Annotated in this window: 50 protein-coding genes, 4 tRNA genes and 1 riboswitch (1 of these 55 running past the window's edge); of the genes, 32 read left to right on the forward strand and 22 right to left on the reverse strand. The window is 42.5% G+C overall.

Annotated features, from left to right (window positions below; all coding sequences use genetic code 11):
- Positions 1–190, forward strand: the 3' portion of a protein-coding gene (locus QS795_RS06500) for an AAA family ATPase (protein ID WP_286269362.1). 944 nt of this gene lie to the left of the window's left edge; only the last 190 of its 1,134 coding nucleotides appear in the window; its start codon lies off the left edge, out of view; the stop codon is at positions 188–190.
- 48 nt (positions 191–238) lie between these two features.
- Here the strand turns inward: QS795_RS06500 and QS795_RS06505 are convergent, their stop codons facing one another.
- From QS795_RS06505 to citC, 8 genes are all read right to left on the reverse strand, one after another.
- Positions 239–1,294 (reverse strand): 4-oxalomesaconate tautomerase, encoded by a 1,056-nt coding sequence (locus tag QS795_RS06505; RefSeq protein ID WP_318627092.1) that lies wholly within the window; start codon positions 1,292–1,294, stop codon positions 239–241.
- Positions 1,295–1,376: 82 nt separating this feature from the next.
- A complete protein-coding gene (locus QS795_RS06510) occupies positions 1,377–2,810 on the reverse strand; it encodes an anion permease (RefSeq protein WP_036951311.1) in 1,434 nt (477 codons plus the stop codon).
- A gap of 268 nt (positions 2,811–3,078) precedes the next feature.
- The gene (citG, locus tag QS795_RS06515) at positions 3,079–3,972 is read right to left on the reverse strand and encodes a triphosphoribosyl-dephospho-CoA synthase CitG (RefSeq protein ID WP_154639172.1); all 894 of its coding nucleotides are present in this window, start codon (positions 3,970–3,972) and stop codon (positions 3,079–3,081) included.
- Positions 3,953–4,498 (reverse strand): citrate lyase holo-[acyl-carrier protein] synthase, encoded by a 546-nt coding sequence (citX, locus tag QS795_RS06520; RefSeq protein WP_181478433.1) that lies wholly within the window; start codon positions 4,496–4,498, stop codon positions 3,953–3,955. The genes citG and citX overlap by 20 nt, the downstream gene beginning before the upstream one ends.
- A gap of 3 nt (positions 4,499–4,501) precedes the next feature.
- Entirely contained in the window at positions 4,502–6,028 is a 1,527-nt protein-coding gene (citF, locus tag QS795_RS06525) for a citrate lyase subunit alpha (RefSeq protein ID WP_154604125.1), read from the reverse strand.
- Positions 6,029–6,039: 11 nt separating this feature from the next.
- Positions 6,040–6,936, reverse strand: a complete 897-nt coding sequence (citE, locus tag QS795_RS06530; protein WP_154604124.1) for a citrate (pro-3S)-lyase subunit beta — start codon at positions 6,934–6,936, stop codon at positions 6,040–6,042.
- The gene (gene citD, locus QS795_RS06535) at positions 6,936–7,232 is read right to left on the reverse strand and encodes a citrate lyase acyl carrier protein (RefSeq protein WP_036951301.1); all 297 of its coding nucleotides are present in this window, start codon (positions 7,230–7,232) and stop codon (positions 6,936–6,938) included. The genes citE and citD overlap by 1 nt, the downstream gene beginning before the upstream one ends.
- An 18-nt stretch (positions 7,233–7,250) precedes the next feature.
- Complete coding sequence (citC, locus tag QS795_RS06540) at positions 7,251–8,303, reverse strand: [citrate (pro-3S)-lyase] ligase (protein WP_181478437.1); 1,053 nt, start codon at positions 8,301–8,303, stop codon at positions 7,251–7,253.
- A 371-nt stretch (positions 8,304–8,674) separates the two neighbouring features.
- Between citC and dpiB the strand changes: the two genes are divergently transcribed.
- Both dpiB and dpiA read left to right on the forward strand, forming a co-directional pair.
- Positions 8,675–10,312 (forward strand): sensor histidine kinase DpiB, encoded by a 1,638-nt coding sequence (gene dpiB / locus QS795_RS06545; protein ID WP_286269368.1) that lies wholly within the window; start codon positions 8,675–8,677, stop codon positions 10,310–10,312.
- Positions 10,305–10,985, forward strand: a complete 681-nt coding sequence (dpiA, locus tag QS795_RS06550) for a two-component response regulator DpiA (protein WP_154604121.1) — start codon at positions 10,305–10,307, stop codon at positions 10,983–10,985. Before dpiB ends, dpiA begins: the two co-directional genes overlap by 8 nt.
- Positions 10,986–11,197: 212 nt before the next feature.
- Here dpiA and QS795_RS06555 read toward each other — a convergent pair whose 3' ends face one another.
- Both QS795_RS06555 and QS795_RS06560 read right to left on the reverse strand, forming a co-directional pair.
- Positions 11,198–12,928, reverse strand: a complete 1,731-nt coding sequence (locus QS795_RS06555; RefSeq protein ID WP_286269371.1) for a UvrD-helicase domain-containing protein — start codon at positions 12,926–12,928, stop codon at positions 11,198–11,200.
- Positions 12,925–15,009, reverse strand: coding sequence for an ATP-dependent nuclease (locus QS795_RS06560; RefSeq protein ID WP_318627095.1), 2,085 nt, complete (start codon positions 15,007–15,009; stop codon positions 12,925–12,927). The genes QS795_RS06555 and QS795_RS06560 overlap by 4 nt, the downstream gene beginning before the upstream one ends.
- A gap of 290 nt (positions 15,010–15,299) precedes the next feature.
- On the opposite strand from QS795_RS06560, the gene QS795_RS06565 reads away from it, so the two are divergent.
- The 5 genes from QS795_RS06565 to QS795_RS06590 all read left to right on the forward strand — a co-directional run bounded on the left by QS795_RS06565 (position 15,300) and on the right by QS795_RS06590 (position 20,261).
- Entirely contained in the window at positions 15,300–16,454 is a 1,155-nt protein-coding gene (locus QS795_RS06565; RefSeq protein WP_318627096.1) for an ATP-grasp domain-containing protein, read from the forward strand.
- Positions 16,451–17,590 carry a hypothetical protein gene (locus QS795_RS06570; RefSeq protein ID WP_318627097.1) on the forward strand — a complete coding sequence of 380 codons (1,140 nt, stop codon included), beginning with the start codon at positions 16,451–16,453 and terminating at the stop codon, positions 17,588–17,590. Before QS795_RS06565 ends, QS795_RS06570 begins: the two co-directional genes overlap by 4 nt.
- A complete protein-coding gene (locus QS795_RS06575) occupies positions 17,587–18,591 on the forward strand; it encodes a Rieske 2Fe-2S domain-containing protein (protein WP_318627098.1) in 1,005 nt (334 codons plus the stop codon). The genes QS795_RS06570 and QS795_RS06575 overlap by 4 nt, the downstream gene beginning before the upstream one ends.
- A gap of 611 nt (positions 18,592–19,202) precedes the next feature.
- Positions 19,203–19,754, forward strand: coding sequence for a helix-turn-helix transcriptional regulator (locus tag QS795_RS06585; protein ID WP_286269382.1), 552 nt, complete (start codon positions 19,203–19,205; stop codon positions 19,752–19,754).
- Between the two features lie 24 nt (positions 19,755–19,778).
- Positions 19,779–20,261, forward strand: a complete 483-nt coding sequence (locus QS795_RS06590) for a glutathione peroxidase (RefSeq protein ID WP_286269384.1) — start codon at positions 19,779–19,781, stop codon at positions 20,259–20,261.
- Positions 20,262–20,303: 42 nt separating this feature from the next.
- Here QS795_RS06590 and QS795_RS06595 read toward each other — a convergent pair whose 3' ends face one another.
- The gene (locus tag QS795_RS06595) at positions 20,304–21,365 is read right to left on the reverse strand and encodes a tetratricopeptide repeat protein (protein WP_286269386.1); all 1,062 of its coding nucleotides are present in this window, start codon (positions 21,363–21,365) and stop codon (positions 20,304–20,306) included.
- Between the two features lie 1,020 nt (positions 21,366–22,385).
- On the opposite strand from QS795_RS06595, the gene dtpA reads away from it, so the two are divergent.
- Positions 22,386–23,855: a dipeptide/tripeptide permease DtpA gene (gene dtpA, locus QS795_RS06600; RefSeq protein WP_108479045.1), complete on the forward strand. Its 1,470-nt coding sequence runs from the start codon at positions 22,386–22,388 to the stop codon at positions 23,853–23,855.
- A gap of 78 nt (positions 23,856–23,933) precedes the next feature.
- Here the strand turns inward: dtpA and glpX are convergent, their stop codons facing one another.
- Positions 23,934–24,911, reverse strand: a complete 978-nt coding sequence (gene glpX, locus QS795_RS06605; protein WP_286269548.1) for a class II fructose-bisphosphatase — start codon at positions 24,909–24,911, stop codon at positions 23,934–23,936.
- A 174-nt stretch (positions 24,912–25,085) separates the two neighbouring features.
- Positions 25,086–26,009, reverse strand: a complete 924-nt coding sequence (locus QS795_RS06610; protein WP_036951272.1) for an AEC family transporter — start codon at positions 26,007–26,009, stop codon at positions 25,086–25,088.
- 509 nt (positions 26,010–26,518) lie between these two features.
- Here QS795_RS06610 and QS795_RS06615 point away from each other — a divergent pair.
- The 16 genes from QS795_RS06615 (at position 26,519) to QS795_RS06690 (ending at position 41,987) form a co-directional block, all read left to right on the forward strand.
- On the forward strand, positions 26,519–29,281 hold the full coding sequence (locus QS795_RS06615) for a DUF2339 domain-containing protein (RefSeq protein WP_286269391.1): 2,763 nt from the start codon (positions 26,519–26,521) through the stop codon (positions 29,279–29,281).
- Positions 29,282–29,283: 2 nt separating this feature from the next.
- Positions 29,284–30,813 (forward strand): DUF3999 family protein, encoded by a 1,530-nt coding sequence (locus QS795_RS06620; RefSeq protein WP_286269393.1) that lies wholly within the window; start codon positions 29,284–29,286, stop codon positions 30,811–30,813.
- A gap of 61 nt (positions 30,814–30,874) precedes the next feature.
- Entirely contained in the window at positions 30,875–31,285 is a 411-nt protein-coding gene (locus QS795_RS06625; RefSeq protein WP_286269396.1) for a GFA family protein, read from the forward strand.
- Between the two features lie 223 nt (positions 31,286–31,508).
- Entirely contained in the window at positions 31,509–31,916 is a 408-nt protein-coding gene (gene psiE / locus QS795_RS06630; RefSeq protein WP_286269549.1) for a phosphate-starvation-inducible protein PsiE, read from the forward strand.
- Positions 31,917–32,211: 295 nt separating this feature from the next.
- The gene (locus QS795_RS06635) at positions 32,212–33,765 is read left to right on the forward strand and encodes an AbgT family transporter (protein ID WP_036951266.1); all 1,554 of its coding nucleotides are present in this window, start codon (positions 32,212–32,214) and stop codon (positions 33,763–33,765) included.
- Between the two features lie 16 nt (positions 33,766–33,781).
- Positions 33,782–35,014: a peptidase T gene (gene pepT, locus QS795_RS06640; protein WP_286269399.1), complete on the forward strand. Its 1,233-nt coding sequence runs from the start codon at positions 33,782–33,784 to the stop codon at positions 35,012–35,014.
- Between the two features lie 229 nt (positions 35,015–35,243).
- Positions 35,244–35,930, forward strand: coding sequence for a LuxR C-terminal-related transcriptional regulator (locus QS795_RS06645; RefSeq protein WP_154639181.1), 687 nt, complete (start codon positions 35,244–35,246; stop codon positions 35,928–35,930).
- On the forward strand, positions 35,897–37,729 hold the full coding sequence (gene uvrC / locus QS795_RS06650; protein ID WP_286269401.1) for an excinuclease ABC subunit UvrC: 1,833 nt from the start codon (positions 35,897–35,899) through the stop codon (positions 37,727–37,729). The genes QS795_RS06645 and uvrC overlap by 34 nt, the downstream gene beginning before the upstream one ends.
- A gap of 56 nt (positions 37,730–37,785) precedes the next feature.
- On the forward strand, positions 37,786–38,334 hold the full coding sequence (gene pgsA / locus QS795_RS06655) for a CDP-diacylglycerol--glycerol-3-phosphate 3-phosphatidyltransferase (RefSeq protein ID WP_006657588.1): 549 nt from the start codon (positions 37,786–37,788) through the stop codon (positions 38,332–38,334).
- Positions 38,335–38,498: 164 nt separating this feature from the next.
- A tRNA-Gly gene (locus tag QS795_RS06660) sits at positions 38,499–38,574 on the forward strand.
- A gap of 25 nt (positions 38,575–38,599) precedes the next feature.
- A tRNA-Cys gene (locus tag QS795_RS06665) sits at positions 38,600–38,673 on the forward strand.
- 7 nt (positions 38,674–38,680) lie between these two features.
- A tRNA-Leu gene (locus tag QS795_RS06670) sits at positions 38,681–38,767 on the forward strand.
- A gap of 100 nt (positions 38,768–38,867) precedes the next feature.
- Positions 38,868–38,954, forward strand: a tRNA-Leu gene (locus tag QS795_RS06675).
- 242 nt (positions 38,955–39,196) lie between these two features.
- Positions 39,197–39,355: an MbeCy gene (locus QS795_RS06680; RefSeq protein ID WP_154604110.1), complete on the forward strand. Its 159-nt coding sequence runs from the start codon at positions 39,197–39,199 to the stop codon at positions 39,353–39,355.
- A 98-nt stretch (positions 39,356–39,453) separates the two neighbouring features.
- On the forward strand, positions 39,454–40,653 hold the full coding sequence (fabV, locus tag QS795_RS06685; protein WP_154604109.1) for an enoyl-ACP reductase FabV: 1,200 nt from the start codon (positions 39,454–39,456) through the stop codon (positions 40,651–40,653).
- Positions 40,654–40,784: 131 nt separating this feature from the next.
- Entirely contained in the window at positions 40,785–41,987 is a 1,203-nt protein-coding gene (locus tag QS795_RS06690; RefSeq protein ID WP_286269550.1) for a nicotinamide mononucleotide deamidase-related protein YfaY, read from the forward strand.
- Positions 41,988–42,056: 69 nt separating this feature from the next.
- Here QS795_RS06690 and QS795_RS06695 read toward each other — a convergent pair whose 3' ends face one another.
- Positions 42,057–42,476 carry a DUF5339 family protein gene (locus QS795_RS06695; RefSeq protein ID WP_154639183.1) on the reverse strand — a complete coding sequence of 140 codons (420 nt, stop codon included), beginning with the start codon at positions 42,474–42,476 and terminating at the stop codon, positions 42,057–42,059.
- Between the two features lie 300 nt (positions 42,477–42,776).
- Here QS795_RS06695 and map point away from each other — a divergent pair, with 300 nt between their 5' ends.
- Both map and QS795_RS06705 read left to right on the forward strand, forming a co-directional pair.
- On the forward strand, positions 42,777–43,547 hold the full coding sequence (map, locus tag QS795_RS06700; RefSeq protein WP_154604106.1) for a type I methionyl aminopeptidase: 771 nt from the start codon (positions 42,777–42,779) through the stop codon (positions 43,545–43,547).
- Between the two features lie 285 nt (positions 43,548–43,832).
- Positions 43,833–44,639 (forward strand): bestrophin-like domain, encoded by an 807-nt coding sequence (locus QS795_RS06705; RefSeq protein WP_181478465.1) that lies wholly within the window; start codon positions 43,833–43,835, stop codon positions 44,637–44,639.
- A gap of 59 nt (positions 44,640–44,698) precedes the next feature.
- Here QS795_RS06705 and QS795_RS06710 read toward each other — a convergent pair whose 3' ends face one another.
- From QS795_RS06710 to QS795_RS06720, 3 genes are read right to left on the reverse strand one after another with little or no spacing between them, the layout of a single operon-like run.
- On the reverse strand, positions 44,699–45,955 hold the full coding sequence (locus tag QS795_RS06710) for a PTS ascorbate transporter subunit IIC (RefSeq protein WP_006659411.1): 1,257 nt from the start codon (positions 45,953–45,955) through the stop codon (positions 44,699–44,701).
- Between the two features lie 11 nt (positions 45,956–45,966).
- Complete coding sequence (locus tag QS795_RS06715) at positions 45,967–46,254, reverse strand: PTS sugar transporter subunit IIB (protein ID WP_006659412.1); 288 nt, start codon at positions 46,252–46,254, stop codon at positions 45,967–45,969.
- Positions 46,255–46,274: 20 nt separating this feature from the next.
- Positions 46,275–46,721 carry a PTS sugar transporter subunit IIA gene (locus QS795_RS06720; protein WP_286269416.1) on the reverse strand — a complete coding sequence of 149 codons (447 nt, stop codon included), beginning with the start codon at positions 46,719–46,721 and terminating at the stop codon, positions 46,275–46,277.
- A 236-nt stretch (positions 46,722–46,957) separates the two neighbouring features.
- On the opposite strand from QS795_RS06720, the gene QS795_RS06725 reads away from it, so the two are divergent.
- Together QS795_RS06725 and QS795_RS06730 are read left to right on the forward strand one after the other, a co-directional pair.
- Positions 46,958–47,992 (forward strand): LacI family DNA-binding transcriptional regulator, encoded by a 1,035-nt coding sequence (locus tag QS795_RS06725; protein ID WP_154604103.1) that lies wholly within the window; start codon positions 46,958–46,960, stop codon positions 47,990–47,992.
- A gap of 223 nt (positions 47,993–48,215) precedes the next feature.
- Positions 48,216–49,109, forward strand: coding sequence for an endonuclease/exonuclease/phosphatase family protein (locus tag QS795_RS06730; protein ID WP_286269420.1), 894 nt, complete (start codon positions 48,216–48,218; stop codon positions 49,107–49,109).
- A gap of 54 nt (positions 49,110–49,163) precedes the next feature.
- Here the strand turns inward: QS795_RS06730 and QS795_RS06735 are convergent, their stop codons facing one another.
- The 3 genes from QS795_RS06735 to QS795_RS06745 form a co-directional block, all read right to left on the reverse strand.
- On the reverse strand, positions 49,164–49,451 hold the full coding sequence (locus QS795_RS06735; protein WP_154604101.1) for a hypothetical protein: 288 nt from the start codon (positions 49,449–49,451) through the stop codon (positions 49,164–49,166).
- A gap of 521 nt (positions 49,452–49,972) precedes the next feature.
- On the reverse strand, positions 49,973–51,595 hold the full coding sequence (locus QS795_RS06740; protein ID WP_286269421.1) for an FGGY-family carbohydrate kinase: 1,623 nt from the start codon (positions 51,593–51,595) through the stop codon (positions 49,973–49,975).
- Positions 51,596–51,631: 36 nt separating this feature from the next.
- Entirely contained in the window at positions 51,632–52,360 is a 729-nt protein-coding gene (locus QS795_RS06745) for an SDR family oxidoreductase (protein ID WP_154604099.1), read from the reverse strand.
- Between the two features lie 238 nt (positions 52,361–52,598).
- Between QS795_RS06745 and QS795_RS06750 the strand changes: the two genes are divergently transcribed.
- Entirely contained in the window at positions 52,599–53,657 is a 1,059-nt protein-coding gene (locus QS795_RS06750; protein ID WP_286269423.1) for a LacI family DNA-binding transcriptional regulator, read from the forward strand.
- Positions 53,658–53,695: 38 nt separating this feature from the next.
- Here QS795_RS06750 and fetB read toward each other — a convergent pair whose 3' ends face one another.
- Entirely contained in the window at positions 53,696–54,436 is a 741-nt protein-coding gene (fetB, locus tag QS795_RS06755) for an iron efflux ABC transporter permease subunit FetB (RefSeq protein ID WP_154638938.1), read from the reverse strand.
- Between the two features lie 54 nt (positions 54,437–54,490).
- Positions 54,491–55,144, reverse strand: coding sequence for an iron efflux ABC transporter ATP-binding subunit FetA (gene fetA / locus QS795_RS06760; protein WP_154638931.1), 654 nt, complete (start codon positions 55,142–55,144; stop codon positions 54,491–54,493).
- Between the two features lie 144 nt (positions 55,145–55,288).
- A riboswitch (Fluoride riboswitch) is annotated at positions 55,289–55,358 on the forward strand.
- Positions 55,359–55,466: 108 nt separating this feature from the next.
- On the opposite strand from fetA, the gene crcB reads away from it, so the two are divergent.
- Both crcB and QS795_RS06770 read left to right on the forward strand, forming a co-directional pair.
- Positions 55,467–55,847 carry a fluoride efflux transporter CrcB gene (gene crcB, locus QS795_RS06765; RefSeq protein ID WP_006659423.1) on the forward strand — a complete coding sequence of 127 codons (381 nt, stop codon included), beginning with the start codon at positions 55,467–55,469 and terminating at the stop codon, positions 55,845–55,847.
- 596 nt (positions 55,848–56,443) lie between these two features.
- Positions 56,444–57,667: a hypothetical protein gene (locus tag QS795_RS06770; RefSeq protein WP_154604096.1), complete on the forward strand. Its 1,224-nt coding sequence runs from the start codon at positions 56,444–56,446 to the stop codon at positions 57,665–57,667.
- The last annotated feature ends 4 nt before the right edge of the window (positions 57,668–57,671 follow it).

Raw genomic sequence — 57,671 nt, forward strand, 5'->3', positions numbered from 1 at the left:
TAAGGTGCATTTGATTTATCTGGAAGTGCCGTATAAGCAGTGGCAGCAGCAAAATCGCCAGCGCAAATATGCGGTACCGGAAAATGTGATGGAAAGAATGGCGGGGAAACTGGAAATACCGACCCCTGATGAAGCTCATCAAGTTTCCTATTTTATCAATGGTGAATTTTTGAGTGAGCTGGTGAAGTAAGTTTTATCATCCTGCCTCTGTCAAAGAGGCAGGACAATCAGTTCGCCATCAAGGCACAAAAACCTTCCCTTCAAATAATTTTCTAGCAGTACGAATAATCGAAGCTTGAATGCCTTCCGGTTTATCCGTTGGGTTACTTAGTGCTACCTCAAATTGACCACTGAGATGTTCAATGGCAATCTTCTGCATATCCACATCACCTTGCAGATAACGCTCGATAACGGTACCTGAAATCACGCAGCCGGTGGCAATAGCAATTGCACCCGTTACCGCTAATGCGCCATGGCATTTATGGGGCATAAAGTAGCGCACATTGATGGTGCCACCATCAATAGCAGGGGAGACGAGAATGGGTTTTGGGATCACTTTTTTGCTCACATCCCCTAACCCCATCATGGCACCAGCTTGTAGACGAATGTGCTCCAGTTTTTGCATAAACTCGCTATCGCCTTCAAGTTGCTCCGCCGTTTCATATCCCGTTTTATTAAGTTGTGGGGCATCGAGAAGTACCACGGGCGTTGCCATATCGAGGCAAGAGACTTCAACACCATCAATGATATCGACCACATTTCCGGTAGGGAACAATTTCCCTGTTTTGGTTCCACTGGCATTAAGAAAAGTTAAACCAACAGGGGCAGCCTGACCGGGAACACCCGCAATAGTTGCATTACCGTTATATTCCACTTGCCCATTAGGGGTTTGAATGGTGGCGTTGATAAAGGTATTGGTGTTGACGTTACGCACCCTGACGGTGGTCACATCTCCGGTGATAGGTACTAACCCTTTTTCTAACGAGAATGACCCGACCGCACACAGAATATTACCGCAGTTAGGGGCAGTATCGACGATGCGCTCAGTAATGGCGACTTGTGCAAAAAGGTAGTCAACATCCGCATCTGGGTGTGTCGATGGGCTAATAATAGCCACTTTACTGGTTTGCGGGCTACCTCCACCAATACCATCGATTTGTAAAGGATGACCGGAGCCCATAATCGCTAAGATCAGTTCATCACGTTGTTGAATGTCGGTCGGGAGATCATTCGCGAGGAGAAAGACACCTTTTGATGTGCCTCCGCGCATTAATGTACAAGGAATTTGTTTCATCACGCGTCCTTTTTGAACGCCTTACCGTAAGAAAAATGGAGTGCGTTATATTGCTCTCCATCTTTTTATGGGGTAAGGGCGATTAGATTAAACCCATATTGATAAGAATTTCCCACCAACCTAAACCAATAGTCATATGAACTAATAGGCTGAGGAACGCGATAATCCCACCAATGATCCACCAAGAACGAATATCGTTATAGCCTGCACCGAAGACGATTGGGGCTGCCGCGCCTCCGTAATGGGTTAAGCTGCCGCCGTAAGCGTTAGAGAACAGTAGACCCAGTGCTAACAGCATCGGCGGTGCACCTGCAACCATACCAACGGTGGCGAAAACAGGAACCATCGCCGCCACATAGGCACCACCAGAGGCGAACAGGTAGCGAATCGCGACACTGATAAACATGATGACAAAGAACGCTAACATCGCTTGGTCACCGAAGGAGAGGTGTTCGCTCATCACATCGGCTAACCATTTGAAGAAGCCTGCTTTGGTGAGCACGCCGGACATACCGATAATACCACCGTACCAAATCAGAGTGTTCCAGCCACCTTTGTTCTTCAGCACATCATCCCAAGTGACGACACCGAGGATCAGTGTTAATGCCATGACTGCAATGGCGACACTTGAAGCACTGACACCGATTTTATCTGCAAATATCCAGCCGGATAACGCCAGTACAAAGATAATGCTGAGCAGTTTTTCACGCACGGTCATCGGGCCTAAATCCGCTAACCCTTTTGCAGCGATCTCTTTGTTATTCACCTTTTTCAATTCAGGTGGATACAGTTTGTAGATAATTAGCGGAGTCAGGATCAACATGATTAAGCCCGGCACGGCAGCGGCTAATGCCCAACCACCCCAACTTAAATGGATACCCATAATGTCGGTCATCATCGCTAATGCTAGCGCGTTTGGTGCCATTGCCGTTAAGAACATATAGCTGGTGGTTTTGGTCACCATATACACGTTTACCAGCAAATAGTGACCCGCTTTACGGGGGCTTTTTTCAGGATCAGATCCTAATGCAACCGCCACACTGTTGATGATAGGGAAGACAATCCCACCAGCACGCGCGGTATTAGACGGCGTTGCTGGGGCGATAATCAAGTCAAGGATAGCGGTGACATAACCCAGTCCAAGAGTGGTGCCACCTAATTTTCCAATAAGAATATAGGAGAGGCGCTTACCCAAACCGGTTATGACGAACGCGGCACTCAAGGTGAACGCGGCGAAAACTAACCATGTTGTACCGGATGAGTAACCACTTAGAACTTCGCCAACTTTGACGTCTTTAGTGCCTGTTACACCGATGATCACTGCACTGGCAGCAATCGTGGCTAACAAGATCACAGGCTCGGAATAAGGTTTTAATACCAGCCCCACAATGGCGGCAAGGTATAAACCAAATAACAGCCATGCAATACTCGGTAGCCCGGCAGGCGTCGGTATTAAGGCAATGATTATTGGAATGGCTATTAAAACTAATAGCTTCCATATTTTATCTTTTTGCATAGGCTAATCCTTCAAGAATATAAACTTTAAATTTCTTAAATCACATAAAACGAATATCTAAAATGTGTGGAAACCTATTTCTGGATATAGCGGTATCTTGAATAGTGTTATTTTTTAATAAAACTATTGGTTAACGCTTATTAACAGAAATGTTATTAATGATTGAAAAGCAAAATCAGTTTTTATTTAAAAATTATTTTCTCTGGTTTTAATTAATCAATTTTGTGATGTTTGTTCCTTTGTTAATGAATATTTAAATTGCTTTTATTTATGAAGCTAAATAAGCATTCGCAGGTAATCGCGCAAAAAACCACGTTAGAATTAATAAATCTGCGCTGCCTCCGGGGCTTAAATTCTTTTCAATACACTGCAAGTCAAATTGTTGAACTTTGCTTAAATCCTGTTCGTCTTGAATTCCTTGCTGCAACAAGCTAGTTGCTTGCTGTTTTACCCACTGAAGTCCCGCCATGCCACCGCGATTGGCGATGTTGGTATCGTCATTGAGGCTCATCAGAAAAATCAGCGTATCGAGTAGGGCGATATCAGCCTGTTTACCCTCTGCCAGCTGTTTCAAGTAATGGGGCAGTGCATGGGCAATCACTAATTGATAACCTTGCTCTGCTTCCCCTCGGGCGCCGGTGAATCCATACTCTTGGAATAAACGTTGTCCTGCTGTTGGGTGTTCTGCGGGCTGTTGCAGCTCAGCGGTTAATCCTTGGCACATGCCAGAAACGACTTGGCTAATTGCGCTGGGCGTAACTCGTTGCTGTAACCCGAATAAACGCCCCACCGCAGTGAGCACTAAACCTAATGAAAAAATTGAGCCTTTGTGGGTGTTTACACCTTGGGTGGCACGAAACATCGCTTTTTCACAATCGATACCGATACCGCGAATTTGGCGAAGTAGCTGGTTAATCGGTAATTGATAATGTTCATAACCTGCATGCAAAAATAGCGGAAAGAATTTTGCAATCGCATTGGCACTTAAATGAAAATCGGTCAGTGCCATATCTTTATGGGCGCCAGTGTTGCATTTATCCACTAAACCCGGTTTAGGGGTTAAATTCACTTCCGCAAGCATCGCTTGCCAAGCCAATTGGCTGTAGTGATTCACCACGTCATCATTTAACGTACGTTCTTGGCTAATTTTTTGCTGGAGCATAGGCTAACTCCTCGATACGGCGCAAAATCTCTTCAAGGGAATGGCTGCGTTGGCGCGCGCACACCTTGGCTTCATTGTCACAAATCAAGCAGCGTCTAGTCGGTAAATTGAATTGGCTGCGAGAATATAAAACGCCATTTGCATCAAAAACATCAAAGTCCCAAAGTCGGCCGACGGGGGATAATTCTTCCGCTTCCATTAAGGCTTTTTTGACCTCAAGGGCATCGGCATTGACGGCGACTAAACATTCCGGTCCGGTAACGAAAGGGAATGATTGTTGTGATAAAAGTACCCACTGCCTGCATGAAGCAACTTGCTTAAGCGCATTTAAGCCTTGATTAAAAATGTCTCTGACCAGTTGATTGTCTTTAACCGGTCCCGGAAAAACGACAGTAAATGAAATCAAGGTTACCTGATGGAGACCAATCCACTCTTGCTGACGAGCCTGACGGGCATCACGGCTCGCCAGCAAGTCAGGTAAGGAAATGTCAAATTGCTCTTGGGTATCAGGCAGTGGGTAAAACATGTTCTATTCCTTCACTTGATGGACAACATCAATTACAGAACCGTCACGATAACGCACCACGGCCACCACTTTATCGGTAAATTCGATAGGGTTTGGTGTGCCCGTTAATAATTGGGCGCGTTCACGTAACCATTGAATAGAAACGGTTTTGATGCCTTGGCTTTCCAGCTGTTGCTTCAGCTCAGGGCGTGCTGGGTTAACGGCAATACCATGGTCAGTCACCAAAATATCGACGCTAGAACCCGGTGTAACGCAAGTCAGTACATCGTCCACCAACGTTGGGATACGACCGCGTACTAACGGCGCGACGATGATAGACAGTTTTGCCGCCACCGCCGTGTCACTATGCCCACCGGATGCGCCACGAATAACCCCATCGGAGCCGGTTAACACGTTGACATTAAAGCGAGTATCAATCTCTAAGGCACTGAGCACCACCACATCGAGCATATCCACCGAGGCGCCTTTAGAATCAAAGCAAGCATATTGGTTGGCACTGATTTCAATGTGATTTGGATTACGTGCGAGCGATTCTGCCGCTGCACGGTCAAAGCTTTGCACATCGAGTAACTTCTTAATTAAGCCTTTTTCATGAAGGTCTACGATGGTGGAGGTGATCCCACCTAACGCGAAGCCTGCATGAATATGATGACGGCGCATTTTATCCTCAAGGAAGCGAGTGACTGCCAGTGACGCCCCGCCAGTACCGGTTTGCAGTGAAAATCCTTCTTTGAAGAAGCCTGATTTTTCAATCACATCAGCGGCGGTACGTGCGATCAATAACTCACGCGGGTTGGAGGTCATGCGAGTGGCATCGGCACCAATTTTGTCGGCATCCCCCACACGTTTGACTTTGACAATGTAGTCCACTTCATCTTGCTTAATGCTCGATGGGTTATGTGGGTAAGGCAGAAACTCTTCGGTCAACATGACCACTTTTTTGGCATTTTCCGCGTCGATTTTGGCATAACCGAGTGAACCGCAGCTCGCGTTACCCGTGTATCCGTTCGCATTACCGTATTCGTCGCAAGACGGAACGCCGATAAATGCCACGTCGATTTTTAATTCGCCGCTGTGAACAAGGTTGGCACGTCCACCATGGGAGTGAACTTGTACAGGTTCCGCTAATTCGCCGCGAGAAATCGCTTCGGCTAATGGGCCACGTAAGCCAGAGGTGTAAATCTTAGTGACGACGCCATGGCGAATATGTTCAACCAGTGGCGAGTGGCAAGCGCTGAGTGAACTGGATGCCAAGGTGAGGTTGCGAAAGCCCATTTCGGCAATCACTTGCATCACCATATTGATGGTTAAGTCACCGCCACGGAAAGCGTGGTGGAAAGAGATGGTCATGCCATCTTTTAATCCTGAACGGCGGATAGCCACTTGCAGGTCATCACACAGTTTGCGGTTGCGTGGTTTTTGTACTTGCTGCTGAACTTTACCGATATCTTTGAATTCACGCAGTAATGCATCGTCTTTAGGTGCTAAGTAGGCTGATACGCGAGCCTGACGCAATGTATTGGTTGTCATAATATTCTGCCTCACTCTTCCCGAATGCCTGATAATGCCGCGCGTGATAACACTAAGCGGGCTCTTTCAATTACAGGGCTGTCTACCATTTTACCGTTGAGGGAAACGACGCCTTTGCCTTCTCGCTCTGCGGCATCAGCGGCATCTACCACACGCTGCGCATGGTCGACTTCTTTTTGGGTTGGGGCATACAAGTTATGCAGTAACTCAATTTGTCGTGGGTTAATTAATGATTTGCCATCAAAACCAAGCTGCTTAATGAGAGCGGCTTCTTTGAGGAAGCCTTCTTCATTGTTGGCGTCAGAGTAGACGGTATCAAAGGCTTGAATACCGGCAGAACGCGCAGCTTGTAAAATGGCGCACCGAGCATAGAGGAGTTCAATGCCTTCTGGAGACCGCTCGGTGCGCAAATTGCGGACATAGTCCTCGGCACCTAATGCGATGCCTATTAATCTTGGAGATGCGTGAGCAATATTTACGACTTGGGTGATCCCCATCGGGGATTCGATAGCCGCAAGTAACCCGGTGCTACCTTCTTCGCGCCCACAGCTTTTTTCAATGCGTAGAATTTCGTTTTCAATATCAATAATATCTTGTGCGGTATCGGTTTTCGGTAAGCGCACAATGTCGGCGCCACCGCGAACGACGGCTTCAAGGTCAGCAACTCCATAAGCAGAATCGAGGGCGTTAACGCGCACGATAGTTTCAATATCTTGATATAACGGGTGTTGCAGTGTGTGATACACCAAACGACGCGCCGTGTCTTTTTCTCGAATGGTGACAGAGTCTTCGAGGTCAAACATCAGGGCATCAGCTTTATAAATAAAGGAGTTACTGAGCATCGCTGCGTTGGAGCCTGGGACGAACAGCATACTTCTGCGAGTGCGGCTTTTTCTTTCCGGTGTCATTATTTATCCTCCCATGGCAGAGCATCGAGATCACAGGCGCGAGCCAGTAAGGCTTCGAGGCGAGCGCGTAGAACGCACTCCAATGCACCTTTGTCATCCACCACAATTTCAGCGCCTTGAATATCGTATTTTTCAATCATTTCAAGCACGATGGCATTGATGGCATCACCAAATTGTTTTTCAACACTGCTGGTGATCTGCAATGAGACCTCGAGAGTGTCTTCAAGAGGCTCGATTCGTACCATGACATCACTGGATTCGAGTGTGCCGGCAACTGCTGCGTGTAGTATCTTCATATTTCACCTATAACTAATTCAAGCTTGTAGTGCGGGAGTAGGCGACGGAGTCTGCGCTGCTAGCATCTCTTGTAAATAGTGATACGTAGCAGGGGGCACAATCGGCTTGATCGCCGCAAGATCTTTTTTAGCGAGCAGTTTTCGAACTTGCGAGGCGGAAACCGCCGTGCCGTCGATCACTGTCCGCGGGAATTCGACCAGTTCAATGGGTGGGAATGGCATTTCATCGGTTTCCAACCAGTAGCGCATGTCTTGGTTATATTGGTTAGTGACTTGGCAAAATGGCTCTGAGCCGACGAAACGATGGGTAATTCCCAGCGCCGGAGCAATATATTGGCGAAAAATCTTAATGTCGATTTCTGTATAACAGTTGTTGGCGACAGTAATGTCTTTAATAAAATAACAAGGGAATGTAGCCCGTGAAATAATATATTCCGAACCTTTATGAATGGTGAGGTTATTAATTCCTTTTGTACCTTCTTCAATTAATTTCAGGCGAACTTTATACGGAAAACGGGAGGTATCTTCTTTGACGACAAATAAATGTAGCCAATCACAATTTTTTGAGGCTTGCTCAATTAAGTAACGATGCCCCAATGTGAATGGGTTGGCATTCATCACGATAGCACCAATTTTTTTCCCCGCTTTATATTGAGCTTTTAAACTTTTAATATAGCGATTTAAATAGCAGCAGCTATTTTCCATTAAAACCATCACATTGGGTACAGTGGCGATAGTATGAAATCCGCACTGATGAAATAGCTCTTCATTTTGGTATTTGGTATAGATAAATAGGTGCGTGGTATTATTTTCATAAGCGAGGTTCACCAATTCAGTCGCTAATTTTAAGGCTAAACCTTCACCACGAACTTCATCGCTAATAGCAACGCATTTAATGACATTCTTCGCGAGACCACCACAGGCAATTAACTTTTCGTTACGTGTGATCGTAATAAAGACGTCAACGCTGGCATCAATGTCTAAATCATTCTCTTTTAAAAATTGAGTGATATCATTGAGTTTTCTGTTCTCATGACGTTTTACTTGGTTAAACGTTATGTTGTCGAACATAATGGTATCCTGCATCTCATTTAGAGATGTATTAAAAATGTTGCTAATGTTAAAGTTAATTAAATAAATATTTTTGGCTTGCCGTTAATTACCTAAGTTCTCAATTTTTATTTAATTATCCTTTTCAATATTCATATTAAATACCCTGCATATAATATATTTGACCTATTTCATGTTTCTAAAATGAGTTTGTATTTGTTTAATGGTTTTAATGTTTTTAATTAAGAGTTATGAACTTTACTCAGTGGTTTTAATGTGTTTAATTAATATTATGTGCATTACTAAGCGGACTACGTTATCTTTTATCTTCATTATTGGTATTTTAGCGTGTAACAATAATTTTACTTTTTAGCGAGTTATAGAGAGACGAGATGAAAACAGAGTTTTCACAGATCCCATTTAAAAAAGGGAATATTTTTTCATTCTCTGGAAGAGTCTTTCTTCTATTGTTACTGGCTTCAGTGTTATTGACGTTTGGATTAGGCAAATATTTTACGGATACCACAGAAAACCGCATGATGGCGAACATTCGCGTACTTGCCATGAGCCAAGCCAAAATGATCGCTTCATTGGATGGCATCGTCAGTACTGTAAAAGATAAAGATATTCCTAAGCTAAAAATTATTGCCGATAAGCTCAATCAAGATTCCAGTTATGACTATGTCGTTATTGGCGATGAACATTCCGTTCGTTTATATCATCCGAATAGTGAAAAGATTGGCTACCCAATGCAATGGAATAAACCAGGGGCGCTAGAAAATGGTGAAAGCTATTTTATTAAAGGCGAAGGCTCCATGGGGAATGCAGTACGTGCAAAAACACCTATCTTTGATGAGAACGGCAAAGTCATTGGCGTTGTTTCCATCGGTTATCTCACCACCAAAATAGATACTTCATTAGCTGAGGTATTTGTGCAAACGTCAGCAACATTTTTAGGGGTGTTGGTGATTTTGCTATTTCTCTCTTGGGCATTCGCCCGATTAATTCAACGGCAAATGCTCGGCATGGAACCCGAAGAAATAACCCAATTAGTGTTGGTACAAAAGGGGATTTTTGATGCGGTGTTTGAAGGCATTATTGCTGTTGACCGTTATGGGAAAATTATCAATATCAACCATAATGCCAGAAAAATGTTAGCGCTGAGTGAGTCGGCAAAACAGTTAATCGGTAAACCGATTTCTGATTATGTTTCTCCCGCAGGCTTTTTCACGAAAGAAATCGCGAAAAACCATCATGACATAGTTTGCGAATTCAATGGGTTGAATGTGATAGCTAGCCGAGTTGCTATTATGGATGGTGAGTTGCTGGCGGGAGCGGTGATCAGCTTCCGTAGCCAAAATGATATTGAATCCTTAAATGCGCAGCTTTCTCAAGTTCGCCAATATGTGGATAATTTGCGCACATTGCGCCACGAACATTTAAATTGGATCTCCACGTTAAGTGGTTTGCTGCAAATGAAAGAGTATGACCAAGCCTTAGCGTTAATTAAGGGGGAGTCGGAATCTCGGCAACAATTAATAGATTCCCTGCGCGAACAATTTGCAGATAAACAAGTGGCTGGGTTGTTATTTGGTAAATATCACCGTGCGCGAGAAATGGGGTTGCAGCTTATTTTTGTGCCGGGTTGCCAACTCCGTGAAGTACCTAATTCATTAAATAGCACGGAACTCTGTGCTGTATTAGGTAATTTATTAGATAATGCCTTCGAAGCCAGCTTAAAGAACGAAGCGGGTAATAAACAGGTAGAATTGTATATCTCAGATGAAAATAATGAGATTGTGATTGAAGTTGCTGATCAAGGATGTGGTTTTCCTCTTGAGCTGCAAGATAAATGGTTTGAACGCGGAACAACAACAAAAACGGATGCTGTCGATGGGCATGGGATAGGGCTATTTTTGGTGGCTTCCTATGTTAATCGATGTAATGGGGCGGTGATCATTGAAGATAATCAACCGTATGGTACTGTATTCTCTATTTTTATACCGAAAGTGAAGACGCAAAATGGCTAAGATAAAAATCCTCATTGTCGAAGATGAACTGCTCCTTGCAGAGATGCACGCGGAGTACATTAAAGCTTATCCTGCTTGTGACAAAGTCTGGCTTGCGGGCAATCTTGCAGAAGCAAGAAAAATGATTGAGTACATGAAGCCTGACTTGATTTTGTTGGATAACTATTTACCTGACGGGAAAGGGATTGATTTAGTTCATGAACTGCTTCAGGAACGCAATAGTGCAGATATTGTGTTCACCACCGCCGCCAGTGATATGGAGACAGTCTCTGAGGCGATTCGCCTCGGTGTGTTTGATTATTTGGTTAAGCCGATAGCCTATGAGCGTTTAGGGCAAACGTTAGATCGCTATATTCAGCGTAAAGCGGTTTTGCAGGGCGCCAATAAAACCAATCAAAGCCAGATTGATGACATGTTTAATACCTATGCCCGCGGTGAGAGTAAAGAAGAGTTACCGACGGGGATTGATGCGATTACGCTTGATAAGGTGCTCGCGTTATTTGCAGTACCCGATGCGGAATATACGGCAGAGACAATTGCAGAAACCATAAAATTAAGTCGCACCACCGCCCGTCGTTATTTAGAGTATTGTTTAGCCCAACGTAAAATTGAAGCGGAAATTGAGTACGGTAAAGTCGGGCGCCCGCAAAGGATATATCGGGGTAGTCATTAGTTGCTGTAGGTAGACGATTGAAGTCTGCGTGAAGATGTTTGCTCTGTGCCGTAGTATGGCACAGAGTTTAGTTTGATGGGCGGCTCAGTGCCAATAGCAGACACTATGAATGCAACGGCATATCAGATATATAAAAGTCTATGGTATGCTTGGATTTGATGCTTACGTAGCTAATAATTTATTACAGCAATAATTCCACTCTTATTTTTATATTATGGGATGTCCAACCCTTCAACATTTTCGCTTCCAAAAAGTTCTTCTACTAGCTCTAAAGCTTTATCTGACATAGTTTGTGTGGCAAGCACTGCAAGTCTTATCATTGGCCGAGAGATGGAAACATAAAATAGGTTACGGGCACGATAAAATCCCTTCGTATTTTTTGTGGTCAAAGCTTTAGTTTTGATGAGTTCCAGAAGTTGTGGCCAGTTGTAATGGTTCCATCCTCCACCAAGTATGACCAGAACGTTCTCAAACTCTGCCCCCTTGACGCTGTGTTGTGTTGCAAAGGCAGTCTGCTTTTCAATAAATTTCGTAATCTCAATAACTTCTTTATAAGGAATATCTCTGAGCTTGCTGTATCTATCAAGTGCAGATGAGCCTTCTGGTATCGGAGTACCATTCAGAGAGTTAAATTCTTCATCTCGACGTAATACACGGTCTGGTGGGGCTGGGCGTCTCGTTGTTTTTAAATGATCAATAACTTGTCCGATCGTCCCTTTGTCGCGCAAAGTCATCAAAATATCCATGTCTCTTCGCCAACAGACCTTATCTTGATGTTGAGTTATGGCTGGTGCAGACCCGTATATTCTGAACATGTCTCCATAGCGGGATGTGCAATAAGCCTCACATATAGGTTCTACGCTTTCAGCAAAAAATTTGATAGTAGGATCTTCTTTTTTAGCAAAGAGATCATTTCTTCCATTAAATGCTTTGACGATACTGGGGTATCCTTGCTCTGTAGCAAGTACATTGTGGGTAAGCATGAGCACTTTCGTTTTATTTATGTCCCAACCTTCAGCCTGTAGTCGCTCCATCAAGGCTATACGTGCCTGTAGAGCCAGATCGGAGGGAAGATCTTCTTTGGCGTGTAGGTTATTAGTCCGCTCTCCTTTGTAGTTATTAGTGTGGAAAAATCTAGCTTCACCTTTTGCTTCAGGGTTATGAACTTCCTGACGTAATTCAGGGCGTAACTTATTTAACACATTTACAATTGCAGGCACTGAACGAAAGTTAGAACCTTTCGCAATCTCTTTGATAGGATATTCTGCAAGTTCGTACTCACTTCTATAAATAGTTTGCCAATGATCACCAAAGAGACCTACTAGCGGACCCGTAGCTGGTTTTAGGAAGTATTCAGTAATTGCCTCCATAAATTGACGATGAGTATCCTGATATTCATCGATAAAGATCACGGGAAACTGCTGGCTGAAAATATGGCGAAATTTATCCTTTTGCAAAAGTTTTGCCATCATATTTGGAATGTCATCATGGCTCAGAGAAATTTTGTTCTCGGTGACACCAAAGAAACCCATGTCATATTCCACAGGCTTTGATCCAATCCCACCACCTTGCTCAATTTTGTCTTTTTTATCCTCCATTTCCTCTAAAAGTTCGCGTAACGCTTTCTGAAATGTGCGCATAAATGCCCATGAGAAACCATGAATAGTATTAACCAGAATGGCAGGATGTTCTTCGATCTCTTGTGCAATTTCATTTCGGGCAACTTCTGTATAGGTGATACAAGCCACCTTTTGCCCATGTCGTACGAGAGTTTGCCCCTGTTTTTCAATCAAACGTTTCAATGCAGCTACAAGCGAATAGGTTTTTCCAGCACCAGCTCCCGCCTCCAGCCGAAAGCTTTGTCCTGCATCAAGGGCATCATCGATTTTTCTTTGTGTTTCCTCTGCAGCTATCAGCGCGGGATTATCTTTACCTTTTGTCATACAGCCTCCGGAATGACTTGCTCTTCATTTTCTTTAATGGAAAGTGGCTCTGAAAGCCAAGTAAGGCCTTCATGAATATAACGAGGCACTACCCATTCTTTTTTGTGAATAGCGAACTGTAAGGCTGTATCGGCTTTCCCTAGTGTTTTAGCAATTTCCCATGCTTCAGCAGCCGCATCTTGATCTTCAGTCAATTTAAACAGCTCTGGGTTTGCCAGAATAAGTGCATCTTCATAGCTTCGCGCACTGATTCCTGTTTCTAGGATTTCTGGTATTTGATAAGCAATACGGCGGGATCCTTTTAGTTTCTCTACAGGTGTTTTTAAAAGCAGCTCTGCAGGTGTAATATTCCATTTTTTTTTATCTGAATCGGAGAGACCATCGGGTAGAAACCAGGATTTAATAGCTGCATTAGATGTGCGCTGGCCCTCTGCGACAGGACATTTTTCCCAATTTATAGTTTTATTTCCTTTTTTATTTATTTTTTCCACTGGCTGGGTCGAATCAATATCAGTTATGACCAAGGTTTTGAGTTCGAGAAAATCTAATAATGGGTAAAAAATATGCGCATAGGCACCACCCACTTCTACATTAGTTATATATTGCTGGGCTAACTTTTGTTTGCCATCAAGTGAATTATCGACTAATTCACATAGTTTGGGCATGAGCAGCCGTTCAGTTGTTCCTTCGACCAAAATGGCTTTATCGGCAAAATACAAATCACATTTGGTCAGTGTCATGTACTTATGCAGGAAACTTTGGTCTTCAGGTGAAATGCAGCCTAGTCCCTTTTTGAAATCTTTAACTTTTGTCTGACGAGGTTTTTGGGGGGTTGGTGCTTCATTGAGAAAATATCTCACAGCCTCGAAGGATGCTGCATTAGCAACGTGAGGTGAATGTGTGGAGATAATGAATTGAACATTCCACACGGGTTCGTTCGGATAACTTGCGGATAGTTTTTTTATCGCAGCATTAAGCTGGGCAATAAAGACCTCTTGCATCTGAGGGTGTAAATGAGCTTCTGGTTCCTCTATGAAAATAAGATGTGTAGCCGGACAAACAGTTCTTGCACGGTATAATTTATGGTAGCTTTCTAGTTGTAATAGCATGTAAATGAGGTTACGTGTTCCTAATCCATTGTAGCCTTCTGGAAGATGAACCCCATCAGTACCTGTGTAAACAACCTTTGTATGACCAGTAAGGAGAGCCTCGACGTTTAATGTAGTTTCAGGGCGCAGCTCAGTGTCGTTGAGACTAGGGAAGCCCAGGATTTCCATCGCGGGAAGAAGACTTTTCAACATTTCATCGAAACTTCCCTGCATACTGCGCTCAACACCTTCAACAGATTCTCTTAGTTTTCCTGCAAGTTCCTGATCTTTCGTGGTCGCAGTCGGAGTGGATGCTGTTTTAAAAAGGGTATTGAGTAATTTACCTATTACATCTGTATCTCCATGCTTCTCATTATCGAGAGTTCTTTGTGCTCGAACGAAATTGCATTGCATCAATGTTGCTAAATTACCAAAACCATCAAAGCTGCGTCTATTTTTGGGGTCTGTGGGATCTATGGCCGAAACATGAGTACGATATGCTTTGGGCAAGGTTTCTCGCAATAAACGTAAGAAGTAAGATTTTGGTTCAACACCATCGGGAGCTGGTTGGACATCAAACAGAATATGGAGTGTTGCTGGAGACGCTTTATATTCAATACACACAATCGCAGTTGTCGAATCTGTATCAAGATCAATAATAAACGGAGAGAGTGGTCCAAGGTTTGTGGATGTGCTGTCATAACGAAAAGTAAGGGTCAGTGATATGGTCGGAAGTGTTGCAAGGATATCCTCCGCTTTGGCGTCTTGCTCCCTCAGGACTTTTGCTTTGAAAAATTTATTACGTTGAATAGGAGAAAAATCCTCAAGGCGGAATTGTGCTCCGTTATCACTGGCAAACCGTTCAAAAATCTCAGTAAAAGATGTTTTACCACTGTTATTGCGTCCCACGATAACCGTGGAGGTATCTTCTAACATAATTTCAACATCTTGAAGGAGGCGAAATCCCTCGACTTGAACTTTTTCTATTCGCATTATTAACTCCTTGAAGGAATGACATGGGGAACCCTACTTACCCTTACATCAATTGTCGAGTATAGACTCTGGAATAACTAGCGTTCAATTGTGGATTAGTATTAGTACTACTAACATCCCAATAATCATCACTTTTTCTGTGTACGTTCGTTGTTTTATTTAATGGTTAGTCGATACCAATATAAGGCTTTGCTATCATTAGAGGCTAAAATAAAAAGGCAACGAATAAAAAAGTTTATGATTCCCCATATTCTCTGCAATTTCCCAAGAGCAATGCCCAAAAGGTTGTTATGAACGTACTGATCCTTGGCGCTCGTGCGCCAGCCTGTCTTGAATGGGCGCGAGCGTTTAATGAGGCAGGATGGACTGTCAGCGTTGGTGACTCGCTCAGTCAGCCGCTGAGCCGCTTTAGTTGCTCCGTGCAAAATTATGTCCGCTTGCCTGAACCTCGACAGAACCCGACAGCTTGGGTTGAAGCCCTTGCGACGGCGATCGAAAACCAACATATCGACCTGCTGCTACCAACGTGCGAAGAAGTATTTTACTTGGCCCATGGCCTTGAACGCTTGCAACCGTTATGTCGGATATTAACCAGTAACTTTCCACTGCTGCACCGTTTGCATCATAAAGGGGATTTTGCAGCCATGACGAATGACTGGCCTGTCGCTGCCCCTGAAACCCATCTACTGACCGATAGCCAAGCATTACTTGCATTTATGGATGCTGCTGCAAGCTGGGTATTCAAACCCGCATATTCGCGATTTGCCTCACAAACCATGATCCGCCCGTCAGCCCAAAAGCTAAACAACGTGCACCCCACTCAGACCGAGCCTTGGGTAGCACAGCGATTTATCGAGGGGCAGGAGTTTTGCAGTTTTAGTGTCTTGGTTGATGGTGATCTACGTGCTCACAGCTGTTATCAGCCACGTTATCGAGTCGGTCGGGGATCAGGGATCTATTTCCAACCGAGTACGCCGGAACCTGTACGCCAGTTCCTTGAGCATTTTGGACGCGAGACTGGCTATAACGGACAAGTGGGGTTCGATTTTATCGAAGATAAAAACGGTCGGTTTTATGTGTTGGAGTGCAACCCAAGAGCGACCAGCGGTGTACATCTGTTCGACAATCAGCGGCAGTCATTAGTGAATAGCTTGAGTCACCCATCCGAGCAGATCCTTGAACCGACACTAGAGCCAAGAATGATCGCATTGGCGATGTTGTTATTTGCCGCACCACGACGCGCCTTGAGCCCGACGTCCTGGCGTGATTATGCTGCCGCCCGCGATGTTATCGTGCAAAAAGGTGACTGGTGGCCGTTGATCGCACAAGTCGGAAGTCTCACGGAAATCGTTGCTCGGGCGGTATCTCGACGTTGCGGGTTGTTAACGGCGTCCACGGCAGATATCGAATGGAACGGCCAGCCGCTAGACGAGCGTGCCCCATGAAATTATTGTTCGAAGATCAAATTGTTAGTGAGAGCGCCAGCCCGAATGACAGCTTGGCTCGGCGTTATGTGCGCGCTTGTGCCAGTGAGTGCTTGATAGGCAATGTGAGCACGAAAATGGCGTTGCTCGATACGGGAACGCAGCAATTTCCGGTCAGTATCACGGACGGCAACGAACCCGACGACAACTGCTATGTGGTGTCTCCTCAAACAGCCTACAGTGGTTACGCCCGTGAAGAAATCAAGCGCCTCGGTCGACCCTATATGACTTGGCCGTTGAAGTTACTGACTCAAGCCGTTGAGTGTCTACTGAATGCGGGAAAGATCAACAAATTGGTGCAGGTAAACAACTGGTTGCTATCGACCAATCTTTATCCTAATGATTGGGATGTCACTGAATTGCCAGCTATCACGACATTGCTGAAGCAAAACTTTCCTGAGCATGGAATTGGTTTTCGTTCGCTCAATGATTTCAGTAACCGAGAGTTGCGCCAATGCTTGCAAAGTCACGGGTACCTGAGTATTCCTAGCCGGCAAGTCTATCTGTTTGATGGTCGAGCAGCGGAGCAAGCGCCGTTTCTCAAACACCATAATACTCGGCTGGATGCCACTTTATTACGGCGTAGCCCGTATACCGTCGTATCCGGTAGCGAATTGAATGATGACGATTTCAAGAGAATAGAGCATCTTTATAACCTGCTTTATTTGGATAAATATTGTACGTTGAATCCCCATTATAGTGCGCAATGGATGCAGCAGGGGCAACGTGGGGGTTGGCTAGAAATTCGCGCTTTACGTAACGCAGAAGGGCAAATTGACGGCGCATTGGGTTGGTTCTCATCTTCCACTGTGATCAGCACGCCAATAGTGGGCTATGACATCGCGTTGCCTCAACGGCTTGGATTGTATCGACAATTGACCCGTCTGTGCCTGCAAGAAGCGGCTGAGCGTCGTCAGGTGCTGAATTTTAGCTCTGGCGCGGCTGAATTCAAACGCTTACGAGGCGGTAAACCGCAGATCGAATACAGCTTGGTCTACATCGCCCATTTATCTTGGGGACGACGCCTTGTCTGGAAGGTGCTGAGTTTTCTGTTACATGGTATTGGTGTACCGATGATGAGGAAGCTAAAACTGTGAAGCCGTTTGAACATCAATGGTGGCCTGTGGCTATTAGTGACAAATTGCGAAACCAACCCGTGGCGTGCCAGTTGCATGATATTCCGCTGGTGCTGTTTCGCGACAGTGACGGGCATGCAGCTGTGCTGCCAGATCGTTGTCCTCACCGTTTTGCGCCATTGAGCGCCGGAAAAGTGTGTGATGGGCAGATTGAATGTCCTTATCATGGCTGGCGGTTTTCCGCCGACGGGCGATGTACTCGAGTGCCCGGTACCGACCTTGCGGCGGGAAGTAAGCCGCTGCTCGAGAGTTTTCCTTGTTGCGAAGCTCATGGGCTAGTTTGGGTTAACCTAAGCACAGAGCGCCCGTTGTTTCCCCCAGTTGCACCTTCTGAGAGCTCACAGATAGTCGATACATTTTGGATCACGGATGACGTGCAGTGCTCGCTGCAAGATGCCGCAGAGAATTTTCTCGACGGTTTTCACACGCATTTTGTTCACTCTGGCTGGATCCGCCACGACCGGCAACGGCAACAAATTAGTGCCCGAGTTCGTCCACTGGCGGATGGCGTCGAAGCCGTGTATAGCGAAGAGGGCAAACAGTCAGGATTTATTTCACGATTGTTCGAGCGTGAGCGTGGAATCAGTATGGGGCGCTTTCGTTTGCCGTGTTTGGCGGAAATTGAGTACCGCGACCGCCGTGACGAGCTCAATCTGCTGGTTAGCGCTTGGCTAGTCCCTTGTGGGAATGACCAATTACGCCTGTTTGCACGGATTGCCACTCGACGCGGCAAGCTTCCGGCAGTCATCAAACGTTATGTATTAAGTAAGTTATTCCGCGTGATCCTCCGTCAAGACCGTCAAATATTGGAGAAAGTCAGTGCAAATAAATTGCGTTTTCAAGGAGCCTTACCGACACCGCTGGATGGCGAGCAAGATTTACTAGGTCCTAGTATTCGCCAATTACTTGCAGATGGTGAGCCGCTGATGTTTGAGGAGAGGGAGTTCTGTTTTCGGCTTTAAGTCGCTGCGAGGAATATTGCAATATGCTTTCCAGACATATTTGGAGCCTATAAAAAGGTTCTTTTTATAGGTCAGTGCCATCAATCTCTCTTTCCATCTTTTTTCTCAAGTATAAGCCTTCAATTGCATTACTCAGTACTAATCATTGGTTTCAAATGAAATAGTTGCAGAAGTTTTTAATGAGAATAAGTCTCATTATGATATTTTCGTACCAGTACAGTGTGATAGTAAATACGCGGTATGGGAATGTTCATACGTCAACACTATCCATGATGTTGACGCATGTCAACGAGATGTATATTATTAACGCACCAGGAGGCTGATGAGCAAAAAGCACCCTAACAAAGAAGTACGTGAGGCACTCCGTTATGCAGAGGAAAAGGGTTGGATCGTTGAAGAAGCGACAGGGCATCCTTTTTGTACTGTTAAATGTGGAAATGCTGATCATGGACGAACTCACGCGATGAGCGTAAACAGCACACCCAAAAATCCGGAAGTGCACGCAAAGCAAATCCGTAGAATGGTTGACCGCTGTACCCCGAGGAAACCTAAGGGTTGATTCGGTTTTTTAAGGCAAGGCGGGTAACCGCCTTTTTGATGAGGAGAGCAGAATGGAACTCTACAATTTCACATTGACGTTATCAGGCGTTCAAATGGAGACAGAGGGGCTTGCGGATGCTCTGTATACCAACGGCTGTGATGATGCACTAATTTGCTACTACGGTAGCTCAGTTTATATAGAATTTGACAGAGAAGCAGAAAGCTTAGACTTAGCAATCAAATCAGCGATTAATGACATTGAAACTGCTGGTATTGGGGCTATCGTTGAATCGGTGGACTCGGCTCTAGTTGGTCTGAGTGATATTGCCCAACTTTCCGGTTTAACTCGCCAAGCCATTGCTTTACTAAAAGACGGCTCACGAGGTAAAGGCGATTTCCCTTGTCCTATCCAGCGTATTAGTGGCCAGTCACCACTTTGGGATTGGTCAGAAGTTGCTAAATGGTTGAATGATAGCGGTCGCCTCGACAGTAAAGGCGTTCAGGCTCGAGAGCAGTTGGTGAGTAACGCACACACATTGAGCAAGTGGAATCTTGCGTTAAGAATGCGGTCATTTGGAAATATTAAAGAAGTAGAATCCATCGCATCTTCATTAATTTCATAATATTTTATCTTTGAGGACGTTACGATGACCCCTTTTTATCAACTAACAGCAACAAGCCTTGGTGGCCAGTCCATCTCTATGGCGGACTACGCAGGTAAGGTGGCTCTCGTCGTGAATACCGCCAGCCATTGTGGCTTTACACCGCAATATGAAGGTCTTGAAGCACTCTACAAAAAATATGCAGAGCAGGGTTTGGTGGTGCTTGGCTTCCCCTGCAACCAATTCGGTAAACAGGAACCCGGCAGCGCAGAGGAAATCGGGCAGACCTGCTACATTAATTACGGTGTGAGCTTTCCGATGTTCGAGAAAATAGACGTTAATGGAACCTCGGCTCACCCCGTGTTTCACTATCTAAAAAGCGAGTTACCGGGGCTGCTGGGTGGGCGAGTTATGTGGAATTTCACCAAATTTCTGATTGGACGCGATGGTAAACCAATTAAGCGCTTTGCTCCGTTCACGACTCCAGAAAAAATGGAAACTGCGATTGTTGCGGCACTGGAAATTTAAGCGCTCGGTACTTTGAGTTATTTTATGCAGATAATCTTAGGGCTATTTCCCTTTCCCTGCATTCTGCAAATCATTTTCCATAATCATCACTTTCTTTTGGGCGCGTTCGTCGCCTTGCTTGGCGGCGAGTCGATACCAATATAACGCTTTCGTATCATCTTGCGGTACGCCCATTCCATATTGATAACACGCTCCGCTGGCATACTGAGCATCACGGCTGCGTTGGTTGGCGGCCTTGATAAACCACTGGCAGGCTTTAGCTTGGTCGGCGGTGATACCATCACCTCGAGCATAAATTAACGCTAAATTAAACTGGGCGGAAACTTCCCCTTGCTGAGCGGCGAGGGTTAGCCACTTAATGGCGGAAGCGGTATCGCGTTTGGTGCCTTGGCCTGCCAGGTAGAGCATACCGAGGCTATTTTGTGCGGGGGAAAACCCTAACTCTGCAGAGCGCGTAAAATACTGAAAAGCTGCGGGGTAATTGACTTTGTCATACATTCCCGTTGCTGCTTGATAACCTAATAAATAGAGTGCTTGAGGCTGATTTTTTTCAGCTAGAGCGAGGTAGATTTGATTGGCTTTTTTGGGGTTTTTATCTCCGACGACACCTTTTTCATACCAATAAGCTAAAGTTAGCTGCGCTGCGGGTAGCTGTTGTGCCGTGGCTTTTTCTAGCCAGCTTAATGCTTGTTGTGGATTTTTCTCTAGCAGGTTTGGAATGCCTTCTAGAGTATATTCCGCCATATTCATTTGACCGATAGGGTCGCCTGCGTTGGCTGCCGCTTCCATCCAATGCAACATCTCTTTGGGATTTTTACCGATGCCAGCCCCTTGCTGATACATCAGCGCGAGGTTGATTTGTGCCTTGGTAAAATGTTGGCTGGCGGAAAGTTTATACCAGTACGCGGCTTTATCTAACTGACCATGAGATTGATAAAACATCGCTAAATTGAACTGAGCTTCGGCTTGCCCGCCATCGGCTAATTGTGTGAGCGTTTTTTCATCGACAACGGAAGAAGGTGCAGCAGGGGCGACAGTTTTAGCATGGCTCACGTTAATGAAAAGCGAGTAAAAGATAATGAGGGGGAGAGTAAACTGTTTCACTGAGCTTCCTTGGGATGAATTTTAACCATTTATTCCTAATGGGTAGGTTAACGGGTTGCAGCCAGCGACGCAATTGCCATTCTTGCTATTCTGAAAATTATTTTTACACATTAAATGATGATAAATCATGATGTTATAAAAAAGATTGAAAATAATGAAAAAAAAGATGAACCTTTTGAGGCTATCAAGGGTCCTAATTACATATATATCACTGTTTGCTTGTGTAAACATTCATATATTTACCCTCAATATTCATTTCTTTACATGAAGTAATGCAATAATGCATCTATATCGTGTAGTTTGAGTTAGTAGTACGATCCTTAATAGAATGCATTATGCCCAGTTTTAGTCGCTGGGCTTTTTTTTTGCATAAAATACGAACCTTCCTGAAAATACCGCTTTATTTTTATCTCGCGCCTCTTTTTTGTTCGATAAATAAACACGTAATAGTGACATCAATAAATAATCACCTATCTAAATTCATTTTCTATTCAGTTTTTATTATTACCAAGACGAAATATCCGCAGGGTGCTGCGCGGTATGTTTGTGGTGTGTATAGGGTGTTACTCTGCGAGTAAAATGATTAAAGATAGAACAATATGCTTAACATATAGTGAACAAGTGATTATTTAATGGGCGATAATAATTTCATGATTTTGTAAAAAATTGAAGTTAATCACGATAACGATCCATAGATATAGTAATTAACACTAGCTAATTCTTTAGTTTTGGTGCATAAATAGCATATATTGCTTAATTGATTGTTCTGTTTGGATTGGCATATATTCGCCATAATGCTGAATAAATAATCAAATATGCTTTATCTCATTGAATTTTATGTTCGCGATTCATAAACAATATTTACACACAGTTTTGTTTGTTTTGAGGTCAGGGATTGATACTCCTCCTACCAAAAGTGAATCTTCTAAAGCTTGAATTCTTGAGACCATAACAATGCGAGGGTGCAGACAGCGCTCCGTGGTTTTTTTGCATACGTACAGGTTGTATTAGAGGTAACTTGTGTCCACAACAAATAACAAAGAGGAAGTCAGTCTTAACGCGTTTAAGCAACCTCGCTCATTCTATCTCATCTTTTCTATCGAACTCTGGGAACGTTTTGGTTACTACGGTCTTCAGGGGATCCTCCCAATCTATCTCAGCCAAGTGCTTGGCATGTCGGAAGCGGAATCTATTACGTTATTCGCGGCATTCTCTGCACTGGTTTATGGCTTCGTTGCCATCGGTGGTTGGTTAGGGGATAAAGTTTTAGGGACTAAGCGTGCGATTGTTCTTGGAACGGTAGTGCTGATTGTCGGTTATGCCTTCGTTGCCTACTCTGGGCATGATGTGTCGATGGTTTACCTCGGCCTGGCTACCATCGCGGTAGGTAACGGTCTGTTTAAAGCGAACCCATCATCATTATTATCCACCTGTTATGACAAAAATGACCCACGTTTGGACGGTGCATTCACCATGTACTATATGTCCGTTAACATTGGTTCATTCTTCTCAATGCTGGCAACGCCATGGTTAGCGAAACATTACGGCTGGGATGTCGCATTCTCCCTCAGTGTAGTGGGTCTTATCATCACCTTAATTAACTTCTATATGTGCAAAAAATGGGTGGCAGACCACGGTTCAAAACCTGACTTTGCGCCGGTTGTTATCTCCAAATTACTGATGACTATCGTCGGTGTGGTTGCACTGATTGCGATTTCAAACTGGTTACTGCACAACTTAGGCATTGCGCGTGCGGCACTGGCGGTGATCTCTCTGGGTATTTTAGTTATCTTTATCAAAGAGATGATGGCGCTCAAAGGTATTGCTCGTCGCCGTATGGTGGTCGCGTTGATCCTGATGCTTGAAGCGATTGTTTTCTTCGTACTGTATAGCCAAATGCCAACCTCACTAAACTTCTTCGCACTGCATAACGTGGAGCATGAAGTTTTCGGTTTTGCGATTGAGCCTGCTCAATATCAAGCCTTAAACCCATTATGGATCATGATTGGTAGCCCAATTTTGGCAGCAATCTATAACAAAATGGGTGATAACTTACCGATGCCACATAAATTCGCTATCGGGATGTTACTGTGTTCTGCGGCGTTCTTAGTGCTGCCATTAGGCGCAAAATTCGCAAACGAAGCGGGTATTGTTTCTGTTCAATGGTTAGTTATCTGCTACGGTTTCCAAAGTATCGGTGAGCTGATGATTTCAGGTCTGGGTCTGGCGATGGTGGCACAGTTAGTTCCACAACGTCTGATGGGCTTTATCATGGGCGCATGGTTCTTAACTAACTCTGCTGCGGCATTTATTGCGGGTTATGTTGCTTCTATGGCGGCTGCACCTCAAGGCGAAATCACCAGTAAAGTTGAATCACTGGCTGTCTACAGCGATGTATTTATGAAGATTGGTTTGGTAACGGGTGCGATTGCTATTGTGATGGTATTCACAGCGCCGTTATTAAACCGTATGACGCAAGAACAGCATTAATTTGTTCGGTAAGTCATAAAATGAAAAGGGCGATAGATATATCGCCCTTTTTTAATGCATGATTATTCAAAGCATCCGTTATTTAAAATACCGATTGCTAATTAACTTCATCGAACGGTTATTGCCGTTGACTAAAATGGTGCTCGCGCTGCGGCTATGCAGATCATTCGAAATACCATTCATCAGCACTGTTGGGGTGATAGCCGTCGCCGAGAAAATTACATCGGACGTATTCACCATCATATCCAATGTTAAAATCTCTCCAATTTCGATACCCATCTGCTGGCAACGAATCGCTTCTTGCGCCGCTAACAGTTTATTTTGTTCGGTGTTTTCTTTGGCCTTATTTCGAGGAACAAGGCGCGCTTGCATGTCTCCACCTAATGCGCGGGCAATGGCTGCACTAATGATGCCTTCTGGTGCACCACCGATACCATACATCATATCAATAGGGTGCTCTGGTAAGATTGTTAGCAGTGATGCAAGAACATCGCCATCAGGGATAGTAATGACATTGGCGCCAAAGTTACGGATGGTTTTAATAATGTGCTGGTGGCGAGGTTTATCGAGAATGGCAATGTTAAGCATGGAAATTGGCTTATCCAATGCTGCAGAGAGAAACTCGAGGTTTTTTTCTAATGGATTTTTTAGGTGAACGGCATCTTTTGCTGCTGCACCGACGACCATTTTTTCCATATACATATCGGGGGCTTGCAGCAATGTGCCTGTTGGTGCGGCCGCTAAAACGGCAATGGCATTGTGCTCATTACATGCCACCATTCGGGTGCCATCAATGGGGTCCACCGCGATATCTAAATGATGTTCGCTAGATTGCTTGCCGACTTGCTCACCAATATACAGCATTGGCGCTTCGTCAATTTCCCCTTCGCCAATTACGATTTTCCCATGAAAATCAATTTCATTGAGTCGATTTCGCATGGCTTCAACCGCAGCGTTATCCGCGGCATTTTTATCTTGTTTCCCTACCCATTCAAACGCGGCAATGGCGGCAACTTCCGTCACTGACGCGATAGCAGACGCGAGTTCATCGCTAATTTTCATTTTGGTGTGATCCCTAGGACTAAAAAATTATCGCGCCTATGATACGTTTTTTGTGATCAACTTGGTAATTTTTTGGCGAATAAAACGGCGTTTTATTGAGGTTAAAGCGGAAGATTAAGGGATGGAAAGGGCGGAGCGAACTCCGCCATTTGAGATATCAAAGACGCATTACAGCATTTCGACGATGGTGATCCCGCCAATAATTGAAATCAATGCCGCAATGGTACTGAGTAATACGGTTCCCGCAGAGGTTTCAGTATAGGCTTTATTACTGATAGCTAACGCAGGTACAGCCGTTGCCGTCGGTAATACACCGATAATAAATGCCGCTTTTAATAAATCACTTTGTAACCCTAATGCGAGGCCAGTTCCAAGAATAAGCGCCGCCTGTACAAAGTTTTTCACAAAAACGTTAAAGATAATTTCTTTATTGATTGTGAGTTTAATACCGGAAAGTAATAAACCGAGGAAGAAGAGGGCCACACCACCTGCCGTTTTCCCGAGTTCATTGACTGAGTTTTGTAGGATTTCAGGTAATTTTACGCCACAAATTGCCAGAATTGCCCCTAAAACAGGCAGGAAAACTAATGGCTGAATGACGGCTTTACCAACAGACTTCAGAATACCATTGCCATTTGCTGATCCGCTGATCATTAATAAGGTAAATGGAATGATGATGACGGTATAAATTAAGTTACCGAGAACCATGGCAATTAAACCGGATGAACCGACAGTTGCCAGTAAAACTGGTGGCCCACAGTACGCCATATCTGGGAATGAAACAGACAATGCTTGCATCGCAGCATCGGTTTTATTGTGACGGAAAAATACTTTACCGACCACAAAACCAATGACATAGGATGCAATTAACCCGACTGCTAGTGCTATCAAGTAATCCACATTCAATAAAACTGAAGGAGGGGCTTGAACGGCAGCAAGGAATAATGCAAATGGTAAGGCGATTTTGACAACAAAGTCGGCAAACGCTTGCGAATATTCCCGTTTCACGAAGCCATATTTACCCGATAACCACCCTACGGCAAGACCGAGTACGATGGGACTTAGGGCTTCAAGTATTATGTGTAATAACATAGGTATTCCTTTGCGTTATTTAGGACAATACATATTTTTTAAATATATCGATAAAAGACAGTCGTTATTTGTTAAATAACTTATTGGTGAATTTGTCTATAAATTAATAACATAATCACACGAAAATACACCTATTATCTGCATATTTTCCCTAATAAATAAAAAGTATCAAAAATGGATTATTGAAATTAATAAGTTATTAATAAAGTAATAGGGGATTCAGTGGTGAGAAAAATAATTATTTGAAAATGTGTTTTTCTGGCCTAAAAAATATTAAAAATGTACTATCATTTTATGATAGTTAAATAATAAGATGATAGAATAGATTAATCCGCGAATACTCTTAAAAAGAGTTATTTTGTAACAGTTTGTTACCCACTGTTGGCAATTTAGTTATTCGTCTCTAAACTAGGACGATTATTGAATAATGTCGATTGATACTGTGTATTCTAAGATCCTGTTAACTAATCTTGGGTTACTGGCATTGGATTAAAGAAGGAAACCTATTTGTGGATACATGGATACTCCTAGGGCTCATTTTAATTGCGTTTGTGATAGTTGCCCCTGTGCTAGCTATCATAGCGATTAATCGCACGGGTCGAATGCAATACCAAATTAACCAGTTAAACCAAAAGGTTGCCTCGTTAGAAGCCGAAATAGCTCGTGATAACGGTCTTCAGCCTGTTCACGCTATTGATATGGATGAAGAAAATCCAGTATCCCATCAAGGTGATATCCAACATAATAAGTATCAAGTGGATGCACTTGAAATTGCAATCCAAGATACTCAACACCAAGATCCTCAACACCAAGCACCTCAAATTATGCCGCAGCCGGTGGCAGTGTCCAGTGACAAACAAGTTAATGCAGTTAACCCAAATCGTTTTGATAAGCCAAAGCCAAGTCAGGCGACATCATCTCAGAATAAAACAGAAGATAAATCCATTTTTGCCCATTTCTTCACGTGGCTAGTGACAGGTAATCCGCTGGCGAAGATAGGAATTTTATTATTATTTTTAGGCGTTGCCTATTTACTGAATTACAGCGTACAAAATGAGATTATTTCACCTGAGCTAAGGCTTGTCTTCAGTGCGGCAGGTTGTTTAGTTTTACTAGGTACAGGTTGGTGGTTACGCACGAAGAAAGCGTTATTTGGTCTGATATTACAAGGCGGCGCTATTGGCTGCTTATACATTACCGTTTTTGCCGCTTTCAAGTTATACACCATGATCCCCTATGGATTTGCATTTGCGGCGATGCTAATAATCTGTTGTGCAAGTATTGGGTTGGCATTATTACAGCGTACGATTAGCTTAGCAATTTTAGCGTCGTTAGGGGGGTATTTAGCGCCAATATTACTGTCCACTGGGGGCGGTAGCCATATTGTTTTATTCTCCTATTACTTAATGTTGTCGATAGGGATTTTAGTTATCAGCTTCTGGCAAGCATGGCGCCCGTTAAATTTAGTCGGCATGTTTATGACTTATGGCGTGGCAATACTATGGGGAATGGACAATTATCATTATGATTATTATCTATCATGTCAGCTATTTATTATTGCTAATTTGATTGTATTCAACGCATTAACTCAGTTATTCGCTTTACGCTTCGAACATAATAAACAGCTCGTTGTTGATAATACGCTATTATTTTTCCCTCCATTAATGAGCATCGCCTTGCAATTTGCTATTTCGGATGGCATCGGATTATTGCCAGCATTTATTTCTCTGCTTATCGGTTTACTGTATCTCATTGCCAGTTTACAGCTTCATAAACGCTTTAATGCTGCGGGCAATAATATGGCTCTAGGCAATATCATTATTGGGGCTAGCTTCGTCACATTGGCGGTACCGCTCGCCTTGTCATTTGGATGGACGACGATTGTTTGGTCATTACAAGGTTTCGCTATGCTGTGGTTTGCCCTCAATCAAGGGCATAAAAAATTAGCGTTGCTGTCGTCATTGCTTATTGCTGTTAGCGCTTTAATGATATTAAGTGACTATCCATATTATTATTGGAGCGATAATGTTATTTACATGCTACCGAGCCTGATAGCCGCTTGTTTCTGTGCTGGCGGGTTATTTCATGTACGCCAGAAAGACGCGAGCTATTTTACCGCGCTCAGTTATGCATTTTTGCTCCTTGGGTTATTAGTTTGGTTCGCCTGGGTGCCCGAGTTTACTGACATGCTGTCATGGAACAGTGAAACGGAAAGCTTAATTATTTTGGCTGTGGTGCTGATCTCAGCATGGTGCTGGCGTCTTGGTGGTCAAAAAATCAATTGGATACCATTAGTTTTATGCCAGTTTTCATTATGGGCAGTGGCTTACTATTACTTAACATTAGATTTTATTTATGCAGAAAATCCGATGGGGCGTGGTGAGGGTTCACTGATTTGGCCTGTTATCTTGGGCAGTTCAGTTCTGTATGTGATGCACGCTTATCGTACCCAAAACTTGTATATTCGACGTGGAATGCACGTTGCCAACCTATGGTTAATTATTGGGTTTGGTGCGACGCAAGTTAACTGGTTTGTGGCTAACCTTCCGTGGGGAATGCACGAACTGGGTTACTTTATCTACATTATGTCGATAACCTTAGTGGTATTAATTCTCTACTGGTTGCAACATAACAAATTTGTACCAATGCGCCGTAAAGGCTTGTTGTATTGGTATAGTCTATTACCACTTATGGCAGTGCTGGTGGTGCTTTCCTATTGGTCAAACTTTGAAGATGGCAAACTCACGTTTTGGAGTTACGTCCCATTAGTTAACCCGCTAGATGAAGCGGGACTATTTAGCATTGCAGCGTTGTTATTGATGCGCAAAGGTTTTATCGAGAAACTAAGAAAAATAACGCCTATTGAAATTGGGGTAGTGAAAGGTTTAATGGTGGTGATCATTGGATTAGCTATCTTCTGGTATAACGGCATCATTCTTCGTGCGACAGCTGATTTCGCGAATATTCCTTGGAATGAGAATATCTTATTTGATTCGCGTCTCGTTCAAACGGTGCTTTCCATTAGCTGGGCGATAGCCGCGCTATTCTGCATGGTGATTGCAGCCGTGAAGAAAAGTCGAGCATGGTGGTTTGGTGGTGCAGCGATTTTTGCTTGTGTGATCGCAAAACTATTTCTTATTGATGTGTATGGGCAGGATGGCATTTCCCGTGCGGTCTCCTTTATTGCCGTGGCGGTGTTGATCTTGGTTGTGGGTTATTTTTCCCCATTACCACCAAAGCATAAAACGGACATTGAGGTACAGGATAAATAGTGATGAACTGCATGAAAATAGCCGTGAAAAACCTAACAACATTAGGTGTATGGGGCGCTCTCTTTTCCTCAATATGCTTATTATCATTTGGAAGCTATGCTAGCGATTTTAAAGTCAATGACCTTAGCGCTAATGATTCTAAGCAAGCAAGCCCTTACGATTTTTATCAAGGAGAAGAGCTTACCACTCCGGATAGAAGCAGCCCGTTCTACTGGTTAGAGTTACCCGCAGCAGCCTATATGGGATCTGCGTATCCAGATACTCTGCAAGATATTCGTATTTTCAATGGAACAGGGAATGAAATTCCAACGGCGTTATTTTTCGATACCAATAAATCTGTTGCGACGACCAATGTTAAATTTAATTTTCAACGCTTAGTCACTCGTGCAGATAATGTGAACCCTAACGATGATGCTCAATTTGATAGCCAATATATACTGGTGGAAGCTGAGCCAGGTAAAACAACCCGTATTGAATTGCCGAATTTACAACGAAAAGATAAAACCAATTATCAAGCCTATTTACTGACGCGTGATCAACTCAAAGACAACGGTGTTTTATCGACTTTAGATTTAGGTTGGGCTCAGAATAATCAGGACTGGCAAGCCAAAGTTTTTGTTTATTACAGTACTGATAAGAAAAACTGGGTAAATATTGCGTCGAATCAACCTGTCATGAGCCTGAAATTAGACTCAGGCGTTGTGGCGAGTAATACCATTGAATTATTAAGAGGGGAAAGTACTGGCCCCGTCGCGCCATACTTGATGTTAGTAACAGTTAGTGCACCAGAGAGTGATACTCCACTTCTTCAATCTGTGACAGGATTGCTGTATGTGATGAACTCTTTCCATCGCCAGGAATCTTTCCTCTTTGAAGTGACGAATGATGGTATCACTCGAGAGCAAGTGATTTATCGCTTGCCAACGCCGCAACCATTGAATGAAATCAGCATTAAGCTACAACAATCTAATCGCGTGGTACCGCTGAAAATAGAATATATTGCCAATAGTGATGAGGAGTGGAAATTGTTGGCGAATGTGATGGTTTTCAACCAAATCAATGATGGTGATAAAGCGAGCAATTCTAATTTAATGATCCACGATAAGCAAATTAAAGGGCTTAGAATAACGGCATTAAAAGGCAGTTGGGATGAGTTGCCACCTACGATTTATGGGTTGCGTGATGCCGTGAATTTGATTGTGAATATACAAGGAGCTTCGCCTTATTTGCTTGTGTGGGGAAATAAACAAGCCACCTTAGATAATGTTAACTACACTCAACTTATTGGTAAGAATGAAAGTGTTGAAAACGTGATGGAGGATTTCCCTGAAATCACAACGACAGGTAAAGTATTGGAATTAGGTGGTGTGGAGAAAAGAACCCAAGATAAGCCCGTGGAAGAAGGTTTACATTGGATGACTATCGCATTATGGGTGTTGCTTGTTGTCGGTATTTTCGCGCTGCTTTATTTCTGCTGGTATCTTTTCAAAGAGGTTGGGTCATCAAATAAATCCAACTCAGACGATCTTTAATTAAAAAAGGAACCTTAGGTTCCTTTTTTTGAATCCATCTGCATCAATAGAGGACTGGATCATGCCTAAAGGACAGTGTTTATGTGGGTCAGTAAAACTGACTATCAATCAGCCTATCGATACCGTTCATGTTTGCCATTGTGGCATGTGCCTAAAATGGAATGGCGGCCCAGGAATGACCATTGGCTATGAAGGTGAGCCTGAAATTGAAGGTAGCGAGTTCATTACTCGTTTTGCTTCATCAGAATGGGCTGAAAGGGCTTTCTGTAAGCAGTGTGGTACTCACCTATTTTATCATTTACATTCGCCGTCAACGTATTACCTTTCAGCCCCGCTATTTGAAGAAAGCAAAAATGCTAAAATGGGAACACAAATTTATATTGATTGTAAGCCTAGCTATTATAATTTTGTTGAAAAGACGCCAATGCTAACTGAGCAAGATATATTAAACCTATTCGCCAATAAATCCTAAATCCCAATCTTATAGCAGGTATTATTGCCTGCTATTTATCTTAAGGTAATCTAAGCATTCATTTGTAATGTCAGCGTCAAAAATTTCAATTATAATTAAGTCATTCTATTTTGTTTTTTTTACATAACGTTGAAAGGTTATGCTTAATCTAAGGTAAATGGAAAAAGTAAATTATCTATTTTAAACGTAGAGAGAGTAACCCGAGGAATGATTAATGAATAATATGAAAGGAATGCGCCATGCGAGTAATATCGCTTGGGTATTACAATGGGTTCTTAACGCAGGTTTAATTGTGCTTGCTGCGGTGCTGGTTTTCTTCTTGGCAAAAGAAACATTTACGATGGCATCGTTAATGTTTGGAGGAAACCAAGAGGCTAAAGCGTATGAGCTTTTAGAAGGAATTGTCATTTATTTTCTGTACTTTGAGTTTATTGCCTTGATTATAAAGTACTTTATGTCAGGTTATCATTTTCCATTACGCTATTTTATCTACATTGGTATCACGGCCATTATTCGCCTCATTATTGTTGACCACAGTGATCCAATGACTACGCTGCTGCATGCTGGTGCTATTCTAGTTTTAGTTATTGCTCTTTTTATTGCTAATACTGAAAAACTAAAACGAGAATAATAATCTTTAGATTAATTTATCAATTACGCTAAAGGGAATAATAATCATTTCTTTTAGCGTGAGCTTAAATAAATAAAAAAATGACTTAAGCAATATAAAGCGAGAGTAAACATAAGCTAAAATAAAATTTCAGGTAGTTGGATTTAGAATAAAACTAATAATATAAGCATTATTAACTAGAATGATTGTCTGCTTTTTATTCTGTTAAAATAAAGTAAGAAAGTGTTTTACTTTTCTAAATGGGTTATTTACTGTGATAAAGTTTCTATTCTAATAACATAAGTAACTTGCAACTATGACAACTAAAACACTACCTCAGAAAAAGGGTTTTTTAAATCGTGTTGAGCGCATCGGGAACGTTATGCCAGATGTGACAATGCTATTTGTTTACGCCCTAGTAATATGCTGGTTTTTATCCTATCTACTCTCATTTGTAGATTTCAGTTATCACCATCCTATTTCTAAAGAAAAAATTTCCGTTATTAATATGTTTCAGTATGAAGAAATCATATTATTTGTGACATCAGCGGTTAAAAATTTTATTAATTTCCCTCCTCTCGGAATAACAATTGTTGCCACCTTAGGTATTGGGATTGCAGAAAGTAGCGGCTTTATTAATACTGCGCTGAAAAAAATGCTTTCTTTTATTTCACCTAAAATGTTGACCCCAACTGTTGTGTTCGTCGGGATCGTCTCTCACGTTGCTTCTGACTCAGCCTACGTTATTTTGATGCCAGTCGCGGCAATGATGTTCTATGCCAGTGGTCGCCACCCTTTAGCGGGTATTGCAGCGGCATTTGCTGGTTTGGCGGGTGGATTCACAGCAAGTTATACGCCATCGATTATTGACCCAATCATGCAGAGCTTTACGCAAGATGCCGCGCAAATGTTAGCGCCAGGCTACAGTGTAAACGTGCTGTGTAACTATTTCTTTAGCTTGGGCGGAACCTTCGGCGTTATTTTTACTTGTTGGTTTATCACCGAAAAAATCGTTGAGCCGTGGTTAAATAAAAACGCGCCAATCACCAAATCTGATGTTGATACGGATGCTGAGCAAGATTTAGGTAAAATCACACCGCAAGAGCATCGCGCGTTCCGTGTTGCTGGGTTAATGGTGATTGCATTAGGCGTGGGGTTATTTGCGCTGTTATGGCCTGAAAATTCACCACTACGTGGTCCAGACGGCAGCTTAACCAGCCCGAAAGCCCCGATCATGCAGATTGTTGTGCCATTATTGTTCATCTTCTTTGCACTACCGGGCATTGTGTACGGTTATATGACCAAATCTTTCACCTCGACCAAAGATGTGGTTAAGGCGATGGAAAATATTACCAAATCACTGATCCCATTTATTGTGTTTGCTTTCTTTGCGGCGCAATTCCTGTATTCGTTCCAACACTCTAACTTAGGGACATTATTAGCCTTATCGGGTGCGGAATTACTGCGAACTTTAGATATGCCATCGGGAATGACGGTATTTGGGGTGATTTTATTAACTGCCGTGTTAAATATCATGATCACGTCAGCGACTTCAAAATGGGCGATTATGGCGCCAGTTTTAGTACCAATGTTAATGGCAGTCGGAATTTCGCCAGAATTAACCCAAGCGGCATTCCGTGTAAGTGACTCCGCGATGAACGTAAGTACACCAATGTTCCCGTTCTATCCGCTGATTTTAATGTATTGCCAAAAATATTATAAAAATGCAGGTATCGGAACCTTATGTTCCATGATGATCCCATTCACCATCGGTTTATTAATTACCTTAACAGCAACACTGTATCTGTTCTGGGCATTCGATATTCCAATCGGTTTTGACAGCGGTTATACATGGCAGCCTGCGCAATAAGTAAAAGGTATGAGAAATGAAAGAATTAGGTAAGAAGTTAGAAGAACGTTTTTATCGCTATGTGGCAATTGAAAGCCAGAGTGATGCAGCGAGTTCTGTTGTACCAAGCACAGAAGGTCAGCGCGAACTGGCAAATCTTCTGGCAAAAGAGTTAGAAAGCTACGGCTTGAAAGATGTGTATGTTGATGAACATGCCATTTTATATGGGATGCGTCCAGGTAATAAACCGAATGCCCCTAAAATCGGGTTTGTGGCTCACTTAGATACTGTCGATGTAGGTTTATCTCCGGTGATCAAGCCGCAAACATTAAAGTATGAAGGTGCTGATTTATGCCTGAATGCGCAGGAAGATGTTTGGTTTAAAACCGCTGAACACCCAGAAGCTACAGCGTATGTGGGTGATGAAATTATTTTCAGTGACGGAACCAGTGTTCTGGGTGCGGATGATAAAGCGGCGATTACGGTTGTCATGGAGCTGATGGATAAGCTGCAAAATGCAGACTTTGACTGTGGCGATATCTATGTGGCGTTTGTGCCAGATGAAGAAATTGGTCTTCGTGGCTCTAAAATCATGGATCTTTCTCGCTTCAAAGTGGATTTTGCTTACACCATCGATTGCTGTGCGCTCGGTGAAGTGGTTTTTGAAACCTTTAATGCGGCTTCTATTGAAGTGGAAATTAAGGGGATCACTGCTCACCCAATGTCAGCGAAAAACGTATTGTTAAACCCAATTCGTGTGGCACATGATTTTATTGGTTGTTTCGATCGTTTTGATACGCCGGAACACACTGAACACCGTGAAGGCTATTTCTATATTACAGATCTAGCCGCAAACCCGAACGAAGCGAAAATCAAAATGGCGATCCGTGATTTTGACCGCCCAAGTTTTGAAGCCCGTAAGCGTTTCATTGCTGAAAGTATTGAACTGATTCGCACTCGTCATCCACGTGCGAAGATTGAGTTCAAAATTGATGATGTGTATAGCAATATCAGCGATTCAATCGGTGAAGATCGTACTGCGGTAGATATTATTCTCGAAGCGTTAAAAATTCATAATATCGAGCCAAATATCATTCCAATGCGTGGAGGCACTGACGGCTCAGCGCTGTCTGCTCGGGGAATTGTGACACCAAACTATTTTACGGGAGCGCATAACTTCCATTCTCGCTTTGAATTTTTACCAATAACTTCATTCGAGAAGAGTTATTTAGTGTCTGAAACGATTTGCCGCCTTGTCGGGCAAAAGTAGTTTATACTTGATTTAGCTTTAGCTCGTTTAAAGTAAGAGCATTAAAACAGATAGCTGCTAATTATTTAGCAGCTATTTTTTTGAGATTAATTTATTCAAGTTTTAAATGTTATTTAATGAACTATCATTGGAATAATAGTTTTAAATCTTGATTTAAAAAGAAGATATGACTTATTGATTTTTTCATTTATTATCCTCTCATTATGGCTGCAAGTAATAGGAGAGGTATTTGATTAATATAATAATTATTGATGATAGTAATATTTCGATTCGAGGTATTGAAGCGATACTCACTCGAAATACTCGCTATAAAGTTGTCGCAACGTTTCCTTCTTTAGACCCCGTGATCACGTGGAACCGACAAAATAAAGCAAATGTTATTTTGATTAATCGGGAACATTGCCATTTTGATTCATTAAAAACTTTCACGACAATCCGCCGTACTCAACCTGATGTTGGGCTCATTATCTTCAATATTCGTCATAATGATATGTTTGTTGTGAAAGCATTGGATATTGGCATTTTTGGCATATTGAGCGCCAGTATTGCAGAAGAAGAGCTTATTGAGGCTCTGCAAATAGTGAATGCGCGTCAACGAATTATCTCTCCTGACATTGCTCAACAGCTGGCTTTACAAAGATTAAATCAACGTGAACAGTTAGATATATATGAATTGCTTTCCGCAAGAGAGCTTGAAATTATGCTCATGATCACAAGAGGGCTTCCGGTTAAGCATATTGCGGAGTCATTATCTTTAAGCCCAAAAACGGTAAATACCTATCGATATCGAATGTTTGGTAAACTTAATATCTGTAGTGATGTAGAATTAACACATATAGCAATTGGTTATGGTTTAATCACCGCAAAACAGGGTTCATCAGGGTGGAACAACAGTTTGATCCAAAAGTTTTCTTAAAAACAGTCACAAACCAACCCGGCGTTTATCGTATGTACGACGCTGGGGGAACCGTGATTTATGTTGGGAAAGCGAAAGATCTGAAAAAAAGGTTATCGAGCTATTTCCGTGAGAATGTCGGTAGCCGTAAAACAGAGCAACTCGTCAAGCATATCGCCTCTATCGATGTGACGGTAACCCATACCGAAACTGAGGCGCTATTGCTGGAACATAACTATATAAAGTTGTATCAGCCTCGTTATAACGTCTTGCTACGAGATGATAAATCTTATCCCTATATTTTTCTGAGTAGCGAAACACATCCTAGAATTTCAAGCCACCGCGGTGCGAAACACGGGAAAGGGGAGTATTTTGGGCCATTCCCAAGCTCTTATGCGGTGCGTGAAACTTTAGCGGTGATGCAAAAACTGTTTCCCATCCGCCAGTGTGAAGATAGCGTTTATAGAAACCGTTCAAGACCTTGTTTACAGTATCAAATTGGTCGCTGTTTAGGGCCGTGCGTGAAAGGTTTAGTGACGGATGAGGAGTATGACCAGCAAGTCAATTATGTCCGTCTTTTCTTGACGGGTAAGGACAAGCAAGTCTTGACTGGGTTAGTCGAGCGCATGGAAAAAGCGAGCCAAGAGCTGCGCTTTGAAGATGCCGCGCGTTTTCGTGACCAAATTCAAGCCGTGCGTGCGGTCACAGAAGAGCAATATGTGTCAGGCGGTGATGATGACCTCGACGTTATCGGAGTCGCATTCGATTCTGGTTTGGCTTGTGTTCATGTTCTATTTATTCGCCAAGGAAAGGTTCTGGGCAGTCGAAGCTATTACCCAAAAATTCCAGCGGGGACTTTATTAGAAGAAGTGGTTCAAACCTTCTTAGGGCAGTTCTATTTACAAGGTAGTGAAAACCGCACATTGCCAGGGGAAATATTAATTGATTTCCCATTGACGGAAAAAGAGTTGCTGGCGGAATCGTTGTCTGGGATTGCGGGCCGTAAAATTAATATTCAAAGCCAGCCACGAGGCACCCGTGCCCGCTATTTAAAACTAGCTCGAACCAACGCTTCTATTGCGCTATCTACCAAACTGGCGCAGCAGTCGACGATCCAACAACGCATGGCTGCGCTGTCAAAAGTCGTGAATATAGATAATATTTCGCGCATGGAGTGTTTCGATATTTCCCACACGATGGGCGAGCAAACCGTGGCCTCCTGTGTGGTGTTTGATAAAACAGGTCCTGTGAAGTCAGAGTATCGCCGATACAATATTACGGGGATCACGCCTGGGGATGACTATGCTGCAATGCACCAAGTGCTAACTCGTCGTTATGGTAAACATCTGGATGAGAGCAAAGTTCCCGATATTATCTTTATTGATGGTGGTAAAGGGCAGCTGGGTCAAGCGCGGGATGTATTTAATTCCCTTGAGGTGGATTGGGATAAAAACCATCCTTTATTAATTGGGGTTGCTAAAGGTAGCGACCGTAAAGCAGGGTTGGAAACGTTGTTTTTAAAACCCGAAGGTGAAGGTTTTGCGCTTCCCCCTGATTCACCGGCATTGCATGTCATCCAGCATATTCGTGATGAGTCACATAACCATGCGATTACGGGGCATCGCCAGCGCCGTGCGAAAGTGAAAAATACCAGTGCGCTTGAATCTATCGAAGGGGTGGGGCCAAAACGCCGCCAAATGTTATTGAAGTATATGGGGGGGTTACAACCTTTGCGTAATGCGAGCATAGAAGAGATCGCAAAAGTGCCCTCGATCTCATACGCGCTGGCAGAAAAGATTTATAATGCATTGAAACAGTAGGTATCTTAGGGCAACATACTAAGGTATCCGTCTTGGACAAAGAGTTAGTGAGCGCGATGAAATTAAATATACCAACGTGGTTGACCTTATTCCGTGTCATCCTGATACCGTTTTTCGTATTAGCATTTTATCTTCCTGTCAGTTGGGGACCTTTCGCTTGTGCGCTGATCTTCGTGATTGCCGCTGTAACGGATTGGTTCGACGGATTTTTAGCGCGTCTATGGAAGCAAACGACCAAGTTTGGTGCTTTCCTCGATCCTGTTGCCGACAAGGTTATGGTTGCAACCGCTTTAGTCTTAGTGACTGAAAGTTACGATGTTTGGTATGTCACTTTACCTGCAGCAACCATGATTGCTCGTGAAATCATTATCTCTTCACTCAGAGAGTGGATGGCAGAAATTGGTAAACGTAGCAGTGTGGCTGTTTCTTGGATCGGTAAGTTCAAAACTACCGCGCAAATGATGTCGCTGGTGGGCTTATTATGGCGTCCAAATCCGCTGATCGAACATCTGTCTATTGCTCTTTTATATGTGGCTGCAATTCTGACTTTCTGGTCAATGTTCCAATATTTAAAGGCTGCGTGGGGCGATTTGAGCGAAGCGTGATCGAAATGATTGAAAAAACAGCGAACGATCCAATTATTTCAATAATTGTATTGACTCGATAGGTGAAATCAGTAGAATGCAACGCATCGAACGGCAACGTGGTTTACGAAAATAAATAAGTAAATCAGCCAGTTTGAGAGCAGAAACTGAAAAGTGAAGCTTAAGCGGGAATAGCTCAGTTGGTAGAGCACGACCTTGCCAAGGTCGGGGTCGCGAGTTCGAGTCTCGTTTCCCGCTCCAAATCTTGAAAAAGACTAGGGTGTAAGGCGCGTTAGCAAAGCGGTTATGCACCGGATTGCAAATCCGTGTAGCTCGGTTCGACTCCGGGACGCGCCTCCAAATTCTAGCCCAGGTGGTGAAATCGGTAGACACAAGGGATTTAAAATCCCTCGGCTGTAAGGCTGTGCGGGTTCAAGTCCCGCCCTGGGCACCATATTCAGTAAATGGACCAATAGGTCCATTTTACTTTAAAGATTTAAACTAGTTAGTAAAGTTAACAACTAGATATGCAGTAAAGCAGTATTAAAAATTTGGCCCAGGTGGTGAAATCGGTAGACACAAGGGATTTAAAATCCCTCGGCTGTAAGGCTGTGCGGGTTCAAGTCCCGCCCTGGGCACCATATAAAACTTCACTGAGTTTAATCAGTAAGTTAGAAAAAGAAGAAGCCACCCAATGGGTGGCTTTTTTGCGTTTTGAATATAAAAATAATTATCGTTTTTCAATGGGTTCTGCGAATCCTGTTTTTTGTCATTTTTCTCCCATTTTTATCAAGATCCCGAAAGACTAAGTAAAAATAAGTAAGTCAGACCCATCCCACCTTGAACTGTGCCAATATCAGCGTTTTAGAAAAAGGAGAGGGTGATGTCTAATATGAAAACTGAAATTGTGGTTGTCCGCTTAACGAAGCATGAGCGTGCGATGTTAGATGCGATAAAAACCACACCATTACTTGCAGATTGGTTGAAAGCGCTCGCTTTTTCTCAAGTAGAACAGCACGAAAAGAGTCAAAATCCTAAATAAACTGGTCTGTTCACTATGTTTCTTGCCTATACATCTTAAGTATAAGGTGAATATCAGGTATATTAGTGTTCGATTGTAAGCTACCAAGAAAAATTACTATGATTATCAAACCTAAAATTCGTGGTTTTATCTGCACTACAGCTCACCCAGCAGGCTGCGAAGCCCATGTTCGTGAGCAAATTGCCTATGTGAAATCTCGTGGTGAACTGAAAAATGGACCGAAAAAGGTTCTGGTAATTGGTGCATCCACTGGTTATGGTCTGGCTTCTCGCATCAATGCGGCTTTTGGCAGCGGTGCAGCGACCATCGGTGTTTTCTTTGAAAAGCCGGGCAGTGAGAGCAAAACAGGTTCCGCAGGCTGGTACAACGCAGCTGGTTTTGACAAAGCAGCGAAAGAAGCGGGTCTGTATGCGAAAAGCATCAACGGTGATGCATTCTCTAATGAATGCCGTCAAACCGTAATCGACTTGATTAAACAAGATTTAGGTCAAATCGATTTAGTGGTTTATTCACTGGCTTCCCCAGTGCGTAAAATGCCTGAAACGGGTGAAGTTGTACGTTCAGCATTAAAACCAATTGGCGAACCGTACAAATCTGTTGCGCTGGATACTAACAAAGACGTGCTGATCGAAGCCGTTGTTGAACCGGCCAACGAGCAAGAAATCGAAGACACCGTGAAAGTGATGGGCGGTCAAGATTGGGAATTGTGGATGAACGCATTAGCGGATGCGGGCGTTCTGGCTGACAATGCACAATCTGTTGCTTACTCCTATATCGGTACTGATTTAACTTGGCCAATCTACTGGCACGGTACATTAGGCAAAGCGAAAGAAGATTTAGATCGCGCAGCCCATGCTATCAACGAAAAAATGGCACAGAAAGGCGGTTCCGCACATGTTGCTGTACTGAAATCTGTGGTCACTCAAGCGTCTTCAGCAATTCCTGTCATGCCTCTTTACATCTCAATCGTGTTCAAAATCATGAAAGAGCAAGGCATTCATGAAGGTTGCATCGAGCAAATTCAACGTCTGTTCGCAACGAAATTATTCAGCGGTGAAACACCAGAAACTGACGAGAAAAACCGTCTGCGTCTGGATGACTGGGAACTGCGTGATGATGTGCAAGAAACTTGTCGTCAAATCTGGAAACAGCTTAACGACGACAACATCAATGCACTGACTGACTATCAAGGCTACAAAGCAGAATTCTTACGTTTATTCGGCTTTGGCTTAGATGGCGTTGATTACGAAGCAGACTTAAGCGGCGAAGTTAATTTTGAAGTGAAAGAATTAGTTTAATAGATAACTATCTATTTCGCTGAAAACCCCGAGCGCTGGTAAAACGGTTCTCGGGGTTTTATTTTTTGAGCTCTAGGATAATAATGATCAAATTGGTTTTTCATGGTGAGCCTCAAAAAGGGAGCGCAGGGATGTTGATTGTAGAAATGTTAAGTACTGGTGATGAAGTGCTGCATGGCCAAATTGTTGATACCAATGCGGCTTGGCTAGCGGATTGTTTGTTCCAGCAAGGAATACCGCTGCATAGCCGTACAACAGTCGGTGACTCTCTTGATAGCTTAGTGGAAACATTTATCGAACGTAGCCATCATGCAGATGTGGTTATTGTTAATGGTGGGTTAGGCCCAACGAGTGATGATCTCAGTGCCTTAGCGGCTGCAACCGCTGCAGGCGTACCACTTGTTGAGCATCCTGAGTGGATTGCGGTAATGGAAAGCTATTTTACTGCTCGAAGACGTGAAATACCGGCTACCAATCGTAAGCAGGCCATGTTACCCGCCAATGCTGAACTTATTGATAATCCTGTGGGAACAGCTTGTGGTTTTGCGCTGTATCTTAATGATTGCTGGTTCTTTTTTACACCGGGCGTCCCTTCTGAATTTAAAGTCATGGTTAATGAACAGATCATTCCTCGTTTACGTCAAAAGCTTACGTTGCCAGAGCCACCAATTTGTTTGCGTCTAACCAGCTTTGGTCGCAGTGAAAGTAGTCTTGCAAGGCAGTTTGACCCACTTGAATTACCAAAAGAGTGCGTGTTGGGTTACCGCTCTTCAATGCCAATCATTGAATTAAAATTGACAGGGCCTGCAAATCAACGCAATGCGATGGAGCAAGTTTGGCGAGTCGTGAAAGCGGGTGTCGGTGATAATAAAGTATTCGAAGGAACCGAAGGTATTGGCGCGTTAGTGCAGGAAGCGCTTGAACAACAACAGCTTTCGGTTGTGACTCATGAACAGTTCAGCGCGGGTTTACTCTATTGGACATTGAATGCAGCAAAAGTATCTGTCACTCAAGGGAATATTGAAAAATCGGCAGTGCAGTCGGATTTGGCCACATTAGTCCAAACTGCAAAAAATAGTCGGTCGCTAAATCAGTGTGAGATTGGTTTAGTGGTTGGTGACTATCATGAAGGCGTGTTATCTCTAGCGCTATCAACACCAACGGGCAGTTATGCTCAGAGCGTAAATTATTTACCTCGTAATCACTCAGAACTCGAAAAACAGCAGGTTAGCGTGATGTTAATGTTGGATATGCTATCCCGCTGGCTAGAGGGGCGGCCAATCATTGGGGACTATGAGTGGTTAGAGCAAATTCAAGTGATGGAAGTTAGCTAAAGTAATTAGCGTGCCGTTAGGATTATTTGCAAAGCCACCCTCAATGAAAATGGGGGTGATTAGTATCCGTTATTCAGTGGGTGAGATAGTTTCAATCATAAAATTAAGCCCAGAAATTCCTTTTTCACAGGCTTTATCTTGAAAAATGGAAGGGGCTTTTTCAATTTTACGTTTTAATGCGGCAATTTGATTGGCATAAATATCTGCGCCTGCAATGTCTGGGTTATCTTTTAAATATTCGATAAACACGTCCACATTCTGATAAAAATAGTCACAAGGTTTATCTGTGACATCAATCTTAGACAGATCTTTTAAAGAGTCAGGTAAAATATTATCTTTGGCCAACTCAATATATTCACCGTCTTTCACTTGTTGAATTGCGTTATCCACCTTCGCTTTTAAATTAAATAGCATCACGGCGACAGAGATCAGTGCAATGAGTAAAACAGCATTGGCGGCTAAACTAATACTCAGTAAATATTTTTTCATTGGTTTCCTCAATTTAGTCTCAATAACCGATTCATAACGCAAGAAATTTAAATTTTCTACTTAATAATCTAGCAGCAATGATTCTAGCTGTAACTAAGACAATCCTTGAAGCTTAACAAATCATCACTTATTTACTTTATGCCGTTTTGTGCCTTTCAATAATGGAGCGCTTTAATGGGATGAATTGATACGCTATGATCATACCAATTTATATGCATAGCTAATTTATGTTAAGTCAGATTTTTAGCACGTTATTTAACGAAATGCTGAATACGTGAACGGCAGTTAAAAGGAAACTCAATGGACAATATCACGATTAAAAATGTTGAAGAGATAGAATTAATGCGAGAATCTGGTCGATTACTTGCCAGCGTTTTTAAAATGTTGGATGAGTTTATCGTTCCCGGAATATCCACGATGGAAATTAACGACAAAGTCGAAAGCTATATTGTGAATGAACTTCAAGCGCGTCCTGCCAGTAAAGGCCAATATGGTTATCAATATGTTCTAAATACCTCAATTAATGAAGTTGTTTGCCATGGTGTGCCAAAAATCGATGAAATTTTAAAGCCAAAAGACATTATCAACGTGGATATTACCCTTGAGAAAAATGGCTTTATTGCTGATTCAAGTAAAATGTATGTGATGCCAGAGGCTTCCCCACTAGCCCGAAAATTAGTGAAAGACACCTATAATGCAATGTGGGAAGGGATCAAGCAGGTAAAACCTGGAGCGACGTTAGGTGACATTGGTTCTGCTATCCAACATCATGCGGAATCAAACGGTTATAGCGTCGTTCGCGAATATTGTGGGCACGGCATTGGTCGAAAAATGCATGAGGACCCGCAAGTATTACATTATGGAACCCGTGGACGCGGTGTAGTTCTAAAGGAAGGGATGACATTCACCATTGAACCGATGATCAACCAAGGTGGTATGAAAATAAAAACCAAAAAGGATGGTTGGACGGTCGTGACGCGAGATAAAAAGCTTTCTGCGCAGTCGGAACACACCATTTTGGTCACTAAAGATGGTTATGAAGTACTGACCCTGCGAGACGAAGAACGCTAATCCGACTTAGCTATAATTCGATTTAGTTCTAATACTGTCTACTTCTGATACTGCAAATCGCCATATTTACCATAGATTGAATATGGCGATATTTTTTATTAAGTTAAATTTTATACTTAAATTCTGAAACTATTCATTTATTGATGTCATTTCAACTTCAGTTATCGTTATTGGATAACAGCCCTGAAGCTTATTACCAAAATACTCAACAAAAAGGTAATTTCCATAGATATTCCGGATTTGATCGTGTTATATATCGGCAAATAAATTTTTCTGGTGCCACGCATGTTTAACCTCTCTGAGTTAATTAACGATACACCCATTGATTCTATTCTGTTATTTATTGTCACCTTCATTTTATTAATTATTTCTGCTTATATTGGGAAATATATTTTTAAACGCCGCAGTGCTCATGAAGAACTAGCGGATGATGAGGCTAAAATTATTTTAGGGGCGATTTTGTCGCTATTGGGTCTGTTGATTGGCTTTGTATTATCGATTTCTATCAATGGCTATAACAACCGCCAACAAACAGAAGAAAACGAAGCAATTGCGATTGGAAATGCCTATCAGCGAGCCCAATTACTCAGCGGTGATGAGCGGGCGGAAGCCTCATTGCTTATTCAACAATATCTTGAAGCGCGTATCGAATTTTTTAAATCGGGAGTCAGTGATGAAAACAGCCAATGGCGAATGACATCACTGACTAAACAAGGGCAACTTTGGGAAATTGGTGTGAAGCAGGCTCAAGAATCGCCGAACCCTGTGGTCTCTTCGGTTTTATCGGCATTTGGTGATTTATATGTTTCTCAACAAAAAACCATGGCGAGCTGGCGACACCAAATACCGAATGCTGCTTGGTTCTTACTGATATTTTTCGCTGTCTGCTCGAATGTCCTGATAGGCTATAACATTCGAGGAACAAAAGGTAAAAACTGGCTCATTGTGATTTTGCCATCTTTGACGACATTGGCACTGTTTATGATTGCAGAAATTGATATCCCGGGAGAAGGGGTGATCCACGTTACGCCGGACGATTTACTTTTATTGCAGGACTTCTTATTTAAAGATGGTGCTTGGCTGGGAAAGTAAGTTAGGCAGTGCAGGAATGAAGGAAAACCCTCTGAGTATAAACTCAGAGGGTTGAAGGATTATCGAACGATAATACCTAATAAAATTCCGATAGCGCCGAAGTCGGCATCACTAAAGGTCGTATTTGCAATACCGATGTCACCGAGGACAGGCAGTAAGAATACAGGTAAGAAGGTAATCAACAGACCTTGAGCAAAGGCACCAAGAATCGCACCACGGCGTCCACCTGTTGCGTTACCGAAGACCCCAGCCGCCGCACCCACGAAGAAGTGTGGTACAACACCCGGAATAATTACCGTCATGTTCAGCGCATACAAAACAAACATGCCTAATACACCCGCTGCAAAGCTGCTTAAGAAGCCAACTAATACCGCATTCGGCGCGTAAGGGAAGACCACTGGGCAGTCTAAAGCAGGTTTTGCATTTGGCACCAGTTTGTCAGAGATCCCTTTAAATGCAGGAACGATTTCGGCGATAACCATGCGCACACCTTGCAGAATGATGTAAACACCCGCTGCGAAAGTAATGGATTGCATCAACGAGAACATAAACCAGTTTTTACCGCCGCTCACTTCACGAACAAAATCACTGCCTGCAAACAAACAAGTAATGATAAAGATAATGAACATAGTGAACGAAATAGCCACTGGTGTATCACGCAGGAACAGTAAGCTTTTTGGCACATTCATATCTTCAGTAGAATGTTCTTTATTACCAAATTTGCTACCGATAAAGCCCGCTAACACATAAGAAATCGTGGAGAAGTGACCAATTGCCACATCATCAGAACCAGTGACTTTTTTCATGTACGGGTGTGCGATCGCAGGGAAGAACACCATACAGAAACCCACAATCAGTGAACCAACAGCAACGAGCATGGTTCCTTCCATACCTGCGGTCGCTAAGATAACCGCAATCATCATAGACATGAATAAAGTATGGTGACCTGTCAGGAAGATAAATTTCCATGGGGTCAGGCGAGCAATCAATATATTGATTAACATCGCAAAGAACATGATCATGGCCATTTCACGACCGAAGCTTTTTTGTGCAATAGACACAATCGCTTCGTTGTTCGGCACGACACCATTGATACCAAATGCGTGTTGGAAAATTGCGGAGAAATCACCTAAAGAACTGACAACTAACCCTGCACCGGCACCTAAAATCACAAAACCCATGATAGTTTTGATGGTGCCTTTAATGCATTCAGTGACAGGTTTCTTTTGGGCAATCAGACCGATAAGTGCAATCAGACCAACGAGCACCGCCGGTTCAGAAAGCACATCTTGCATCAGAAAACGAAAGAATTCCATGAAGCCTCCGGTTACATCGCGCCGAGTTTCTGTAAAGCTACGCTCAGACGTTCTTTCATCGCGACTTTATCAATCATATTTTCTAGAGCAACAATTTCGCCGCCAACTTGTTGAGCAACTAATTGTTCTGCGATATCGGTGGTGCCGACAAAAATATCACTCACAGTGCCTTTTGCAGAGCCTAAGTCAACGTGGTCAACATCAGCCGCAACTTGCAGATCTTTTAAAATTGTCTTGATGCTCATTTCCATCATCAGACTTGTACCTAAACCATTTCCACAAACAACAGTGATTTTCATAATATTTACCTATGACTCAATTATTCATATTTAGCGATGATATTAAGGATGTCATCTACGTTTTCTGATTGCATGATGCTATCAATATCTTCTTGGTTATCAAAAAGTTCAGCCAGTTTTGCAATCACGCCGATGTGGCTGTTGCTGTCTGTTGCTGCAAGAACAATCAATAACTTAATTGGATCGTTACCTTCTGAACCAAACTCAACCCCTTGTTTAATGACCGTTAAACCGAGAGATAACTGGTTAACACCGTCTTCAGGGCGGGCATGTGGCATTGCAATGCCCGGGCCTAATACATAGTAAGGGCCGATTTTTTCGTGGGATTGAATGATGGCATCAATATAACGAGGTTCGATGAATTTATTATTAATTAAGGGATTACAGGCAATTTTTATTGCATCACGCCAGTCATTGGCGCGGTCAACCACCTGAACCACATTCGGGGTTAGTAACGTAGTTAGCATTGGCTTGGCTCCTGGTAAAAAAGAAATTCTATTAGATGTTTTAGTAATGGAATGAATAGTAGTGATCTATGGTAGCGCTATCTAGCTGAATTATTCATTTTCGTGATAGCGCTATCATTTTGGCTAAATATCGTTAATAAAATCATTTTTAGTGCATTTGGCAGTTAATTAACAAATCGGAGCTGTGATAAGTTATCGTCGTTGAATAATAAGTTTAGACGAAACAAAGTAATTTCATGCAGAAAACCCGAAAAAGAAAGAATACAGGCAGAGTCACATTGCAAGACGTCGCGAAATATGCGGGAGTCGGTTCAATGACGGTATCACGTGCTTTGCGGACACCGGAGTTAGTCTCGGATAAATTGAGGGAGAAAATCAATGAAGCTGTTGAGGAGCTCGGTTACATTCCCAATTCCGCTGCGGGCATTTTAGCGTCAGGTCAAAGCCGCACAATCGCAGTGTTGATCCCATCATTACGAGACAATGCAAGCTCAGTTTTTCTGCAAGCTTTACAAGAAGTCTTGAACAAAAATAATTATCAAGTTGTGATTGGTAGTCACGATTATCAGCATAAAAAAGAGTCTGAGGTGTTACTCACGCTGTTGCAAAGTAGCCCCGCCGCATTGGTGATTTTTGGTGCAATGAATTCTGAAAGTGCTTTGGGGACTCTGAATAATTTGCCGATCCCCGTCATCAATGTGACAGGGGATCCTGCTCATCGTTTTACACTCAATATAAAAAATAATTTAGGGGAAGCCGTCAGTTTCCTAACGCATTATTTATTGCAAAAAGGCCATCAGCGTATTGGTTATATTGGTGCTCAGATGGACAGCAAAATGCAGGGGCAGCAACTGAGTGGCTGGAATAACACCCTGTTAAAGCATAACTTAAGTGCTGAGCAAAGCATTACGACGCCTTATGTGGCAACCATGGACTTTGGTCGGCAGGCGATTAGCGAAATGTTGACCCGTCAACCAGAATTAGAGGCCGTGATTTGTAGCCATGAAATGATAGCCTTAGGGGTCATGTTTGAGTGTCAGCGGCGGCTAATCAAAATTCCAAAGATGCTGGCGGTGGTGTGCGTTGAAGGGTCGGAAAATTGCGATCATATTCATCCATCGCTAACATCTGTGCGCATTGATTACAGTAAAATGGCGCGGGATACCGCGAAAAAACTCTTAAAATGGTTAGGGGATACTGAAGAAAGCTTTGCCGATATTCAGGATGAAATTGTCTTCCCTTATAAATTTGAGGCAAGGCAAAGTGGCTAGAAATCACTGTATTTGTTGCACTACATTGTGTATTGGGTCACAGAATCACGTAAAGATTAAAAGTTATTTTTAATCTCGAAATAAGAATGCCGTAGAGGTCACTGTTTATTTATCTTTCTGTGCTAATTTCCTCATTATATCTATCGTGCATGCTCGGATTTTATGCAGAAATAGATGCTTTGTTTAACTTGAATATCGTTATTACACAGGGGATAAGTACATTATGAAATCAATAAAAACACTCATATCTGCCGCAATTTTAGTTTCGTGTGGCGCGACGGCTGCAACAACTGGTTCTGAAGTTTTAATGGTGCAAAATGGCGGAACGCCGAATAAGGTGTATTCTGCAAATAAACCAACGATCAAAGTTGCTACTTATAATATTGGTAAAAATGAGCTGGCGGCAGATGTCGCTAATTTAGATGAATTGAGCAAAGCGATCGCTAAGATTGATGCGGATGTTATTGTCTTAACTGAAATTGATAATAAAACTGCGCGCAGTAAGAAAGTGAACCAATTAGAGGAAATTGCCAAAGCGAACAAAATGGATTTTGCATTTGGTAAGGCACTTGATTTTGATGGTGGTGAATATGGTGTAGGAATTTTATCAAAATATAAAATTGAGAAATCCCAAGTCGTGAATTTGCCATCTGGCGGAGCAGAGCAACGGGTGGTGTTATTATCACAAATTACAAAGCCTGGCTTTGATTCCCCCATTATTATCATGGGAACTCACTTAGACTGGCAGAAAGATCCTACCATCCGCATTGGCCAAGTTCGCCATATTCTCGATGCGACGATTGGTGATACCGAAACCGGTTTTGATAATATTGCTGCCTCTATCAAGATTCTTGCCGGGGATTTCAACTCAACCGCCAAAGAGCAACCTATTCAGGAAATCAACTATTTTTGGGATCCAGTTGAGAAAAAAGGGGTTAATTATCGCACATGGCCTGCGGTTAACCCTGCCATTGATATCGACCATATCTTTACCTATAAAGGCCAAGTATGGGATGTGAAAACCATGACAATTCCAACAGACAGTAAAGACTTTCAATGGTCAAAAGTCAGTGACCATTTGCCTGTTATTGCAGAACTTGAGTTACAAGAACAGTAAGTTATTGGGATAGTGGACAGGCCTCTATTTGAGGTCTGTTTTTACTTGAATCACTTACTTTTGCAGTAATTTTTGACGTTGAATATAGCGGACTTGCGCTATTCCTAAGTACTCTTCTATAGCGGCGTAAATACGTGAGCTTAATGCGTGAAAATCCGCTTCACTTTCTAAGGCAGCTTTAGTTAATGCAATGAATTCATGCATAAATTCTTTAATTGTTGAGAATTTATTGGCGACGTTTTCATAGTAAAATTGGTAAACATAGGACTCTTGAGAATGGCTGAGTTCGGTATTATTTTTGATGTTGTTGGTTGCCAGCAACAGTAGTTGTGTATTTGTCATGATGGGTCCTATTTTTGTTTTTTTGAATAGTACACAAGTTACTATAAATCTTTTATCAAAATTAGTCGGATAATTTTAGTTTTTGGTTTTTAAATTAACCCTAAAATTGTATTTTCTATTATATCATTATGTTAGCAATTTATTTCTTGGAAAGAATATTGAAGGGTGAAAGTCATAATTTAACCCCTGTAATTATTAATGAAATTCTATCATATTAAAAAATATGAAAATAAATATCTCATCAGATGATCTCTCTGGTAAATCTTAGCTTTCCCTTGTTTTCTGCGTGTAGGGAGCGTGTTTTCGATGTTCTATATCATGTGTTAGTACGTCTATTTCATATGTATCTAATAACTATTTATATTCTTTTTTATTTTAATTATAATAATTATTATTAATTCTAAAATTCAATGTTAATTAATTATTTTTTCATTGTTTTAATTTTATTTAATTTTTTATTAAAGATAATAAAAAGGGATAAATAAAACTTATCCCTTTGGTTGACTATTTAAATTCGCCAATTAACCTTTTAGTTCTCTCGCACATTGTTGTAAATGCTGGAAAGAAGTAAATCGAGTTTGATGATGTAATTTAAATTGCTCATTAGGTTGATACGTTAAATCAATATTTGCAAATTGAGCCATTGCTTGTGCGACATTCTCGCAAACATCCCCGGCGACGGCTCCCAAAATAGCAGAGCCCAATAATACAGGTTCATCCGCTTGAGTTGAAATCACCGGAACACCACAGGTATCAGCTAGGAGTTGACGGATCAGCGGGTGTTGACCGGCGCCACCACTGATAGCGATATTTTGGATAACAGCACCTGATTGTGCCTGAGCATCAATGATTTGTCGTAATCCATAGCCAATACTGCAAACACCGGCGGTATAGAATGCAAGTAAGTTATCAAAGCTGTTATCCATCGTTAAGCCTGCAATGATGGCTTTCGCGTGGGGATCGGCGAAAGGAGCTCTATTGCCTAAAAACTCAGGAACAATATGAATACCTTTAGCTAATTCAACTGCTTGAGATGGGGTACCTGATTTTTCTAATACTTTATCCGCCAGCATAACGGGTAATGATTTGCCTTGCTCTTTTGCCATCACTTTGGCTTGTGCAGCCATCGGATGTAAAGAAAGTAGTTGGTCAATTGCCGCACCAGCAGCACTTTGCCCACCTTCGTTGAGCCACATACCCGGTACCATTGCTGAATAATAGGGGCCCCAAACACCAGGGATAAACACGGGCTCTTGGGTGGTGGTCATCGTGCAGGAAGACGTACCGAAAACATACGCCATATTTGCAGTTGCATCACCATTCACCCCAACTGTGCCAATTCCACCAGCATGAGCATCAATCATTCCTGCGGCAACTGGTGTCCCAACTAACAATCCCATTTGTTCAGCAGCTTGGGCAGTTAAGCCGCTTCCATTTGGTGTGCCTGGTTCGACAATTTCCTGACCAATGCGAGCAAAGTTTTCATCCGCTAATTCAGCGAGACCAATTTGGCGAAAATAGTCAGCATCCCAGCGTTTTTCATGGGCCAAATAAGTCCATTTACAGGTTACTGTGCATGTAGAACGCGCTAAAGAACCCGTTGATTTCCACGTTAGGAAATCTGCTAAATCAAAAAATTGCCACGTATTATCATAAGCTTGGCGGCGATTCTCCTTTAGCCAAAGAATTTTTGGGGTTTCCATTTCAGGGGAAATCTTGCCGCCAACATAATTCAATACCGGGTGTTTTAGGCTATTGATGCGCTCAGCTTGTTCTGTGGCACGGTGATCCATCCAAACAATAATATTGCGTTCAGGATCTTCACTTGGACTGACGGAAATAGGTTGCTGGTTTTTATCTAAAACAACCAGAGAGCAGGTCGCATCAAAACCAATTCCTGCGACACGTTTCGCATCAATTTTGGCATCTGCCATTGCATGTTTCACACAATAACAAACGGCATTCCAGATTTCGTTACTTGATTGCTCTGCGAAATTGGCACCATCACGATAGAGCGTAATATCGTGTTTAACAGACGCAAGCATGTTGCCACTCAGATCAAAAATACCTGCACGCGCGCTGCCTGTACCGACATCAATACCAATGACGACGTCGTCATTTTTACTTTGCGTAGGGCTGTTCATATGTCCTCCCACAATCTTTATGGTTATCGGTAAAAATTAAAGGTCAACGCTGTTTGGTAGGATCACAAGATCACGGATGGTGATATTTCTTGGACGAGTTAACATAAATAGAACCGCTTCAGCGACTTCGATAGGTTGCATTAAGCTGCCATTGGCTAATGCTTCGTCCATTTTTTCTTTTGGCCAGTCATCCAATAATGCGGTGACAACAGGTCCTGGTAATACAGCACCAACGCGAACACCGTATTGAGACACTTGGCGGCGAGTTGAATGGACAAACGCTTGAACTGCAAATTTAGATGCGGTGTAGATAGGTTCCCAAATCACGGGCACCATCCCTGCGATTGAACTAGTAAACAGGACATCCCCTGATTTTTGCTCAATAAAGTGTGGGAGAACGGCGCGCACGCTGCGAAATGCGGCATTGATGTTGAGGTTTAATACTTTATCCCAAACATCAGGGTCGCCTTCTGCGACTGGGCCACCGATATACGCGCCTGCGTTAGCATGGAAAATATCTAAGCGACCCGCTTTGGCTAAAATAGCATCTAACATGCCATCCACTTGTTCTGGCTTCATTAAATCAACAACCAGAGGAATTGCATTGTCGCCTAGTTCGGCAACTAACTGATTTAATCGGTCTTCGGCACGGTCAATTAAAACAACTTTCGCGCCAGCTTTGAGTAGGGTACGTGCGCACTCAAGTCCAATACCAGAAGCCGCACCTGTGATGGCGGCAACTTTGTTTTCTAATGAGATAGCCATGATGTTCACTCCGGATAAGTTAGTTAATCAATAGAGAAGTCAAACTGAGTATTAGAAATTAATGTAATTTTAATAAGTTACGAGGGGATTTGGCGGAATGTATTCAGTGAGTGAGAATGCAGGCAAATCGCCATATCAACTCGATTCTAGGTTAATTTCGATGTCGCTCAATCGATGGAGCAGTATTGCGACTTTTACGCTTTGGTGTCAAGCTAGGAAAAAATGGAGGCATAAATTTGTGAGCAAGATCAGACAAAACAAGAAAACCACGATCTATGACCTTGCAGAATTGGCAGGGGTTTCAGCCAGTGCCGTTAGCGCTGTATTGAATGGAAATTGGCAAAAAAGACGTATTAGTGCCCAATTAGCTGAAAAAATTATGCGAATAGCGCAGGAGCAAAACTATTCGGTGAATAAGCAAGCGAGTCTATTACGTAGTAATAAATCCAAAATTATTGGGATGTTGGTTCCTAAATACGATAACCGTTATTTTGGGTCGATTGTGGAGCATTTCGAGGAGATGGCGCGTGAACGTGGGCTATTTCCTATCATTACCTGTACACGCCGTGATCCTCAATTAGAGTTAGAAGCCGCAAAGGCAATGCTCTCATATCAAGTGGATTGGTTGATATCAACGGGGGCAACCGATCCTGATAAAATTACACAAATCTGCCACGCATCAGGTGTACCGACACTCAATTTAGACTTACCCGGCACCTTGGCACCTTCGGTGATTTCCGATAATTATCATGGTGCAAAGCAGTTAACGCTCAATATTTTGCGCCAAAGGCAGCAACGAGCCGCATCGTCAGAATCACTGGTGTTTGTGGGAGGGCGAGAAGAGGAGCATAACACTCGAGAGCGAATTCGAGGATTTATCGATGCTCATAATTCCTTGAATATAGAGGTTCCTCAACATCATATTTTGACTTGTGGTTATGCGCCAGAAAAAGCCGAACGGGCACTCTCGACATATTCTTCGCAGCATTCATTTTTACAAAAAGACACTCCGCAAGACCCTCAATATATTGAACTTTGTGGGCTATTCGTCAACTCGACTATCTCATTAGAAGGAGTGATGAGGTGGTTAATGAAAGAGGGGCACACAGGCGCGCATCAGCCGCCGATGGGGTGTTTTGACTGGGATCCGTTTGTCGCATTACTTGGGAATGATATTGAGATGGTTAAACAGGATGTTCCCGCTATGCTAGAACAAATTTTTACCTTGATAGAATCGGGAGAAAGCCAGCCTCAGCTTATTGAGGTGATGCCTGTCATGGTCGGAAAAACAAAATAAAATCAGGCTTAAGGCAGAAATGTTAAGCCTGATTTGGTCTAGTTAATGTTTTTATTTAAAGCATCTAAACGCAATTGATGGCGTTGATTATAAAACTTCACGTAGGTTAAATACCCAGCCAAAATTGTGGATAAACTTGCTGTCGCTAACAGCATAAATGTCACCATAATTTGGTATTTAACTGCCTGTAAAGGATCGACTCCCGCAAAAATAAGCCCTGACATCATGCCAGGTAAACTCACGATCCCAACCGTCTTAGCAGAATCCACCGTAGGGATTAATGATGCGCGAATACTTTCGCGAATAATGGATGCTGAAGCAATTTTAGGCGTCGCCCCTAAACTGAGCATTTCTTGAATTTGCTGTTGTTGGCTATTAAAGCGCTGTCCTAAGTTATTGAAGCAAAGTCCGACGGCAATCATGGCATTCCCGGCAATCATCCCTGTAATTGGGATCACTTGCATTGGGGTAAACGCGATGGCTTCAGTGAGGATTAATACCAGCAAGGTTAAAAACGTACCTGAAGTAATCGCAATTAACGCGGTTGGAAATAGCTTATCGAGGTATTTACTGCGCTTTTTGGCATTCCACGCGGCGTTAAAACAGATAAATAGCACCAATAAAACTGTGAGTGCTTTATGGTCGACATGGAAAATATATTTGAGGATATAGCCGGCAATTAATAGTTGAACAATGGCGCGACATGTACTCCAGATAATATCTTTTTCAAGAGAGAGTTTCTCTTTATGGCTAATAAAAATAGCCACTAAGACTAACATGATAGAAAAGGCGAGCGACTCATTGGAAATAGTAGGTTGATGCACGGTTAATTCCTATTTTTCGCTATGGTGTATGGGGAGGGTAATAATATCGTCAGCATGGCCAATTTCATCCTGGTCATGAGTCACCCAGAGGACGGCAATATTATTCTTGACCGCTAATTGATGAATAAGCTCATTCACTTTGATTTTATTTTGTTCATCTAAGGCGCTGGTGATTTCATCCAGTAATAATATTTTCGGAAGAAATTGCAAATTACGGATCAATGAGACCCGCTGTTTTTCTCCGCCTGAAAGCTCATTAATGCCTTTTTCTAGTATGGTATCCGGCAGTGAAAAATAGCTTAAATCATCAAGGATTTTTTGCTTATCAAATGGCTGATTGCGTATTTGATAAGGAAAAAAGAGATTGTCATACACGGTATTGCCAAAAAGTGCAGGAGTTTGAGTGCAATAGGAGACTTCTTGGCGGTATTTCTCTGGCGCAATTGCGTTGATGTTTTCGCCGGCAAAGAGGATTTCACCGCAACTTGGTGGGATGAGTGAAGAGACAATTTTTAATAATGTACTTTTGCCACAACCAGAAGGGCCCGTGATCAATTTAAATTCACCGGGGTATAGGTCAATTTGCACATTATCTAAAATTATCTTCTGACCAACCTGAAAACCGATATTCTTAAGTTGTAATAAGGGCTGTTTTGTTTCCATATTTGACCTAATCCATCTAATTCTATTATCGATATTGCGGGTATTATGCGCCAATTTAGGGTAAATAGACACCGCGTTATCTGGAATAGGCTTGGCAAATTAGATTTGCATGAAGAAAATAGTTGCCTTATTATTTTAATCAACGTCTTGTTAGGAGATGGCATTCCTCCTAGTTTAACCGTCCTTGATGTGGACTGATGATGCCTACGTAAACCTTTTCATTTGAATGGGCACGTAGGTTATGTGCCCGAATTTAGGGCATAAATGTCTGCAGGAGCTTTTCCTTGCATTTATTCCCATCTAACTTGTAAGGAAAGTGGCAATGTACGCATCTCTCATTTCTATTGCTTTAGGTTCCGTTTTAGGTGGCTGGTTAAGATGGTTGATTGGGTTAAAGCTGAATAACCTGCACCCTCACATTCCATTTGGTACTGTTTTCGTCAATTTAGTTGGCGGTTTTATCATTGGTTTTGCTGTCTCTTACTTTGCGAGCGCGAATATTAATCCCGCCTATAAACTGTTTATTGTCACGGGCTTTTGTGGCGCATTCACCACGTTTTCAACATTTTCTCTGGAAGTGTTGGTGATGTTGCAAGAAGGAAAGTTGGTGGTGGCATTTAGCACAATCGCAATTCATGTTCTCGGCGCTTTATTATTTACCTTACTCGGTATGTTGTGCCATAACATGCTCTCTCAAGGATAATGGGCTTTAATTAAGTATCTATTTCCCATCTATTATTTTCGTACGATTAATCGCCTATTTGCGGATGTGAATAGGCGATTTTTGTTTCTATTTTGAGCAAAAAAAGAGGATCGCGAAATAAAGCAGAATATATTACTAACTATGATAATGAGCCTTTTTTATCATGATATAACTGCATCAAAATTGTGAAAGCATAAAAATATATTGCAGGGCAATAGATTATAAATTTATCGTTTCCCCTACACTGAAAAAGTATGAATTATCATCAAATATAACACATAAAACATATCCTATTAAAAACAGTTCTAAATACGAAATAATCGTTCTGTATTTTCATTCTATCCCCTCATATATGACTTTTTAATCTACGATTTTTTACTAGTGTATTTTCAAGCTTACACTGTAACTTAATCTATACATCTATTTATTCAATGTTATGATGAAATTGTTGTTTAAATGTAATGGCTTGGATGGATATGTGCCATTTGGCTTTATTTCGTTCTTTATTTTGAATGAATAAATCTGACATATCAAAATTAATGGATTAAATAACTAAAACAGAAATAAATAAAAATAATAAATGCGGGGAAAAACTTATGTCACAAATGTTAGCTCTGTTATTAATTGTCGGGATACTGTACATCGGGGATGCCATTGCAGTACGAACAAAAGCGTGGATCCCATCGGTGTTTGTTTGCGCGGTATTATTCCTTTTAGGTTATTGGACATTCTTTCCTAAAGATATTGTGAGCATTGCGGGAATACCAAAAGTTGTCGCCGTGATGCTGATGTATTTACTCATTACAAATATGGGTACATTGCTCTCATTGAAAGAACTTTTACACCAATGGAAGACTATCTTAATTTCGTTATCCGGTATTTTGGGGATCATAGTCTTTATTTACGGGGTAGGTTTAGCGCTATTTGATTTAAATACAGTATTAGTGGCAATCCCGCCATTAGTCGGTGGCATTGTCTCTTCATTAATTATGTCAAAAGGTGCCGCGGAAGCTGGGCTGGTGGATCTCTCGGTATTTGCCATCTTAATTTATGTAATGCAAGGTTTTGCCGGTTATCCGCTAACGGCCATTATGTTGAAGCGTGAAGGTCGCCGCGTGCTTGAGCAATATCGCAGTGGTACATGGAAAGAGTCATTGGCTGTTGACGGTGCAGATGATGTGGAAGTCAAAACACTGGCATCTGAAAGTGCGATGCCTCGCATGTTCAAGCGAATTCCGAGTCACTATAACACCAGTTATTTCCAATTTTTACGCTTAGTGGTGGTGGGGTATCTCGCCTATTTAGTTTCTACCGTTGCCGCGCCTTATGTCAGTATCAGTCCCTTTGTTTTGTGCTTATTATTTGGTGTTATTGCCTCGTCAATGGGCTTTTTAGAAAGGCAGCCATTGCAAAAAGCGAACGGTTTTGGCTTTGCTATCATGGCATTAATGCTATTTATCTTTGATACGTTAAATCATGCGACACCAGATATGTTGTTGAGATTGGTCTACCCAATGGTGGTGTTGATCGTGGCAGCGGTCATCGGCATGTTTATCGCGTCTTGGATTGTTGGAAAAATTCTAGGTGTATCAAAGGAGATGGCTTTCGCGGTCTCATTGACGGCACTGTATGGTTTCCCTGCGGATTATATCATTACCAATGAAGCCATTAATGCACTGACCAAAGATGAAAAGGAGCGTCAGATTTTAACTAGCCATATGTTAGGGCCAATGCTAGTTGGTGGTTTTATCTCTGTCACGATGGTTTCCGTGGTATTAGCGGGGATTATGGTCGCCTACATTGTGCCTGTTGCGGCATAACGAT

The sequence above is a fragment of the Providencia zhijiangensis genome, assembly GCF_030315915.2.
GTDB classification, from domain to species: Bacteria; Pseudomonadota; Gammaproteobacteria; order Enterobacterales; family Enterobacteriaceae; genus Providencia; species Providencia zhijiangensis.

Coding starts and splice junctions, on each gene's coding strand:
- QS795_RS06505 (WP_318627092.1), bottom strand. CDS start 1,294: ATGAAACAAATTCCTTGTACATTAATGCGCGGAGGCACATCAAAAGGT.
- QS795_RS06510 (WP_036951311.1), bottom strand. CDS start 2,810: ATGCAAAAAGATAAAATATGGAAGCTATTAGTTTTAATAGCCATTCCA.
- citG (WP_154639172.1), bottom strand. CDS start 3,972: ATGCTCCAGCAAAAAATTAGCCAAGAACGTACGTTAAATGATGACGTG.
- citX (WP_181478433.1), bottom strand. CDS start 4,498: ATGTTTTACCCACTGCCTGATACCCAAGAGCAATTTGACATTTCCTTA.
- citF (WP_154604125.1), bottom strand. CDS start 6,028: ATGACAACCAATACATTGCGTCAGGCTCGCGTATCAGCCTACTTAGCA.
- citE (WP_154604124.1), bottom strand. CDS start 6,936: ATGACACCGGAAAGAAAAAGCCGCACTCGCAGAAGTATGCTGTTCGTC.
- citD (WP_036951301.1), bottom strand. CDS start 7,232: ATGAAGATACTACACGCAGCAGTTGCCGGCACACTCGAATCCAGTGAT.
- citC (WP_181478437.1), bottom strand. CDS start 8,303: ATGTTCGACAACATAACGTTTAACCAAGTAAAACGTCATGAGAACAGA.
- dpiB (WP_286269368.1), top strand. CDS start 8,675: ATGAAAACAGAGTTTTCACAGATCCCATTTAAAAAAGGGAATATTTTT.
- dpiA (WP_154604121.1), top strand. CDS start 10,305: ATGGCTAAGATAAAAATCCTCATTGTCGAAGATGAACTGCTCCTTGCA.
- QS795_RS06555 (WP_286269371.1), bottom strand. CDS start 12,928: ATGACAAAAGGTAAAGATAATCCCGCGCTGATAGCTGCAGAGGAAACA.
- QS795_RS06560 (WP_318627095.1), bottom strand. CDS start 15,009: ATGCGAATAGAAAAAGTTCAAGTCGAGGGATTTCGCCTCCTTCAAGAT.
- QS795_RS06565 (WP_318627096.1), top strand. CDS start 15,300: ATGAACGTACTGATCCTTGGCGCTCGTGCGCCAGCCTGTCTTGAATGG.
- QS795_RS06570 (WP_318627097.1), top strand. CDS start 16,451: ATGAAATTATTGTTCGAAGATCAAATTGTTAGTGAGAGCGCCAGCCCG.
- QS795_RS06585 (WP_286269382.1), top strand. CDS start 19,203: ATGGAACTCTACAATTTCACATTGACGTTATCAGGCGTTCAAATGGAG.
- QS795_RS06590 (WP_286269384.1), top strand. CDS start 19,779: ATGACCCCTTTTTATCAACTAACAGCAACAAGCCTTGGTGGCCAGTCC.
- QS795_RS06610 (WP_036951272.1), bottom strand. CDS start 26,009: ATGTTATTACACATAATACTTGAAGCCCTAAGTCCCATCGTACTCGGT.
- QS795_RS06620 (WP_286269393.1), top strand. CDS start 29,284: ATGAACTGCATGAAAATAGCCGTGAAAAACCTAACAACATTAGGTGTA.
- QS795_RS06625 (WP_286269396.1), top strand. CDS start 30,875: ATGCCTAAAGGACAGTGTTTATGTGGGTCAGTAAAACTGACTATCAAT.
- psiE (WP_286269549.1), top strand. CDS start 31,509: ATGAAAGGAATGCGCCATGCGAGTAATATCGCTTGGGTATTACAATGG.
- QS795_RS06635 (WP_036951266.1), top strand. CDS start 32,212: ATGACAACTAAAACACTACCTCAGAAAAAGGGTTTTTTAAATCGTGTT.
- pepT (WP_286269399.1), top strand. CDS start 33,782: ATGAAAGAATTAGGTAAGAAGTTAGAAGAACGTTTTTATCGCTATGTG.
- pgsA (WP_006657588.1), top strand. CDS start 37,786: ATGAAATTAAATATACCAACGTGGTTGACCTTATTCCGTGTCATCCTG.
- QS795_RS06680 (WP_154604110.1), top strand. CDS start 39,197: ATGTCTAATATGAAAACTGAAATTGTGGTTGTCCGCTTAACGAAGCAT.
- fabV (WP_154604109.1), top strand. CDS start 39,454: ATGATTATCAAACCTAAAATTCGTGGTTTTATCTGCACTACAGCTCAC.
- QS795_RS06690 (WP_286269550.1), top strand. CDS start 40,785: ATGTTGATTGTAGAAATGTTAAGTACTGGTGATGAAGTGCTGCATGGC.
- QS795_RS06695 (WP_154639183.1), bottom strand. CDS start 42,476: ATGAAAAAATATTTACTGAGTATTAGTTTAGCCGCCAATGCTGTTTTA.
- map (WP_154604106.1), top strand. CDS start 42,777: ATGGACAATATCACGATTAAAAATGTTGAAGAGATAGAATTAATGCGA.
- QS795_RS06705 (WP_181478465.1), top strand. CDS start 43,833: ATGTTTAACCTCTCTGAGTTAATTAACGATACACCCATTGATTCTATT.
- QS795_RS06710 (WP_006659411.1), bottom strand. CDS start 45,955: ATGGAATTCTTTCGTTTTCTGATGCAAGATGTGCTTTCTGAACCGGCG.
- QS795_RS06715 (WP_006659412.1), bottom strand. CDS start 46,254: ATGAAAATCACTGTTGTTTGTGGAAATGGTTTAGGTACAAGTCTGATG.
- QS795_RS06720 (WP_286269416.1), bottom strand. CDS start 46,721: ATGCTAACTACGTTACTAACCCCGAATGTGGTTCAGGTGGTTGACCGC.
- QS795_RS06725 (WP_154604103.1), top strand. CDS start 46,958: ATGCAGAAAACCCGAAAAAGAAAGAATACAGGCAGAGTCACATTGCAA.
- QS795_RS06730 (WP_286269420.1), top strand. CDS start 48,216: ATGAAATCAATAAAAACACTCATATCTGCCGCAATTTTAGTTTCGTGT.
- QS795_RS06735 (WP_154604101.1), bottom strand. CDS start 49,451: ATGACAAATACACAACTACTGTTGCTGGCAACCAACAACATCAAAAAT.
- QS795_RS06740 (WP_286269421.1), bottom strand. CDS start 51,595: ATGAACAGCCCTACGCAAAGTAAAAATGACGACGTCGTCATTGGTATT.
- QS795_RS06745 (WP_154604099.1), bottom strand. CDS start 52,360: ATGGCTATCTCATTAGAAAACAAAGTTGCCGCCATCACAGGTGCGGCT.
- fetB (WP_154638938.1), bottom strand. CDS start 54,436: ATGTTAGTCTTAGTGGCTATTTTTATTAGCCATAAAGAGAAACTCTCT.
- fetA (WP_154638931.1), bottom strand. CDS start 55,144: ATGGAAACAAAACAGCCCTTATTACAACTTAAGAATATCGGTTTTCAG.
- crcB (WP_006659423.1), top strand. CDS start 55,467: ATGTACGCATCTCTCATTTCTATTGCTTTAGGTTCCGTTTTAGGTGGC.
- QS795_RS06770 (WP_154604096.1), top strand. CDS start 56,444: ATGTCACAAATGTTAGCTCTGTTATTAATTGTCGGGATACTGTACATC.